65 protein-coding genes and 1 riboswitch (1 of these 66 running past the window's edge) are annotated in these 56,906 nt (G+C 43.5%); of the genes, 58 read left to right on the top strand and 7 right to left on the bottom strand.

Annotation, left to right across the window (positions count from 1 at the left end):
* The 6 genes from sigF to D4N35_RS00295 all read left to right on the top strand — a co-directional run.
* On the top strand, positions 1 to 125 hold the 3' portion of the coding sequence (gene sigF / locus D4N35_RS00320; RefSeq protein WP_120068196.1) for an RNA polymerase sporulation sigma factor SigF. It extends 637 nt beyond the left edge of the window; only the last 125 of its 762 coding nucleotides appear in the window; its start codon lies off the left edge, out of view; the stop codon is at positions 123 to 125.
* Positions 126 to 234: 109 nt separating this feature from the next.
* Positions 235 to 855 carry a stage V sporulation protein AA gene (locus D4N35_RS00315; protein ID WP_120068193.1) on the top strand — a complete coding sequence of 207 codons (621 nt, stop codon included), beginning with the start codon at positions 235 to 237 and terminating at the stop codon, positions 853 to 855.
* Positions 842 to 1,267, top strand: coding sequence for a stage V sporulation protein AB (locus D4N35_RS00310; RefSeq protein ID WP_120068190.1), 426 nt, complete (start codon positions 842 to 844; stop codon positions 1,265 to 1,267). The genes D4N35_RS00315 and D4N35_RS00310 overlap by 14 nt, the downstream gene beginning before the upstream one ends.
* A 27-nt stretch (positions 1,268 to 1,294) precedes the next feature.
* Positions 1,295 to 2,782 carry a spore germination protein gene (locus D4N35_RS00305; protein WP_120068187.1) on the top strand — a complete coding sequence of 496 codons (1,488 nt, stop codon included), beginning with the start codon at positions 1,295 to 1,297 and terminating at the stop codon, positions 2,780 to 2,782.
* A 132-nt stretch (positions 2,783 to 2,914) separates the two neighbouring features.
* Positions 2,915 to 4,234 (top strand): diaminopimelate decarboxylase, encoded by a 1,320-nt coding sequence (gene lysA, locus D4N35_RS00300; protein ID WP_120068184.1) that lies wholly within the window; start codon positions 2,915 to 2,917, stop codon positions 4,232 to 4,234.
* A gap of 245 nt (positions 4,235 to 4,479) precedes the next feature.
* Positions 4,480 to 4,845: a GNAT family N-acetyltransferase gene (locus tag D4N35_RS00295; RefSeq protein ID WP_120068181.1), complete on the top strand. Its 366-nt coding sequence runs from the start codon at positions 4,480 to 4,482 to the stop codon at positions 4,843 to 4,845.
* A gap of 227 nt (positions 4,846 to 5,072) precedes the next feature.
* Here the strand turns inward: D4N35_RS00295 and D4N35_RS00290 are convergent, their stop codons facing one another.
* On the bottom strand, positions 5,073 to 5,573 hold the full coding sequence (locus D4N35_RS00290; RefSeq protein WP_235870244.1) for a DUF309 domain-containing protein: 501 nt from the start codon (positions 5,571 to 5,573) through the stop codon (positions 5,073 to 5,075).
* Between the two features lie 152 nt (positions 5,574 to 5,725).
* On the opposite strand from D4N35_RS00290, the gene D4N35_RS00285 reads away from it, so the two are divergent.
* From D4N35_RS00285 to D4N35_RS00225, 13 genes are all read left to right on the top strand, one after another.
* Positions 5,726 to 6,484: a segregation/condensation protein A gene (locus tag D4N35_RS00285; protein WP_120068177.1), complete on the top strand. Its 759-nt coding sequence runs from the start codon at positions 5,726 to 5,728 to the stop codon at positions 6,482 to 6,484.
* Entirely contained in the window at positions 6,471 to 7,055 is a 585-nt protein-coding gene (scpB, locus tag D4N35_RS00280) for an SMC-Scp complex subunit ScpB (RefSeq protein ID WP_120068174.1), read from the top strand. Before D4N35_RS00285 ends, scpB begins: the two co-directional genes overlap by 14 nt.
* Before the next feature lie 272 nt (positions 7,056 to 7,327).
* Positions 7,328 to 8,461 carry a D-alanyl-D-alanine carboxypeptidase family protein gene (locus D4N35_RS00275; RefSeq protein ID WP_120068170.1) on the top strand — a complete coding sequence of 378 codons (1,134 nt, stop codon included), beginning with the start codon at positions 7,328 to 7,330 and terminating at the stop codon, positions 8,459 to 8,461.
* Entirely contained in the window at positions 8,458 to 9,051 is a 594-nt protein-coding gene (locus D4N35_RS00270) for a nucleoside recognition domain-containing protein (RefSeq protein WP_120068167.1), read from the top strand. Before D4N35_RS00275 ends, D4N35_RS00270 begins: the two co-directional genes overlap by 4 nt.
* A 2-nt stretch (positions 9,052 to 9,053) precedes the next feature.
* Complete coding sequence (locus D4N35_RS00265; protein WP_120068164.1) at positions 9,054 to 9,587, top strand: spore maturation protein; 534 nt, start codon at positions 9,054 to 9,056, stop codon at positions 9,585 to 9,587.
* A gap of 128 nt (positions 9,588 to 9,715) precedes the next feature.
* Positions 9,716 to 10,441, top strand: coding sequence for a pseudouridine synthase (locus tag D4N35_RS00260; protein ID WP_120068161.1), 726 nt, complete (start codon positions 9,716 to 9,718; stop codon positions 10,439 to 10,441).
* A gap of 120 nt (positions 10,442 to 10,561) precedes the next feature.
* Positions 10,562 to 11,107 carry a thiol-disulfide oxidoreductase ResA gene (gene resA, locus D4N35_RS00255; protein WP_120068158.1) on the top strand — a complete coding sequence of 182 codons (546 nt, stop codon included), beginning with the start codon at positions 10,562 to 10,564 and terminating at the stop codon, positions 11,105 to 11,107.
* A gap of 6 nt (positions 11,108 to 11,113) precedes the next feature.
* Positions 11,114 to 12,757, top strand: coding sequence for a cytochrome c biogenesis protein ResB (gene resB, locus D4N35_RS00250; protein WP_120068155.1), 1,644 nt, complete (start codon positions 11,114 to 11,116; stop codon positions 12,755 to 12,757).
* On the top strand, positions 12,754 to 13,947 hold the full coding sequence (gene ccsB / locus D4N35_RS00245) for a c-type cytochrome biogenesis protein CcsB (RefSeq protein WP_120068152.1): 1,194 nt from the start codon (positions 12,754 to 12,756) through the stop codon (positions 13,945 to 13,947). The genes resB and ccsB overlap by 4 nt, the downstream gene beginning before the upstream one ends.
* A gap of 106 nt (positions 13,948 to 14,053) precedes the next feature.
* Positions 14,054 to 14,770: a response regulator transcription factor gene (locus D4N35_RS00240; protein ID WP_120068149.1), complete on the top strand. Its 717-nt coding sequence runs from the start codon at positions 14,054 to 14,056 to the stop codon at positions 14,768 to 14,770.
* The gene (locus D4N35_RS00235) at positions 14,767 to 16,545 is read left to right on the top strand and encodes an ATP-binding protein (RefSeq protein WP_120068146.1); all 1,779 of its coding nucleotides are present in this window, start codon (positions 14,767 to 14,769) and stop codon (positions 16,543 to 16,545) included. The genes D4N35_RS00240 and D4N35_RS00235 overlap by 4 nt, the downstream gene beginning before the upstream one ends.
* Before the next feature lie 195 nt (positions 16,546 to 16,740).
* Positions 16,741 to 16,876, top strand: a riboswitch (FMN riboswitch).
* 159 nt (positions 16,877 to 17,035) lie between these two features.
* A complete protein-coding gene (locus D4N35_RS00230; RefSeq protein WP_120068143.1) occupies positions 17,036 to 17,617 on the top strand; it encodes an ECF transporter S component in 582 nt (193 codons plus the stop codon).
* Positions 17,618 to 17,775: 158 nt separating this feature from the next.
* Positions 17,776 to 20,778, top strand: coding sequence for an efflux RND transporter permease subunit (locus tag D4N35_RS00225; protein ID WP_120068139.1), 3,003 nt, complete (start codon positions 17,776 to 17,778; stop codon positions 20,776 to 20,778).
* 34 nt (positions 20,779 to 20,812) lie between these two features.
* Here D4N35_RS00225 and D4N35_RS00220 read toward each other — a convergent pair whose 3' ends face one another.
* Positions 20,813 to 21,061: a ferredoxin gene (locus tag D4N35_RS00220; protein ID WP_120068136.1), complete on the bottom strand. Its 249-nt coding sequence runs from the start codon at positions 21,059 to 21,061 to the stop codon at positions 20,813 to 20,815.
* Between the two features lie 313 nt (positions 21,062 to 21,374).
* Here D4N35_RS00220 and D4N35_RS00215 point away from each other — a divergent pair, with 313 nt between their 5' ends.
* The 5 genes from D4N35_RS00215 (at position 21,375) to D4N35_RS00195 (ending at position 25,255) form a co-directional block, all read left to right on the top strand.
* A complete protein-coding gene (locus D4N35_RS00215) occupies positions 21,375 to 21,962 on the top strand; it encodes a CPBP family intramembrane glutamic endopeptidase (protein ID WP_120068134.1) in 588 nt (195 codons plus the stop codon).
* A gap of 14 nt (positions 21,963 to 21,976) precedes the next feature.
* Positions 21,977 to 22,609 carry a LysM peptidoglycan-binding domain-containing protein gene (locus tag D4N35_RS00210; protein WP_164876240.1) on the top strand — a complete coding sequence of 211 codons (633 nt, stop codon included), beginning with the start codon at positions 21,977 to 21,979 and terminating at the stop codon, positions 22,607 to 22,609.
* Positions 22,610 to 22,678: 69 nt separating this feature from the next.
* On the top strand, positions 22,679 to 23,134 hold the full coding sequence (locus D4N35_RS00205) for a DUF2663 family protein (protein WP_164876239.1): 456 nt from the start codon (positions 22,679 to 22,681) through the stop codon (positions 23,132 to 23,134).
* Between the two features lie 184 nt (positions 23,135 to 23,318).
* A complete protein-coding gene (locus D4N35_RS00200) occupies positions 23,319 to 23,870 on the top strand; it encodes a DJ-1/PfpI family protein (RefSeq protein WP_120068124.1) in 552 nt (183 codons plus the stop codon).
* Between the two features lie 167 nt (positions 23,871 to 24,037).
* Positions 24,038 to 25,255, top strand: a complete 1,218-nt coding sequence (locus D4N35_RS00195) for an MFS transporter (RefSeq protein WP_120068121.1) — start codon at positions 24,038 to 24,040, stop codon at positions 25,253 to 25,255.
* Between the two features lie 10 nt (positions 25,256 to 25,265).
* On the opposite strand, the gene D4N35_RS00190 is transcribed toward D4N35_RS00195, so the two are convergent.
* The 4 genes from D4N35_RS00190 to D4N35_RS00175 all read right to left on the bottom strand — a co-directional run bounded on the left by D4N35_RS00190 (position 25,266) and on the right by D4N35_RS00175 (position 26,787).
* Entirely contained in the window at positions 25,266 to 25,484 is a 219-nt protein-coding gene (locus tag D4N35_RS00190) for a hypothetical protein (RefSeq protein ID WP_120068118.1), read from the bottom strand.
* A 27-nt stretch (positions 25,485 to 25,511) separates the two neighbouring features.
* Positions 25,512 to 26,081 (bottom strand): manganese catalase family protein, encoded by a 570-nt coding sequence (locus D4N35_RS00185; RefSeq protein ID WP_120068115.1) that lies wholly within the window; start codon positions 26,079 to 26,081, stop codon positions 25,512 to 25,514.
* A gap of 218 nt (positions 26,082 to 26,299) precedes the next feature.
* Complete coding sequence (locus D4N35_RS00180; RefSeq protein ID WP_120068111.1) at positions 26,300 to 26,560, bottom strand: spore coat protein CotJB; 261 nt, start codon at positions 26,558 to 26,560, stop codon at positions 26,300 to 26,302.
* The gene (locus D4N35_RS00175; RefSeq protein ID WP_120068108.1) at positions 26,560 to 26,787 is read right to left on the bottom strand and encodes a spore coat associated protein CotJA; all 228 of its coding nucleotides are present in this window, start codon (positions 26,785 to 26,787) and stop codon (positions 26,560 to 26,562) included. Before D4N35_RS00175 ends, D4N35_RS00180 begins: the two co-directional genes overlap by 1 nt.
* Positions 26,788 to 26,955: 168 nt before the next feature.
* On the opposite strand from D4N35_RS00175, the gene D4N35_RS00170 reads away from it, so the two are divergent.
* The 3 genes from D4N35_RS00170 to D4N35_RS00160 all read left to right on the top strand — a co-directional run bounded on the left by D4N35_RS00170 (position 26,956) and on the right by D4N35_RS00160 (position 29,462).
* Entirely contained in the window at positions 26,956 to 27,720 is a 765-nt protein-coding gene (locus D4N35_RS00170) for a metallophosphoesterase (protein WP_235870243.1), read from the top strand.
* Between the two features lie 81 nt (positions 27,721 to 27,801).
* Complete coding sequence (locus D4N35_RS00165; protein ID WP_120068103.1) at positions 27,802 to 28,380, top strand: adaptor protein MecA; 579 nt, start codon at positions 27,802 to 27,804, stop codon at positions 28,378 to 28,380.
* Between the two features lie 89 nt (positions 28,381 to 28,469).
* Positions 28,470 to 29,462 carry a YpdA family putative bacillithiol disulfide reductase gene (locus D4N35_RS00160; RefSeq protein WP_120068100.1) on the top strand — a complete coding sequence of 331 codons (993 nt, stop codon included), beginning with the start codon at positions 28,470 to 28,472 and terminating at the stop codon, positions 29,460 to 29,462.
* Positions 29,463 to 29,876: 414 nt separating this feature from the next.
* On the opposite strand, the gene D4N35_RS00155 is transcribed toward D4N35_RS00160, so the two are convergent.
* Entirely contained in the window at positions 29,877 to 30,851 is a 975-nt protein-coding gene (locus D4N35_RS00155; RefSeq protein WP_120068096.1) for an asparaginase, read from the bottom strand.
* 95 nt (positions 30,852 to 30,946) lie between these two features.
* Between D4N35_RS00155 and prsW the strand changes: the two genes are divergently transcribed.
* The 31 genes from prsW (at position 30,947) to D4N35_RS00005 (ending at position 56,770) form a co-directional block, all read left to right on the top strand.
* Entirely contained in the window at positions 30,947 to 31,636 is a 690-nt protein-coding gene (gene prsW / locus D4N35_RS00150) for a glutamic-type intramembrane protease PrsW (RefSeq protein WP_120068093.1), read from the top strand.
* Between the two features lie 180 nt (positions 31,637 to 31,816).
* A complete protein-coding gene (sleB, locus tag D4N35_RS00145) occupies positions 31,817 to 32,602 on the top strand; it encodes a spore cortex-lytic enzyme (protein ID WP_120068949.1) in 786 nt (261 codons plus the stop codon).
* Positions 32,603 to 32,618: 16 nt separating this feature from the next.
* Positions 32,619 to 33,968 carry a germination protein YpeB gene (gene ypeB, locus D4N35_RS00140; RefSeq protein ID WP_120068090.1) on the top strand — a complete coding sequence of 450 codons (1,350 nt, stop codon included), beginning with the start codon at positions 32,619 to 32,621 and terminating at the stop codon, positions 33,966 to 33,968.
* A 93-nt stretch (positions 33,969 to 34,061) separates the two neighbouring features.
* Complete coding sequence (locus tag D4N35_RS00135) at positions 34,062 to 34,724, top strand: flagellar brake protein (RefSeq protein ID WP_164876238.1); 663 nt, start codon at positions 34,062 to 34,064, stop codon at positions 34,722 to 34,724.
* Positions 34,725 to 34,769: 45 nt separating this feature from the next.
* On the top strand, positions 34,770 to 34,943 hold the full coding sequence (locus D4N35_RS17955; protein ID WP_164876237.1) for a DUF5359 family protein: 174 nt from the start codon (positions 34,770 to 34,772) through the stop codon (positions 34,941 to 34,943).
* Between the two features lie 113 nt (positions 34,944 to 35,056).
* Positions 35,057 to 35,737: a (d)CMP kinase gene (gene cmk, locus D4N35_RS00130; RefSeq protein ID WP_120068085.1), complete on the top strand. Its 681-nt coding sequence runs from the start codon at positions 35,057 to 35,059 to the stop codon at positions 35,735 to 35,737.
* The gene (locus tag D4N35_RS00125) at positions 35,734 to 36,318 is read left to right on the top strand and encodes a lysophospholipid acyltransferase family protein (RefSeq protein WP_120068082.1); all 585 of its coding nucleotides are present in this window, start codon (positions 35,734 to 35,736) and stop codon (positions 36,316 to 36,318) included. The genes cmk and D4N35_RS00125 overlap by 4 nt, the downstream gene beginning before the upstream one ends.
* A 150-nt stretch (positions 36,319 to 36,468) precedes the next feature.
* Entirely contained in the window at positions 36,469 to 37,605 is a 1,137-nt protein-coding gene (rpsA, locus tag D4N35_RS00120; protein ID WP_120068078.1) for a 30S ribosomal protein S1, read from the top strand.
* A gap of 129 nt (positions 37,606 to 37,734) precedes the next feature.
* Positions 37,735 to 38,349 (top strand): YphA family membrane protein, encoded by a 615-nt coding sequence (locus tag D4N35_RS00115; protein WP_120068075.1) that lies wholly within the window; start codon positions 37,735 to 37,737, stop codon positions 38,347 to 38,349.
* A 415-nt stretch (positions 38,350 to 38,764) separates the two neighbouring features.
* Positions 38,765 to 40,075, top strand: a complete 1,311-nt coding sequence (der, locus tag D4N35_RS00110) for a ribosome biogenesis GTPase Der (RefSeq protein WP_120068072.1) — start codon at positions 38,765 to 38,767, stop codon at positions 40,073 to 40,075.
* Between the two features lie 11 nt (positions 40,076 to 40,086).
* Complete coding sequence (locus D4N35_RS00105) at positions 40,087 to 41,151, top strand: NAD(P)H-dependent glycerol-3-phosphate dehydrogenase (protein ID WP_390614443.1); 1,065 nt, start codon at positions 40,087 to 40,089, stop codon at positions 41,149 to 41,151.
* Positions 41,152 to 41,352: 201 nt separating this feature from the next.
* On the top strand, positions 41,353 to 41,553 hold the full coding sequence (locus D4N35_RS00100; protein ID WP_120068068.1) for a DUF2768 domain-containing protein: 201 nt from the start codon (positions 41,353 to 41,355) through the stop codon (positions 41,551 to 41,553).
* 43 nt (positions 41,554 to 41,596) lie between these two features.
* Positions 41,597 to 42,304 (top strand): YphF family lipoprotein, encoded by a 708-nt coding sequence (locus D4N35_RS00095; RefSeq protein ID WP_235870242.1) that lies wholly within the window; start codon positions 41,597 to 41,599, stop codon positions 42,302 to 42,304.
* Between the two features lie 155 nt (positions 42,305 to 42,459).
* Positions 42,460 to 43,938: a stage IV sporulation protein A gene (gene spoIVA, locus D4N35_RS00090; protein WP_120068065.1), complete on the top strand. Its 1,479-nt coding sequence runs from the start codon at positions 42,460 to 42,462 to the stop codon at positions 43,936 to 43,938.
* Positions 43,939 to 44,219: 281 nt separating this feature from the next.
* Entirely contained in the window at positions 44,220 to 44,492 is a 273-nt protein-coding gene (gene hbs / locus D4N35_RS00085; protein ID WP_120068060.1) for a non-specific DNA-binding protein Hbs, read from the top strand.
* Between the two features lie 118 nt (positions 44,493 to 44,610).
* Complete coding sequence (folE, locus tag D4N35_RS00080) at positions 44,611 to 45,177, top strand: GTP cyclohydrolase I FolE (protein ID WP_120068057.1); 567 nt, start codon at positions 44,611 to 44,613, stop codon at positions 45,175 to 45,177.
* 16 nt (positions 45,178 to 45,193) lie between these two features.
* A complete protein-coding gene (mtrB, locus tag D4N35_RS00075) occupies positions 45,194 to 45,427 on the top strand; it encodes a trp RNA-binding attenuation protein MtrB (RefSeq protein WP_120068054.1) in 234 nt (77 codons plus the stop codon).
* 97 nt (positions 45,428 to 45,524) lie between these two features.
* Positions 45,525 to 46,328: a heptaprenyl diphosphate synthase component 1 gene (locus tag D4N35_RS00070; RefSeq protein ID WP_164876236.1), complete on the top strand. Its 804-nt coding sequence runs from the start codon at positions 45,525 to 45,527 to the stop codon at positions 46,326 to 46,328.
* A 24-nt stretch (positions 46,329 to 46,352) separates the two neighbouring features.
* Positions 46,353 to 47,063, top strand: a complete 711-nt coding sequence (locus tag D4N35_RS00065; protein WP_120068049.1) for a demethylmenaquinone methyltransferase — start codon at positions 46,353 to 46,355, stop codon at positions 47,061 to 47,063.
* A gap of 15 nt (positions 47,064 to 47,078) precedes the next feature.
* Positions 47,079 to 48,041, top strand: coding sequence for a heptaprenyl diphosphate synthase component II (hepT, locus tag D4N35_RS00060; RefSeq protein ID WP_120068046.1), 963 nt, complete (start codon positions 47,079 to 47,081; stop codon positions 48,039 to 48,041).
* 97 nt (positions 48,042 to 48,138) lie between these two features.
* Positions 48,139 to 48,585, top strand: a complete 447-nt coding sequence (gene ndk, locus D4N35_RS00055; RefSeq protein WP_120068043.1) for a nucleoside-diphosphate kinase — start codon at positions 48,139 to 48,141, stop codon at positions 48,583 to 48,585.
* 92 nt (positions 48,586 to 48,677) lie between these two features.
* Positions 48,678 to 49,760: a 3-dehydroquinate synthase gene (gene aroB, locus D4N35_RS00050; RefSeq protein ID WP_120068041.1), complete on the top strand. Its 1,083-nt coding sequence runs from the start codon at positions 48,678 to 48,680 to the stop codon at positions 49,758 to 49,760.
* Between the two features lie 102 nt (positions 49,761 to 49,862).
* Positions 49,863 to 51,116: a tetratricopeptide repeat protein gene (locus D4N35_RS00045; protein WP_120068038.1), complete on the top strand. Its 1,254-nt coding sequence runs from the start codon at positions 49,863 to 49,865 to the stop codon at positions 51,114 to 51,116.
* A gap of 33 nt (positions 51,117 to 51,149) precedes the next feature.
* Positions 51,150 to 51,698 (top strand): ReoY family proteolytic degradation factor, encoded by a 549-nt coding sequence (locus D4N35_RS00040; protein WP_120068035.1) that lies wholly within the window; start codon positions 51,150 to 51,152, stop codon positions 51,696 to 51,698.
* Between the two features lie 134 nt (positions 51,699 to 51,832).
* Entirely contained in the window at positions 51,833 to 52,297 is a 465-nt protein-coding gene (locus D4N35_RS00035) for a YpiF family protein (RefSeq protein WP_120068032.1), read from the top strand.
* 146 nt (positions 52,298 to 52,443) lie between these two features.
* A complete protein-coding gene (locus D4N35_RS00030) occupies positions 52,444 to 52,959 on the top strand; it encodes a QcrA and Rieske domain-containing protein (RefSeq protein ID WP_120068030.1) in 516 nt (171 codons plus the stop codon).
* Between the two features lie 14 nt (positions 52,960 to 52,973).
* Entirely contained in the window at positions 52,974 to 53,648 is a 675-nt protein-coding gene (gene qcrB / locus D4N35_RS00025; protein ID WP_120068028.1) for a menaquinol-cytochrome c reductase cytochrome b subunit, read from the top strand.
* A gap of 54 nt (positions 53,649 to 53,702) precedes the next feature.
* Positions 53,703 to 54,485, top strand: a complete 783-nt coding sequence (locus D4N35_RS00020) for a menaquinol-cytochrome c reductase cytochrome b/c subunit (protein WP_120068025.1) — start codon at positions 53,703 to 53,705, stop codon at positions 54,483 to 54,485.
* A gap of 101 nt (positions 54,486 to 54,586) precedes the next feature.
* Positions 54,587 to 55,171, top strand: a complete 585-nt coding sequence (gene lhaT / locus D4N35_RS00015; RefSeq protein WP_120068940.1) for a lipoprotein heptaprenylglyceryl N-acetyltransferase LhaT — start codon at positions 54,587 to 54,589, stop codon at positions 55,169 to 55,171.
* A 78-nt stretch (positions 55,172 to 55,249) separates the two neighbouring features.
* Positions 55,250 to 56,035, top strand: a complete 786-nt coding sequence (ypjB, locus tag D4N35_RS00010; protein ID WP_120068022.1) for a sporulation protein YpjB — start codon at positions 55,250 to 55,252, stop codon at positions 56,033 to 56,035.
* Between the two features lie 57 nt (positions 56,036 to 56,092).
* The gene (locus D4N35_RS00005; RefSeq protein WP_120068018.1) at positions 56,093 to 56,770 is read left to right on the top strand and encodes a zinc metallopeptidase; all 678 of its coding nucleotides are present in this window, start codon (positions 56,093 to 56,095) and stop codon (positions 56,768 to 56,770) included.
* Positions 56,771 to 56,906 lie beyond the last annotated feature (136 nt).

The raw sequence follows: 56,906 nt of genomic DNA, 5'->3' as shown, positions 1-56,906 counted from the left end.
TGAGGTATTATAAAGACCAGACACAGTCTGAGGTCGCAAAACGCCTGGAAATCTCGCAAGTACAGGTGTCAAGGCTTGAAAAGAAAATACTTGAACAGATGAAAGAGCGTATGGATACCACTTAGCCGGGTCCATACGCTTTTTTATATGAATACACCTTCTAAATAAATGAATGGTTGAATTGGAATGTAGCATAATAAAAAACAGACAAACAGCAATGCGGGATGTGGAATGATGGAGAAGACAGTATACATTCAAATGAAGCATCGCCTGACAATTCAAAAGGGCGCCAGCGTGAAGCTGGGAGATATGGCGCAGATCATTGTCCCGGAGGGAATGAATAATCTCTATGAAATGGTGGTGCTTTCGAATACTTCCGAAGTTGAGAAAAAATTTATTGTCCTCGATGTCATGAATGTCATCAATAAAATAAAGAGCCGGTATCCCGACTCGGATATCCAGGTCATCGGGCCGTCGGAAACAATCTTTGAAATAACGGAAAAGAGGAAGACAGCTCCTTTCCTTTTGTTTGTTCTCGTTTGGCTGCTGCTTTTCGTCGGCTCCGGACTGGCCATTATGAACTTCCATGAGGAAACAAGCATGCAGGCGATGCATCAAAAAATTTACTGGATGATGACAGGGAAGATGAATACCACTCCATATATTGTCCAGATTCCTTATTCACTTGGGCTTGGGTTAGGCATGATTCTGTTCTTTAACCATCTATTCAAGAAAAGGATCAATGAGGAGCCCAGTCCATTGGAAATAGAGATGTTCAATTATCAGCAGGACCTTGATCAATATGTTGTTCTAAATAAGCATAAAGAAAGCACGAAATACAGTGACGACTATTAAAGCTGTTGCATCCGTATTTGCGGGCCTGTCAGGGGGCATTGCCGTTGGAATAGGATTTGTCGCATTTTTAACCGTACTTGGCGTTATTCCACGGATCACTCAGCTTACAAAAACCGGAAAATATATCCGTTTCTATGAATGGTCGGTCGTTATCAGTGTTGTTGCGGCCAGTTTTGCGGATTTAAATAACTTTTCATTCCCGGTAGGCGCATGTTTTTTGATTCCCATCGGACTTGCCAGCGGCATTTTTATCGGCATGCTTGCGGCGGCTCTTACCGAAGTGCTGAATGTATTGCCGATTCTATCGAAGAGGATCGGGATGGAAGGATTGATTATCAGTCTTCTGATGGCCCTCGTCATCGGAAAGGTGGCAGGTTCTTTATTTCAATGGTTGGTTTTTGTGAATTATTGAAGCTGCCTGTGGAAAGGAGCTCCCTGAATGGAAAAAAAAGCAGGAAAAAATTTCAAAAAAATTCCCCATGAACTGGACAGGTTGGAGCAATACTTCAAAGAAAGGGTAGGGCTTGGGACAAGCTTTGATATCGGCCAGAGAAAATTGGTTATATTGAAGACCAATGTGCAATTGTATTACGTAAACGGTCTTTGCGAGTCGTTATATATCATTCAATTAGTTAAAGAGCTTGTCAATTTGAATGAACATGAACGGCCGTCCAAAAATGTTTTTGAAATTATCCGGAACAGGCTTATCCACGAATCGGTTGAAGTTGTAAAGACTATTGATGAGATGGCTGACCAGGTATTGTCCGGGCTGTTGGCAATCGTTGTGGAGGGCGAGGAGTGCGCTCTGATTATCGATGTACGCAACTATCCCGGAAGACAGCCGGAGGAACCAGATACTGAGAAAGTTGTCAGGGGGTCGCGGGATGGCTATGTGGAGAACATTGTTCTCAACACCGCGTTGACAAGAAGAAGGATAAGGGATGAGAATTTAAGATTTGAAATGTTTAAAGTGGGCGAACGCTCAAAAACGGATATTGCGATCGGCTATATCGATGGTGTGGCAAACCCGCAGTTGGTTGAAACGATCAGGAAGGAAATTTCCAGCATCGATATCGACGGAATCTCCATGGCTGATAAGACGGTAGAAGAGTATTTAATGAAGCAGGGATATAATCCTTACCCCCTTGTCCGGTATACGGAAAGGGCAGATGTTGGAGCCGTCCACCTTTTGGAAGGCCACGTACTGATCTTCATTGACACTTCCCCCAGCGTGATGATCACGCCGGCTACTTTTTTCCACCATGTCCAGCACGCTGAAGAATACCGCCAGTCTTCCGCTGTGGGGACATTTGTGAGATGGACAAGGTTTCTTGGAATTTGGGCTTCCATATTTTTATTGCCGCTATGGTTTCTATTCGTATTGGAACCTTCCCTTCTTCCTGAAAAGCTTGCTTATATAGGACCGAATAAAGAATCCGACGTTCCTTTGATCATTCAATTGCTGATTGCCGATCTGGGAATAGAATTTTTAAGAATTGCAGCCATCCATACCCCCACCCCGTTATCGACGGCGATGGGTTTGATTGCAGCCGTTTTGATTGGACAGATTGCTGTAGATGTCGGACTGTTCCATTCCGAAGTGATCCTGTATGTTTCGATTGCGGCGATTGGAACGTTTTCTACTCCCAGCTACGAATTGAGTGTTGCGAATAAAATCTTCCGAATGATTTTGTTGATTGCCGTTGCCCTGTTTAAAGTGCCGGGATTCATCGTAGGGTGTACAGTTTATATGTTGTATCTGATATCGTTGCGACCGCTAAACGCGCCATACATGTGGCCGTTCATCCCATTCAATCCGATTGCCTTTATCCAGGTGCTCATTCGGAGGCCGGTTCCGGGAAGCAAGCTTCGGCCGAGCATCGTCCATCCCCGCAACAGATTCCGGCAGCCGGAGAACAAGCCGTGACATCCCGTTGCTAAAAGACATAAAATATGATAAAGTAGTGCTTACTTATTTTTTGATTTTTGTTTATTTGGTGAAGCAATCGGTGACATCCGGTTGCTTTATTATTATAGATATCCGTTTGGAGGGAAAGAGATGTACTTACATGGAACCGCATCAATCAATGATGAAGGCCATCTTGAAATTGGCGGATGCGACACAGTGGAATTGGTTGAAAAATATGGCACCCCTTTATACGTTTACGATGTAGAATTGATCAGGACTCGTGCGCGTTCTTTTAAAAAGATGTTTGAAAAGCATGGGGTCGATGCGCAGGTCGCCTATGCAAGCAAAGCCTTCTCGTCCATCGCGATGCTTCAGCTTGTCCATGAAGAGGGCCTTTCCCTGGATGTGGTCTCCGGCGGGGAGCTGTACACGGCTATTGCTGCCAGATTCCCTGTAGAAAAAATCCATTTTCATGGAAACAACAAAAGTGAAGAAGAACTGGAAATGGCGTTGGATCACAATATCGGCTGCATTGTTGTTGATAATTTCCATGAACTTCATATGCTCCATCATCTGTGCCAGGAAAGAAAGCAAAACGTTCATATATTGCTCCGTGTGACCCCTGGAATTGAGGCCCATACTCATGATTATATCCTCACAGGGCAGGAAGATTCGAAATTTGGGTTTGATCTGGAAAACGGCCAGGCCGAGACTGCACTTGCTGTCTGCTTGGATAGCGAGTATCTGAATTTGCTGGGGATCCATTGTCACATCGGATCACAAATCTTTGAAACTTCCGGATTTAAGCTTGCTGCAAGAAAAGTTTTGGAAAAATTAAGCCTATGGAATGACGAATATGGTTTTATCTCCCGGGTTCTAAACCTTGGAGGCGGATTTGGCATCCGTTATACAGAAGAGGATACACCCCTTTCGCCTGAACAGTATGTCGAAGAAATGATATTTGAAGTGAGAAAAGAAACAGAGCGTTTGTCGCTGCCGATGCCTGAAATTTGGATTGAGCCCGGCAGGTCGCTAGTAGGAGAGGCGGGCACAACCCTATATTCGATCGGTTCCAGGAAAGATGTCCCGAATGTAAGAAAGTATGTGGCGGTTGACGGCGGTATGACTGACAATATCAGGCCGGCTTTATACGACGCCAAATACGAAGCGGTACTTGCAAACAGGCCGCTTGACAAGCATGATGAAGTAGTATCGATCGCTGGCAAATGCTGTGAAACAGGCGACATGCTTATATGGGACCTGCCGCTCCCCGAACCGGGAACAAATGATATTTTGGCTGTTTTCTGTACCGGAGCATATGGCTACTCCATGGCGAACAATTATAATCGTATTCCCAGGCCCCCGGTTGTATTCGTGGAAAATGGAAAAAGCCGCGCTGTGATCAAAAGGGAATCATATGAGGATCTCGTCCGGCTGGATGTCCCGCTTAGTGAAAAGTCAACTATTTAAGGTTTCAAAACGGACAAACATTTGCGTTAAACGGTGAATACCGGTAAAATGGTCGGTGTTGGATTAAATGTTATAATATTTAAAACTGATCATCATTATTGGCGGGAGTGTTTGTTATTGCGCAATAACAACGTTATTTTGTTTATTGTCCTTTTTGCCCTGGCGTTCGTATGGGGATTGATTTATTGGCTTTTTATTGTGCCAAATAAATAAAATACTATTCGAAAAGTGATGAGGGGTAAATGATGTTAATTCGCTATAAAAAAGCCTTTGAAAAAATTGCAATGGGCCTTCTTTCGTTCATGCCGAATGAAAAAGACCTGAAGAAGCTGCAGCAAACGATGAAACAATATGAAGAAGGCGAAAATTGGCAGCTTTACCTGTGGAAAGCAGAAGATGATATCATTGGACTGGTTGGTGCCATTATTGAAGAGGATACAATCAGGATCCAGCATATTTGTGTCACTCCTTCTCACCGGCATGAAGGAATAGGACAGAGTATGGTAAAAGCATTAAAACAGCTCCATGCGGACAAAAAGCTGTGTCCAAACGAAGATACATCGGCATTTTTTGAAAAATGCTGTTTGAATGAAGAAAACCCGGACGAATAATTCTCCGGGTTTTACTATTGCTGCTTAGAAATTATAAAATGCTCAGGTTGTTAGTAACTTATTTGTCACTTAGTGCTGCGTCCGGCTCCAGCGCCTATCGACTAGCAGACTTCACGCTTCTTCCTACGATAAGTCAACATCGCTCCGCTCCGCTGCGCGTGTTTCCTTTATCTCGTCAGAAGCGCTCCAGTCTGTACGTCGATAAACAGGCGCTTCCGCCTTTGTTCTTATTTAAAGGCTTTTTCAAGGCGGTTTTTTGTCAACGGACGTTTCCTGGCAATATGCTTATGGATGATGTATTCATTGAGATCATCCTTGCCGCCCCATTCAAATCCGAGGGATCGTACACGTTCCTTGCAAACGGCCAATAATTCGGAATCCTGTATAGGAAGGCTGATGGGCTGATAGGGCGCCCCCAGCTGCATATCCCGGCAACTCCTGATCAGGATCGACAGCAGGTGCTCGTAGCTGATTCCTAAAGAATGAACCTCGGCCCTTTTTTTATTTAAAATTTCAATGGCTTTTTCCATCATCTTGACGGCACCTTTTTTGTTTCCCCGGCGGTAATGGTAAAAACTTACGGCGATTTGGATCAAGCCGATCCATACAGAGTTTTTTTCCATTCCGCTCTTCTTCCAATGCTCTTCGAGAACTTCATGACATTCAAAAAAATCTCTGTCCCCATGAAAATGGGAGAGAAATTCAATATATGGTAAAGGAAAAATCAACAGTGGTGCTCCTTCCGATTCAATAGCTTCATAACACAGTGTAACATATACAAGGGTGGCTTATCTAAAAAATAGTGACCACACCAGGAGGAAAGTATTGTATGATGATAAGGTAGAAATATCAATGTTTATGTCGAAATTGGTGATATTTTATGTCTTACCAAATTAAAACAGAAGTGTTCGAAGGCCCATTGGATCTCCTGCTGCATTTGATCAAACGGATGGAAATTGATATATATGATATTCCAATGGCGGAGATCACGGATCAGTATCTTTTATATATACATACGATGGCTGAGCTTGAGCTTGATCATGCAAGCGAATATCTTGTCATGTCGGCCACGCTGCTGTCAATAAAAAGTAAAATGCTCCTTCCGCAAAATGAAGAGGCTCAGGAAGAGGAGCTGCCTAATGAAGATGAAGATCCGCGGACGGAATTGGTCGAACAGCTGATCGAATATAAAAGATTCAAAGAAGCTGCGTTGCTTTTCCAACAAAAGGAAAGTGCGAGAAGCGAGATTTTTACAAAGCCTCCCAGCGACCTTTCCCAGTTTGCTGGTGAACTTCCCAAGGCCCAGGCATCTACAGTGACGGTTTACGATATGATTGGCGCGTATCATAAACTTTTAAGGAGAAAAAGAATTAAACAACCATTGACCGCCAAAGTGGCCAGGCCCAAAATAACGATTCAACAACGGATGGATGAATTAATGGCAGCACTTGAAAAAAGTGAAGCAAGGCTCAGTTTTTCCTCCTTTTTCTATGTCCCTGATAAGGAGTTCATCATTATTACTTTTCTGGCCATGCTGGAATTGATGAAATCCAATGCCATTATTGTATCGCAAAATCATAATTTCGATGAAATTTATTTATCAGCAAGAGAGGAGCCATTAATACTTGAAAGCAGTTAATTTAAAAGCAGCACTGGAAAGTCTGCTCTTTGCTGCGGGGGATGAAGGGTTGACTCCAAAGCAGATTGGAACAGCACTTGATATATCTGAGACGGAAGCGGACAGATTAATTGAAGATCTACGTGATGAATATGAATCGGATGAAAATAGGGGCCTTACGATCGCCAATCTTGCCGGTACGTGCCAGCTTGTGACCAAAAGAAAATTTTCTTTTGTCCTGCAAAAACTTGTGGAGAACACCCAAACAGATTCCATTTCCCAGGCGGCATTAGAGACTTTGGCAATTATTGCTTACAAGCAGCCAATTACAAGGGTGGAAATTGAGGAAATCCGCGGGGTGAAGACGGAACGTCCGCTCCGAACTCTTTTGGCGAAAGGCTTAATCAGGGAAGCGGGAAGACGGGAAGGAATAGGCAGGGCCATTTTATACGCCACCACCCGGGAGTTTCTCGACTATTTCGGATTGAGGGATATAAAAGAACTGCCGCCATTGCCAGAGCCGGCCAAGCAAAAGCCGGAGCTTGCAGAAGCGGGCCCTCTCTATGATTTAAGAGCTGGTACAAGCGAATAAATTTATTAAATGGCTCCCGAAAGGGGGCTATTTTTTTACAAGTAAAAAAAGTATAACTTGCTTAGAAAAAATTTATTCAAAAGAAGCTATTCTTTGTCCAGCTCCAGCGCCTAGCCCCTCGAGGTCACAAGCCGCTTCCCTGTGGTGGCTGAAGAACTGCCTCCTCGGGAATCGTCTTGTTTGCCCACGCTGATCGAGGCGCTTCCGTTTTTTTTATCATATCGACCCGTTCGATGCATAGACTTGTACAAACGTACGAGAGGGGCGGGAGGATGTCGTCTTTGAAAGGTTTTTTGGTCATTATCATCATAAGTGCAATATTGCTTTCCGCCTTTTCGCAAAAAGAAGATCCGGATTTGCCAGTGAGCGCCTCCAGTGCTGTTTTGATGGAGCAGAAGACAGGCAGGGTCCTCTTTGAAAAAAACCCGCACGAAGTCCGTAGAATTGCCTCGATTACAAAAATAATGACAGCCATACTCGCCATTGAATCCGGAAAAATGGACGATACCGTGAAGGTCAGCCGCTCAGCGGCTTATGCGGAAGGCTCATCCATCTATCTCGTCCCGGGAGAAAAAATTAAATTAAGGGATCTGGTTTACGGGTTGATGCTTCGCTCCGGCAACGATGCAGCAAATGCCATTGCGGAGCATGTGGGGGGCAGCATGGAGGGGTTTGTCTTCATGATGAATCAAAAAGCGAGAGAAATCGGCATGACGAATACCGTTTTTTCCAATCCTTCTGGATTGGACGGTCGTGAAAAGCATTATTCAACGGCTTATGATATGGCCCTTCTCATGCGCTATGCGATGCATGACGAAACATTCCGCACCATATCCGGTACAAAAGTATATTCCTTTGAACGCGAAGACCGTTCGCAGCATTGGAAAAATAAGAACAGGCTGCTGACCGAAAAATACAAATATGCCACCGGCGGGAAAACCGGATATACGAAAAGGGCCGGCAGGACGCTTGTCACAACAGCCTCGAAAAAGGACAAGGATATGATTGCAGTCACACTGAATGCCTCTGATGACTGGAATGACCATATATTCATGTATGAGTACGGTTTTGGCCATTTTAAAATGATGAAAATTTTGCCTGAAGGCCCATTGAAGGATGTGCAGCCGTTTAAAGGAAAAAGGACGTTATTTATAGAGGATCCGGTGTATTATCCCTTGATGAAAGAAGAATACCAGGATGTACGCGTTCGTTACAGGCTGCTTTCCCCCAAGGACATGAGAAAAACGAAAGATGGCGAGGTGGGCAGGGCTGTCATTTATTTACAGGATCAAGCTGTCCGCAAAATACCGGTTTATATAACAGAGGAAGAAAAGCAGGAAAAAGTGTCGTGGAAGAAAAAACTGAAGGCCCTGTTTTTTGGGCGGACAGGGGTCATATTGCCATGATCAATATTATTTGGGTTGCAATGACAGTGATCGGGCTCATCTTTGCTGCAGCAAACGGGAAGATGAAAGAAGTGAATGAAGCGATTTTCGCTTCAGCCAACGAGGCGGTAACGCTTTGTATCGGATTGATCAGCGTGCTCGTTTTTTGGCTTGGTATGATGCGGATTGCGCAGGATGCCGGTTTGCTTCAAAAACTATCCAATTTATTCAAGCCTATTATATTGAAACTTTTTCCGGATGTTCCGGGCGATCATCCGGCGGTCGGCTATATTTTGTCCAATATCATTGCCAATATGTTTGGCCTTGGGAATGCTGCCACTCCGCTTGGAATTAAGGCGATGGAACAGTTGAAGGCATTGAATGGCGGCAAGTCTACAGCAAGCAGGTCGATGATTACTTTCCTTGCATTGAATACTTCCGGGCTGACTTTAATACCGACAACCGTGATCGCCATCAGGATGAACTACAATTCCTCCGGTCCGACAGACATTGTAGGGCCTACATTGGTTGCGACCATTTGCGCCACTGCCGGTGCTATCATCTTCGACAGATATTTTTACTATCGCCGGGCCAAAAAGGGAGATAAATGACAATGCAAATGATCTCTGTTATTTCGCTATGGATTGTTCCGGTCATCATAGCCTATATTTTGCTTTACGGAACATGGAAGAAAGTTCCAACTTATGAGTCTTTTGTTGAAGGGGGTAAAGAGGGCATCAAGATCGCTGTTTCCATCATTCCTTTTTTGGTTGGAATGCTCGTTGCCATCACCGTATTCAGGGCTTCAGGCGCAATGGATTTTTTCATAGGACTCGCAAAGCCCATCCTGAATCAAATCGGCGTGCCTGCAGAAGTTGTGCCGCTTGCCCTTATAAGGCCGATTTCCGGAACAGCTGCTTTGGGGTTGATGAGTGATATCATATCGGTACACGGACCGGACTCTCTGATCGGACGGATGGCTTCCACTATACAGGGAAGCACCGATACAACGTTCTATGTTTTGACGGTCTATTTTGGGGCAGTGGGAATCAAAAAAATGGGAGATGCCATCAAAGTCGGCCTGCTTGCGGACTTCATAGGCATATCGGCAGCAATCCTCATTGTAACCATTATGTTCGGCTTATAAGTCGGGCGTTTTTTTTTGCTTAAAAAATCTGTATTCCTAAAAAAATTTTGTCCAAAAGCTAAGATTCTTTGATTTTCCATTCTTGTGTGCAATAATTCATACAGAAAACGCATCCTTGAGGTGAGAGAATGGAAAGATTGCAAAAGGTCATCGCTCAGGCTGGAGTAGCCTCGCGCCGAAATGCCGAGAAACTGATCGCTGACGGAAAAGTGAAAGTGAATGGCCAGGTTGTGACCGAGTTGGGTACGAAAGTGGCCGTAACGGATAAAATAGAGGTGAATGGCGTTCCGCTTGTAGAAGAAGAGAAAAAATACTTTTTATTTTATAAGCCGCGGGGGGTTATCAGTGCTGTAAAAGATGATAAAAACCGAAAAGTTGTCACAGACTATTTTGCACAAATTCCCGAAAGAGTGTATCCTGTCGGACGTCTTGACTATGATACGTCCGGACTCCTGTTATTGTCCAATGACGGCGAATTTACTCATCTGTTGACGCATCCGCGGCATGAAATCAAGAAAACCTATGTTGCCAAGGTAAAAGGGATCCCTGAACGTGAAGCACTAAAAAAATTGGAAAGAGGAATTCTCCTTGAAGACGGCAAAACGGCCCCGGCAAAGGTGAAGCTTCAAACTGTGGACAAAAGAAAGAACAGTGCCATCGTGGAGCTTACCATCCATGAGGGAAGAAACAGGCAGGTCCGGAGAATGTTGGAAGCGATAGGACATCCTGTTTTAAAGCTTAAACGGGAACAGCTTGCTTTTCTCAATCTTCATGGTTTAAATGCAGGAGAATACAGGGAATTGACTCCCCATGAGGTAAAAAAGTTGAAAGTTCTTGCCCAAACAGGGCAATGATGGTGATAGGACTTTTAGTCAGTTTTCACATAACCTTCATATGAAAATCCTGAACCGAACTTTTATAGTGATATAATGTATGTCGAATATCTGTGCTCCAAGGAGGTTTGTTTCATTCAAATGGCTGCAAAAAAGAAGCGGCGTCTGGTCATCAGAACTGTCATTTTAACAGTAATGACCGCTGCTGTCATTTATACTTTATATGCAAACTTTACGAAGGAATCAAGATCAAAAGTTTCAGCAGGTGACAGGGCCCCGGATTTTGTTCTGGAAGATCTTAATGGGGATAAGCATCAATTGTCCAGCTATAAGGGCAAAGGCGTATTTCTGAACTTTTGGGGTACATGGTGCAAGCCGTGTGAACGGGAAATGCCTTATATGAACAACCAATATAAGGAATTCAAAGATCAGGGTGTTGAAATATTGGCAGTAAATGTCGGGGAACCTGAATTTTTAATTAATAAGTTTGTGGAGAAACACGGTTTGGATTTTCCGATTTTAAAAGATAAAAACAAAGATATCATGAACATGTACGGTGTCTTCAACTTGCCTGCCACCCTCTTGGTAAATCCGCAAGGGGAGGTTATAAAAGTCGAGGAAGGCGAATTGACAGAGCAAAAGATCAGGGAAATGATGGAGAGTATTAAACCTGCTAAGGGGAGCTAGTTATATATGAATGAAGTGAAATGTGTCTGCGGCCACGTAAATCCGCATGGAACCATCTTGTGTGAATCTTGCGGCCGTGCCCTCACTGAGGAGGCAAAGCGTGAAAATCTCCATGACATGCGTTATGAGGGGAGCGCACGCCGGTCACAAACATATAACAGGACATTTATCGACAAAACCTGGAACTTTTTTTCCTCGGTTAAAGTAGGGATTTGGCTGATCGTCATCACACTCATTGCTTCGGCGTTCGGAACCATTTTCCCCCAGGTGATGTACATACCGCCAAATGCCGATCCGGCACAATATTATGCTGATGAGTACGGCGTTTTCGGCCAAATATATTATTGGCTTGGCTTTCATGATTTATACAGTTCCTGGTGGTACCTGCTGCTGATCGCTTCCATTGGAGTTTCACTCGTCATTTGCAGTCTGGACAGGGTGATTCCTCTTTACAGGGCATTGAAAAACCAGCGGGTGGATCGGCATGAAGGCTTTTTGAAAAGGCAGCGTCTTTTTAACCGCAAGGAAATAAATATTTCGGATGGGGATATTGAAAAATTCAAAAAAGGCCTTAAGGATAAAAAATATAATATCCGGGAAAAAGACGGAAGCATCCTTGCCGAAAAAGGAAGGTTCTCAAGGTGGGGTCCCTACGTTAACCATATCGGGCTGATCATATTCCTGATTGGCGGAATGCTGCGGTTTGTACCCGGAATGTATGTGGACGAAGTGCTTTGGCTCCGTGATGGGGAAACGAAAACAATCCCCGGGACCAACAACGAATATGTTTTGGAAAACAAAAAATTCACTGTTGAATTTTACGATAAGGAAAAAGATAAGGAAGTCTACAATTCAGCACTGGAGAAAGCCGGCCCGGTCGTGAAAGAATTTCAATCCGACGTAGTCCTTTACAAACGTGATCCCGAACAGACCCTTGGATCCGAAAGTGATCTTGTCGAGAAGAAAAAGGCGAAAATACGTGTAAATGAGCCGCTGAAATTCGATCATTTTGCCGTTTATCAGACGAGCTACAGGGAAGATGAATTTCAATCAATGACGTTTACCCTTATGAACAAGAAGCAGGAAAAGGGTTACGGAGAAGTGACGATCGATCTGTTTGATCCAAAGGACAGCTACGATTTGGGGAATGGATATAAGGTAGAACTGATCGGCTATTATCCGGATTTCTCGGGCTTTGCCGAGAATGGGGAGCCCCAGACAAAATCACCAAATCCAAACAACCCTGCCTTTGTATTTAACATGATTTCTCCGGAACACCCTGAGGGGGAAGTCAGCTTTACAGCCATCAGGCAGACGGTGGAACCGCTGGGGGAAACCGATTATAAAATGGCTTTCAAGGGCATTGATACAAGAAATGCAACTGCACTCACTGTCAGAAAAGACATGACCCTGTGGATTTTGGGTGTCGGTGGCGCCATCTTTATGATAGGTGTCATTCAAGGCTCGTTCTGGATGCACCGGAGGATCTGGCTTCAGCGCAAAGACGGCGAAATTTTAATTGCCGGACATACGAATAAAAACTGGCATGGTTTGAAAAAAGATATATCTGATCTTATTAAAGATACTTCTATACCAGATGTCATAGACCAGACCGGAGAAAATAAAGGAAAAGAAAGTGGGAATACATGATGACAGGACTCGTCCAAATAAGCAGCAATTTGCTATATGCTTCACTTATTTTATATCTTGTTGCAACCTTCCTTTTCAGCGGAGCGATTCGCGATAAAAGGGGGAGGGAAAAGCAGACGGGTGTTAACCGCTGGGGAGTGCTCGCAATCTTTGCAACAATGATCGGCTTCATATCCCAGATTGGTTATTTCATTACAAGGTGGATTGCAGCCGGACATGCACCTGTCAGTAACCTTTTCGAATTTACAACTTTTTTCGGGATGATGATTGTTGCTGCGTTCATTCTCCTATTCTTTATTTATAAGCTGAATGTGCTTGGGTTGTTTGCATTGCCGACCGCTTTTCTTTTAATCGCTTATGGGAGCATGTTTCCCAGGGAAGTCACACCGCTTATTCCCGCATTGAAAAGTGACTGGCTGCATATTCATGTCACAACAGCGGCAGCAGGCCAGGCTATTCTGTCTATCAGCTTTGTGGCCGGCATTATTTATCTGCTAAAATCTGTTGACCCTACAGTAAAGGATAAAAGATCTTTTTGGCTTGAAGTGATCATGTACTGTGTTGTCGCGACTATCGCTTTTATCATTATTTCAACATCGTTCAGTTTAGCCCATTATAATGCAGATTTCGCCTGGGTGGATAAAAATGGCCGGCCGGCTGAAGCAAATTATCAGATGCCCGCCCTTGTGGGCCCGCATGAAGGCGAGCTGCTGACCAAGGACCGGATGAACCCGCTTGTAACCATGCCGGCTATCGTTAACGCAAAGAAATTGAACACCGTTATATGGACAGTAATTGCCGGCACAATACTTTACCTGCTGATTCGCCTTGTCACCAGGAAACGGGTAAGCCTGCTGTTAAAGCCGCTCGTCAAAAATGTCAACCTTGATCTTGTCGACGAGATCGGGTACAGGTCTGTCTTGATTGGCTTCCCGGTATTTACGCTTGGCGGTCTCATTTTTGCCATGATTTGGGCACAGATTGCCTGGACGAGGTTCTGGGGATGGGATCCTAAGGAAGTATGGGCACTGATCACATTCCTCTTCTATGCCGCATTTCTTCATTTGCGGCTATCAAGGGGATGGCACGGGGAAAGATCTGCGTGGCTTGCAGTCGTCGGGATTGCAATCATCATTTTCAACTTGGTGTTCGTCAACTTGATCATCGCGGGCCTTCATTCCTATGCATGATTAAGTGCGGAATTTGGTGCTCAAAGCCCTCACTCTTTAGGTGTGGGCGTTTTTCTTATACAATAGTAAGTAAGTACGCTAAGATGAAGGCAAGGGGGAAAGAAAAATGGAACAAGAAGTCAAAATTTTGGTTGTAGATGATGAAGACCGCATCCGCAGATTATTAAAAATGTATCTTGAACGTGAAAACTATATAATCGATGAGGCGGCGGATGGTGAAGAGGCGCTCGAGATGGCGTTGAATAATGACTATCACTGTATTTTGCTTGATCTAATGATGCCGAAAAAAGACGGAATTGAAGTTTGCAAAGAGCTTCGCGAAGAAAAAGCGACTCCCATCATCATGCTGACTGCAAAAGGAGAAGAAGCAAACAGGGTCCAAGGCTTTGAAGTGGGGGCTGATGATTACATTGTCAAGCCGTTCAGCCCAAGAGAAGTTGTCTTGAGGGTGAAGGCGGTGCTGAGAAGATCTTCGCAGACAAGCTTTCTCCAGACTGACCCGACAGCACGCGATATTATTGTCTATCCGCATTTGTCGATCGACCATGATGCCCATAGAGTTACCGCCGACGGCAAAGAAGTGAATCTGACGCCGAAAGAATATGAGCTACTTCACTTTTTGGCCAAATCACCTGACAAGGTATTTGACCGCGAGCATTTATTAAAAGAAGTTTGGCAATATGAATTTTTTGGCGACTTGAGAACAGTGGACACTCACATAAAGAGATTGCGTGAGAAGTTGAATCGCGTCTCGGAAAAAGCAGCAGGAATGATTGTCACTGTTTGGGGAGTCGGTTATAAATTTGAGGCAGGCAATGAATGAGACTTTGGCGCAGCGTTGTCGGGAAGCTATGGATGACCATTCTGCTGCTGGTCTCCTTTGTTTTAATCATTCTTACCATTTTACTGATACAGTTTTTTGAAAAATATCATGTAGACCAAATTGAACAAAGTTTATCAGATACAGCTGAAAAAATATCGGGGATCATTGAATCTCATCGAAATGACGGACTTGGAGAGGAAATTGTCTTTGAAATCGTGGACGATCCCATGGCAGTTGCTATTGCATACGATAAAGAGCGGTTTCATTATTCTCCCGACACAAATGAAAGCAACAAGATCCCCCCGTACGTATTTTTAAACGATAAAGAATTGGGCAAGGTATTCACTGAACAGAAAGTGATCAAGAAAGAACTGTCGATGTCTGATGTTCATGACCCCGGAAGCAGGTTTAAAAACTACATCGTGGCCGGTGTACCGCTGCACCTGAACGATAATGAGACTGGCGCCATTTTTATATACCAGTCGTTGGGAGTATTGAAAGAAACAACGAAGCAGACAGCTAATCTCATATTGCTGGCTGCCGGAATAGCGATTGTTTTGACGACCTTTTTCGCTTTCTTCTTATCTACCAGGATCACCGCGCCGCTGCGTAAAATGAAAGAAGCCGCATTAGAATTGTCAAAAGGGAACTTTGATACGAGAATTCCGTTCCTGAGCCATGATGAAATCGGGGAATTGGCCATCGCTTTCAATCAAATGGGTAAACGCCTGAAATTCAATATGAACGTTTTAAGGCAGGAGAAGGAACAGCTGACCAATATTTTAAGCAGTATGGCAGATGGAGTGATGACGTTCAGCCGTGATGGCACAATTTTGATCACGAACCCGCCGGCTGAAAGATTTTTGCAGCAGTGGCCTATTGACGGCAGTGAATCGAATGGCCCGATTCCACCTGAAATGGCGGAGCTTTTGGGACAGGCGGTAGCTGATGAAAAAGAACATACGGGTGAACTGTCGATTCAGGGACGGTATTATGTTGTGATTGTCAGCCCATTGTACACGCATGATCAAAAAAGCGTCCGCGGGGCAGTGGCTGTAATAAGGGACATGACAGAGGAACGCCAGTTGGATAAACTAAGAATTGACTTTGTTGCAAACGTGTCACATGAACTCCGTACCCCTATTGCGATGCTTCAGGGGTACAGTGAGGCAATCATAGATGATATTGCAGGATCCGAAGAGGAAAAGCAGGAAATCATTAAAATCATTTATGACGAATCACTGAGGATTGGGCGCCTCGTCAATGAACTGCTTGATTTGGCAAGAATGGAAGCGGGCCATATCACTCTGAATTTCGAAGAAGTGGATGTCGGTGCATTTGTCGATAGGATCACCTCTAAATTTCAAACAATCGCACGTGACAATAATATTGAGCTGAAAAGCCATATTGAAAAAGAAGGTATCATGTTTTCGCTTGATCCCGACAAAATTGAGCAGGTGTTAACGAATCTGATAGATAATGCAATAAGATATACTCATGAAAATGGCAAAATAACAGTTACCCAGTCCGTTGTAAAAGGCGGAATCACGATATCGGTTGAAGATGATGGAACCGGGATACCAGAGGAGGATCTGCCATTTGTTTTTGAACGCTTTTACAAAGCGGACAAGGCCCGAACGAGAGGAAGGGCCGGTACGGGGCTCGGGCTGGCCATTGCCAAAAACATTGTCAATGCGCATCAAGGCCAGTTGACAGTGGCAAGCAAGCTTGGGGAAGGAACGACTTTTACTCTTTTTCTCCCAAATAGACAATGAAGAATAATGCAGAAGATTGGCGTCTAATCTTGTTTCATGCGTAACATATCGTAAAATAGAAGGAGCTGCATTTGATTGTCAAGTGCAGCTTTTACATATAAGCCAAATGCTAAAAGCGTAAAACAAAAACGTTTTTGACATATATCTTCACAAATCAGGACTCTTGTTGTATAATAAATCCTAACAACATATACGATTCATCTTCGGGGCGTGGTGAAATTCCCGACCGGCGGTAATGAGACGACAGGTCTCTGAGCCCGCGAGCCTGGTAAAGGCAGGATTTGGTGCAATTCCAAAGCCGACAGTATAGTCTGGATGGGAGAAGATGAAGGTAGCCGCTGTACGTTCAAAATGCAGTAATTTGAACGTTTATTCGAACATGCCTTAATTCTCCCTCAAAAGTTTGGAACTTTGAGGGATTTTTCATTTTAGGCAGCGATTTGGGCTAACCTTTCTTCGACATGGGATGAATCTCAAAGGAGAGAGGATTTTGAGAAAATTCAATACGAGGTCATTTGTAGCAATCGGGATGCTGAGCAGCCTATCTTTTGTACTGATGCTCATTAAATTCCCAATCCCGCCGTTTCCGGCCTATCTGACAGTGGACTTCAGCGATATTCCTGCACTGATCGCTGCGTTGATGTTTGGTCCGCTTGCAGCAATATTAGTTGAATTGATTAAAAATATTATCGATTATTTAATGATCGGCAGTGAAGCCGGCATTCCGGTTGGAAATTTTGCGAACTTCCTGGCAGGGATCATGTTCGTTTTACCAACTTATTATGTATTCAAAAAGTTGAAAATGAAATGGGGATTAGCCGTATCGTTAATCTTCGGAACGATATTTATGGCAGTTTTCATGAGTGTGCTGAACTATGTGGCCATCCTGCCTGCTTATATACTTTTGCTTGGATGGGACCCGATGTCCACTTCGGATCTCCGCCAGCTGGTTGTAGCGGCAATCCTCCCATTTAACATCATCAAAGGGCTGATTGTAGCAATGGTATTTCTATTGGTATACAGCCGCATGCGCAACTGGATTGACAAGCAAGTGGTTTACCGGAATATATAACTGAGAGAGCCAGCAATGAAGCTTTTCATTGCTGGCTCTTATTTTTAATCTTACTAAATACAAAGTAGTAAGAAAAATTACGACTTAAGTCTATATGATCAATCAATAAATAAACTATACTGATGTTGTTGGGTATTATACTTTTTGGGGGGAAATGAATGATCTGGTTTACAAATTGGGCATTGAGAAACAGGGCAGCTGTCATTTTGCTGATTGTTTTGACTTTAGGGCTCGGAACTCTCAGTTATTTTACATTGCCAAAGGAATTTTTGCCTGCTGCAAATAATCCTGCAGTAACAGTCATTGTCATGGGGCAAGGGACGGATGCAGATACCATGGCTGAACAGGTTACAAAGCCGATTGAGAAAGCCGTTGGTTCAGTCAAAGGTAAAAAAGATGTTTTTTCCACATCTGCGGATGGGTATTCATCCATCGATATTACACTCGATCCTTCAATGGATATGAAAGAAGCCAAAACCCAGGTTCAGGAGGCATTAACAGGCGTTGAACTTCCGGAGGGATATTCCAAACCAATCGTCTCACAATTGAACATAGATATGATTCCTTTATGGCAAGTCGGTCTTTCCTTTCCAAAAGGTGCCAATCGAGATGAGATGGAAAAAGTTGAAAATGAGATTATACCAATGTTTCAGGGACTCTCAGGAGTATCGGATGTGCTTGTTTATGGAAAACAGCAAACACAGGTGAACATCACGCTTGACCAGAAAAAAATGTCTGATTTTAACATCCCTATTCAAGCATTGATGGGGCTTCTTCAAGGGAAAAATTTGGCAGTAGCAGTGGGCGAAGAAACAGTTGGTGACAGAAAAGCCAATCTTAAAGTGATTGGCCAGATAGAAGGGATAAAAGAACTTGAGAACATGCAGATTGCAGCGGAGACTCGGCTAAAGGATATTGCAAAGGTAAGTATCAGCGACTCCAGTGAAACATTTTTTACCCGGGTGAATGGGGAGGAAGCAGTGGCTTTACTTCTCCATAAAGAGTCGAATGCCAATGCAGTTTCGGTCGGTAAAAAAGTGAACCAGACTATGGAAAAAGTGAATAAGGAATTTGGTCCGCTTATAGAAGCATCTATGCTCGTTTCGTTTTCAGAATTTATCACAAATTCTGTAGACAGCATGATGCAGGCAGTACTGCTCGGGGCTTTATTCGCCACAATTGTGATTTTCGTCTTTTTACGGCATATCAGGATGACGCTCATCACTATAGTAAGCATTCCGCTGTCTCTTGGGTTGACATTATTTCTGCTTTCACAATCAGGCATTACATTGAACATTTTAACTATTGGGGCTGTTGCCGTTGCCGTGGGCCGGCTTGTCGATGACAGTATTGTTGTGATAGAGAACATATTCCGAAAAGTCCAAAACGGTAATTTTTCGAAAGAAGTGATAGTAGGCTCAACAAAGGAAGTGGCAGCAGCCATCACCTCATCAACCTTGACAACGGTTGCTGTGTTTTTGCCAATGGGACTTGTGAAGTCACTTGAGGAATTATTGCTTCCATTTGCGCTGACAATTACATATGCGCTTCTATCCTCACTCCTTGTTGCATTGGTTGTTGTTCCGCTTATGAGCTCACGTATGCTGAAACAGGGAAAAATGCCTGTGTATAAAAAACCGAAACGGTATATGAAAATATTGGATTGGTCCTTAAGGCATAAATGGGTACCGCTTTTACTTTCACTCTTTATCTTTATCGGAGCTGTTGGCATGTACGCTGTCATGCCAAAGGGAGCTGCGGATGCTTCTGACAATGATGTTTCAATAAGTGTTGTCTATCCGGATGCTGTGCCTTTTTCAAAAGTAAAAGATGAAGCTTTTGAATTCGAGTCCTTTTTGACGGAGCAACCCGAAGTGAAAGAGGTCATCACATTTCTTGGATCGAACCCTGAAGATGCCCAATTCAGCCAGGTCAATTCGCAAAACCAGGGGAGTTTCCACGTAGTGATGAAAGAAGACGCCAGTACAGAAAAAGTGATGAAAAAAATTGAAAAGCAAAAAGAGAAATACCCTGAAGCGGATTTCGACATCATGATGGTATCCATGGTGAATTTCAGTGATTCAACCATCACGTTGGATGTTGTCGGCAACGACGCCAGCAAATTAATCGAAGCATCCAAGCAAGTGATGGATGAAGTGAAAGGAATCGATGGAGTAGAAAAAGTGACAAGCAATCAAAATGAGCTTAAAACAGTCTATGATATTAATATTAATCAAAAGAAAGCAAACACAGAGGAAGTGGCCGGGCAAGTACAGATGCTGCTTAATCCATTTCCAATCGGCATGATCAAGGTGGAGGGCAAGGATACGCCGGTTATGCTTGACAGCTCCATCCATCCCAAATCAGAGAAAGAGCTAAAGGATATTTCTGTGATGACTGGTGAAAAGCCGGTGAAGCTTTCATCCATTGCAAAAATCGAGAGAGCGGAGAAGCCGACAAGTGTTCTTCGTAAAGACGGCAAGGAATATGTTCGCGTCAGCGTGGAGGCAGATCCGAAAAACCTGTCTAAAATAGCAAGCGAGGTCAATATGAAGGCTGGAAAATTGTCTTTGCCTGATGGCATTTCATTGGAATATGGAGGAGCAGCGAGTGCGCAGTCGGAACAATTTATGGAATTATTCCAATTGATGGCTGTCTCCATCGGTCTTGTCTACTTGATCATGGTCCTGACATTTAAAACGCTCCGGGCACCGCTTGTCATTTTGTTCACATTGCCATTGGCCTTGATTGGAGCTATTCTTGGACTGCTTGTTTCCCGGACACCAATTGATATCGGAGCTATGATCGGGGCGCTTATGTTGATTGGGATTGTTGTTACAAATGCCATTGTCTTACTTGACCGGGTAAGGCAGAACGAAAAGACGATGCCGATTCGAGAAGCTTTGCTTGAGGCCGGAGCTACAAGGTTCCGTCCGATCATCATGACAGCTTTGGCCACCATCTTTGCCATGATTCCGCTTTTGATGGGCAAGGAGGAGATGGGAAGCCTCGTTTCCAAAGGTCTGGCGGTTGTTGTGATTGGCGGATTATCGGTTGCCACTTTGCTGACATTGGTCATCATTCCTGTGGTATATGAGCTATTTCATTTTAAAAAAGCAAAAAAACAGCGGCTGGCGAAAGAATCTGACATTGCAATGTAAAGAGAAGAGGGAGCGATTGCTCCCTCTTTAAAATCTATTCGAATTTCAATGGATCTCCGTCAAATGGTTCGTCGGCGACCTTAATGGATTCGGTCGGGCAGCCCTCAAAAGCATCCATCATATCATCTTCCAAAATATCAGGCACTTCCGCAATCCCTTTATTGTCATCAAGGACGACATATGCCAATCCTTCATCATCATAGTCATATATATCAGGAGCCGCCGCTCCGCAAGCACCGCAGGCAATGCACGTATCTTGGTCGACCATAGTAAACTTGGCCACTTTTCATCCTCCCATCACTTATCTATGTCAATGCTGTTTAAAAAACATGCAATCGAAAAAGATTTATTTCTATACATATATTAATCCTCCAGAAACAACATTTCAACATTGTCGAACTATTTTATTTATCGGAAGATCATAGAGAACATAGTCGAAACAACCGATTCATGATAAAATCAAAGAGAAAACGGCATGATGCTATTTTTCCCCAATGCGCTCCGTACAATTTATAAAAAATATGACAGGTAATAAAATGGATGGCATTACCATACATATGATGGATTAACGCTTTTTAAAAAAAGAGTGATTGTATATGAGACAAAGCAGACAGGCAAATCTTATCAAGCAGATGACCCATCGGGAACTTACAGCCCATTTGTACCTGACCCAATTGATTTTGCTTATGGTTTCCCTTATAGCAGGAGCAATTTTTTTCGATATCGCTGACATTTTATTGAGATTCAAATTTGATTCCAGGTGGGTTTTCTGGGGAGTCGTTAACGGGGCGGCAGTTGCAGGTATCGACATCATGTTGATGAATTTATTGCCGGAAAGATATTATGATGATGGCGGAATCAATAATAAAATATTTAAAGCGATGCCTTTTTGGCAAATCCCCCTTGTTGCGCTCGTTGTTGCATTTACCGAGGAGCTGCTGTTTCGGGGGATTGTGCAAACGTCGATCGGACTTGTGGCTGCAAGCATCTTATTTGCCGTCATACATTTACGATACTGGACACATTGGTATTTAATGGTGAACGTCATTATACTGAGCTTCTGGATTGGCATCGTGTACGAGATGGCTGATCGGCTGTTATGGCCCGTTATTGCCATGCATTTTACCATAGACTGTTTGTTGGGGATATATATAAAATTCGGTTCTTTCCGAAAGGATTTGTAAAGAGGGGATTAAAGATGGAAATGAATCAAAATAGCGGCGATTGGCAAAAAGACCATAAAGAAAATGAACGCGTTGCAGGAAAAGGTGAGCTCCCTTCAAGAGCTGAATATCACGGTAAAAAGAGAAAGCCCGGGAATAAAAAGAAAATGAAAGTGTCCGTCCCGCTTGTTCTTTTGTTGATTTTACTGATGCTTCCGATCGGCATCCTGTCCATCATCAACAACGGAAGCTCAAAAGCAAATCCTGTCAGCGGGAGTTCAGGGGAGGAAGTGTCTTTTGAAACAGAAGATCCGGTGAATGAACCGGAGCCTGAAACGAAAGACAAAAAAGAGAAGGAAACGCCAAAATCAGCTGATGAATCGGACAAAGAAGATAAGAAAGGCGAAGTCAAAAAAGAGGATCCTGTAAAAAGCGAAGAGAAGACTGCGGAAACTGAAAAGCCGCCTGTAGAAAAGCAGGACGAACAAAATGAAGATAATCCTGGAGAAAAAGTCACCTATCATACGGTCCAACAGGGGGAAAACCTTTTCCGGATTGCGATGAAATATTATAATTCCCAGGAAGGCGTTGAAAAGATCCGGCAGGCAAACGGTTTGGCAGGCAACGAAATCAGCGTAGGCCAAACATTGAAAATACCGCTGCCCTAAATAATTTCATAAAATGGACTGGCCCCTCATACGATTAGGATGAGAGGCTTTTTTCATGGAGGGCATGGCATGGACAAAATTATGCTTACGCTTGATGAACAGGTGGACGAAGCAACAAAAAGAATGATCCAGCACTTGATTGAGAAAAAAATGAAATATGACCATTATAAAAATACACATTTCTTTATTCTGTCTTTTTTTATACTATATTGTCTGACCCTGTTATTTATCTGCTACACGCTCGTCATCGTTCCAAATGGATACTCCATCATGAACAGTATTACGGCATTGCTTGGGACAAACCATCTGATTTTGCTTTTTTTAATGGCGGTCCTGCTGTTCGGGGCTTTAAAATTTTATTTCGAGAAAAAAGAGAAAGCCGAAACGGAATTTCATGATTTAAGATGTGAAATTATCGAAAAAAGCCAAGATATTTGGAACGAAGAACACTGGCCCAGCCGTCACCGCGTGTTTGATGAAATGAAAAAAAAGTACGATATCAATTTATATTACGAAAGCAAGTGAAATGGCCCGGGAAGGAATCCTGTGGGATTGGAATAATATAAGGCTATTTCATGATTATATGCTAACCGGATTTTTAGGATTAATAAGTACGTTATACGTCCTTGGATTTTATCTCGTATGGCAGGAAATTGGGAAAATTAGTCGAATATTATGAAGTAATCAAAATTGATTGGGGGTAATAAGTGTGAGCAGAAAAATCTTGATTGTGACTGGGGATGCAGTAGAAGCACTAGAAATATTTTATCCTTACTATCGTTGTCTGGAAGAGGGGTTTGATGTAACCATCGCCTCTCCTTCAGTCAAGAAACTGCAAACAGTAAGCCATGATTTTGTAGAAGGGATGGAAACATATGTTGAAAAGCCTGCCTATGGTATTGATTCTCATGCTGCATTTGCCGATATTGATCCTTCCGAATATGATGGACTGATCATTCCGGGCGGACGTGCGCCGGAATATATCCGCCTTGATGAATCAATGCCGGGTATCCTTCGCCACTTCTTTGAGGAAAATAAACCGGTAGGCGCAATTTGCCATGCAGCGCAGGTGCTGGCCATCGTCCCGGATGTGATGAAGGGCCGTGAATTTACGGCTTATACTGCATGCAGGCCTGACGTATCCGCATGTGGAGCCACTTATATCGAAGAACCTCTCCATACACACGAAAATCTTGTTTCCGGTCACGCATGGCCTGATTTACCAGGTTTTATGCGTGAGTTTATAAAATTATTAAAGTAGAGATTTGAATAGTAATAAAATGCAGCCTCTTAACCTGCCTTAATGGTTTTGGGGCATTTTTTTGTTTTTGTTTTTTCAAACAATGATCTTTTTGATACAATTGAGTACACCATTGTTCTAAATTTTTTGATAGAACAGTATTATTTATTTTCCGGCGGGGTGGGGGAATGGAACAGCGGAAAAGAATGTTGATTTACGCTATAGTCAGCATGATGGTCACGATATGCATTTCAGGATTTGGCAGGATGGCATATGGGATTTTGATGCCCTATATGAGGGACAGTCTCCACCTTTCCTATCAGCAGGCAGGGATGCTGGGTACTTCCACTGCAATCGGTTATCTTGTCATGGTATTGCTTGTTGGAATCATGGCGTCCAAATGGGGATCCAAGCCGCTTGTGGCCATCAGTCTTTTGCTTCTTGCCGGGGGCTGCTTCATTTTATTTAATGCAGACAGCTATGCCGCTTCTCTTATTGGAATGGTCATACTCGGTGTCGGTACCGCTTTCGGCTATACGCCGCTTGTAAATATTGTTGTAGGATGGTTTCCGGATAACAGGGGGTTGATGATCGGCCTTCTGTTAAGCGGGATGGGGCTGGGAACCCTTGTCCCAAGTATGCTGGCACCAAACTTTAATTTGTGGTTTGCCAATGACGGCTGGCGATATCTTTGGCTTCTTTTTGGTGCAGTTTCCGTCATAACCACTTTTATTGCTGTCAGGGTATTAAAGGATCCGCCTGTACCTTTGCGCCAAACGAGAACACAGCGCGCCTCTTTATTTAAGGAAGTTTATTTTCATAAAGGCATATTGCTGGTTGCCGCCATATACGGGTTGATCGGTTTTGCCTACCTAATACCGCAAAGTTTCTTTTTCAGCTACATACTGGAGGCTGGTGTAAATGAAAGCAGCGCAGGGACGATTATGGCTTTAGGAGGGATCATGAGCATATTCAGCGGTCCGGTATGGGGAGCCATCTCCGATAAAATTGGAAGGAAGCTGTCTTTGTGCATGACTATTTTCCTTGGGGGAGTATCGATATTGATTCCCATATTGATTCCGGCCTTTTCAAGTTTCATCATCAGCCAAACGCTTTGGGGCTTTACTTTTGTGGGCATGCTTTCCCTTATCCAGGCACTGTCTACAGAACAAATCCACCAATCATATGCGCCAATCGCTTTGGGGTATGTGACCATCTATTTTGCCGGAGGACAGATGCTTGGTCCCGGTCTTGGAGGATTGCTGGCAGACAATTTGGGTGGAATATCGGCTGCCTTATGGCTATGTGTCGGATTATTGGCAATGGCCCTAATACTTGCGCCAAGGCTGAACCAGACCTCAGCAGATGATTTAGAAGAGGCGTTGCCGGAGATTACTTCAAGATGAAAAAATCTGCTTAATTCTTTCTTATATTTGAAAAGGAAATCAAATTTAATAAGTTGATCTTGCTTTCTTTTTCCCTGATCCGGCTGAAAAATGTACTGAGAAAACTTTCCCAAAGTTCTCCGACATGTTTTTTTGCAGCGGGGTTTGCTTTCATAGCATCAATACTGATAGTTAAAGCCTCCTGCAAATGTTCAAGTGCTTTACTTGACGAAACGAAGGTGACTGTCATTGACGACAGTCACCTTGATTATAAAGCTTAAAAGATCTTTTTCCTATCCCGTTCTTCTTTTAAAATTTCCACTGCTTCCCGGAAACGCTGGGAGTGAATGATTTCCCGCTCCCTCAAAAAACGCAAGCCGTCATTCAAATCCGGATCATCGCTCATATTAATAATCCACTGGTACGTGGCACGTGCCTTTTCCTCAGCGGCTATATCCTCATATAAATCAGTAATCGGATCGCCTTTTGCCTGAATATACGTAGCCGTAAAAGGAGCTCCGGCGGCATTATGATAAAATAGCGCTTTATCATGGTCGGCATAATGGGCTCCAAGCCCCGCTTCCTTCATTTGTTCGGGAGTGGCATCCTTTGTCAGCTTGTAAACCATCGTGGCGATCATCTCCAGATGCGCAAGCTCCTCCGTGCCGATATCCGTTAAGAGCCCGATCACTGAATCAGGAATCGAATAGCGCTGGTTCAAATAACGCAGAGCCGCTGCCAATTCACCATCTGCACCTCCATACTGCTCAATTAAAAATTTTGCCAGCATTGGATTACATTGGCCTACACGGACTGGATACTGCAATTTTTTTTCATATACCCACATAAGGGGGAGGACCTCCTTGAATTATGGTTTTCTTTTTTGTTGTTGAGCGTACTATAAAATTCCATATTTTCTCTTCAAACAAAGATTACATAATGTCCAGCTCCAGGCGCCATCGGCGCAAGGATCAAGCCGAATTGCTGTGGTGGCTGAAAAGCTGCCTCCTCGCAATTCGTCTTGTGCTTGTCGCCTAAGGCTGCGCGCCTTGCGCTTTTCTTATCTCAGACTTGCCACGGCCATGGCGCTTCTTTCCATTCCCATGGATATTTGGAATAACTGTACCCGAAGCTGGTGAGCGGCCCAAATTCTTTTTCAAATTGCTTGACAAATGCTTTTCTTTTCTTTACATACTCATTGTATTGCCGGACGGCCTCCATATCGCCTGGATGTGTATCCAGGTAGAGCGTTAGCTCTACAATGACAAAATCCATTACCTGAAGCTCTTCCAGCTGTCTGTAATATTCAGGAGGCATTTGCCTCATTAGTCTGAACCCTCCTTTGCTCTTTCATAAGGGCTGTAATATGGATCATAAAACACCTTCCACAATGTACCGTTTTTCAACGCTTCCCTGGGCGGAAATTGAGGCAGGTTTGGCGGCTGGAATCCTAAATAAAGATGGGGAGGGGTGGAATATGATTTAACCGCAATCGGCGGGCATGGATCAAAAGGGCTGATATACGGCTGGTATGTCTTATGATGTGTGGGCACACAAACTCCTCCTTTTATGTGTCATCATTAATACTATATTGGGGTTGGCTTCCATATATTCTTTTATGAGGGGCAAGGCTGTTTTTTTAATGTGTTCATATGTTAAGATGGGGACCGGACAACATTTGCACTACCTGCGCGGGAAAGTTGAAAAACCAAGGTGATGGCATGATAGGAATTTTACTGGCGGCAGCGCTTGTTGGAACAGCACTTCTTATTTTAATGATGGTCTGTAAGGCTTTTGCGGATACCGTCCGGGAGGATGTATTGGCTTTTGGTGAATATCCTGCCGGGATTGATGATTTTACCATATTCTTCATTTCGGATATTCATCGAAGGAGCATTCATGACAGTATCATTTTTAAGGCAAAAGGAAAAGCGGATGTTGTTATCATCGGGGGAGATTTGACTGAAAAAGGTGTTCCTTTTTCACGGGTCAGGGAGAATTTAAAAAAACTGATTGAGATTGCACCGGTTTACTTTATTTGGGGCAACAATGATTACGAAGTTGATATACAAAAACTTGGTGAATTGTTTCGTGAGTTTGATGTGACTGTTTTGAAAAACAAGTCTGCTTTTTTGCCTGCATTTGATAATCAAATTGTACTGATTGGTACTGACTATGGAGATACAATCGAATCAATGCAGGCTATCCTCTATTCAATAAAAAAGTCCGCGTTCAGAATCGTATTGTGCCACAGTCCAGTGCTTGCGGAAAAAGTGGCTGAATCGGACAATGTTTCCCTTATTCTAAGCGGGCATACACACGGCGGGCAAATCCGCATGTTCGGATTGGGCCCGTATGAAAAAGGCGGAATCAAGAAATATCCATGGACAACATTGTTAGTAAGCAACGGGTACGGAACCTCCTTGCTGCCGCTTAGGCTTGGCGCTCCCGCTGAAACACATCTGGTCACCGTCAAAAAAGGATGAGGGTTCAGCCTCTACGACATGAACCATCCGGCGCCTCCTTCATAGTATGAGGATAACAGTATCCTTGGGAGGCGGGGTCAAATGAAGCTGGAGAGAATATCATCAAATAAAATCAAATATTCGATTACATTTGAAGAGTTGACGAAAAAGGGTTTTTTGCAAGACGAACTGCTGAGGGACTCTTTTGTATGGGATGTTTTATTTGATGAAATGTTAGACGAAGCAAGCCGGATTTATGAACTCAATGACTTTGGGGCCGTCTCCATCGAGATTTTTTCCCTTACATCGAGGGAGCTCGTTTTAATTTTGACATTGGAAGAGGAAGAACCTTGGCAGAATTCGCCGTCCCCGGTAAAGGATGAGCTGCCGAAATCAAAAAGCAGTCTGGGACTTTTATATAGATTTGAAGAGTTTGACGATATCATTTTGTTTGTAAAAAGGATCGCATCATTAAATAAAAGTTGTGACAGCAGTTCTTTGTTTGCGTTTGGAGACAGTTATTATTTAAAAATTGACGGTGTCTGCGGGTTGAGTGAAACAATCGAGAGCCTTTGCAGCGAATATGGTGAAAAGGCCGGTCTGTCGGAAGCGTTTTTGGAGGATTATGGAGTCAAAATCATAGATAAAGAGGCGTTTCCATTAATACGCAGCCATTTTTAAAACTTTATTTTTGCACAGAAAGTCGAAATCTCCTATCATGAAAGAAAGGAGATTTTTTTAGTAATTGTAAGATAGGAGAGTCGGTGTCCATGCAGCAAGAGGAATGTATCATAGTCGGCGGAGGGCCGTGCGGTCTTTCTGCAGCCATTGCATTGAAACAAATAGGCAAAGACCCCTTAATCATTGAAAAAGGAAATATTGTAAATGCCATCTATCGTTATCCGACTCACCAAACTTTCTTTAGTACGAGTGAAAAACTGGAAATAGGCGATGTCCCGTTTTTGACAGTCAACCGGAAGCCAAAGCGGAATGAAGCCCTTACCTATTACCGCGAGGTGGCCAAAAGAAAAGATTTGAGAATTAACAGGTTTGAGATGGTGGAATCCGTTAAAAAGCGTGATGGGTTTTTTGAGGTTACAACTGATCGGAACGAGTTTGAGGCGCGATATGTCATCATTGCAACAGGATATTATGAAAATCCAAACATGATGGGGATCAAGGGGGAAAATCTCGATAAAGTTTCCCATTATTTCAAGGAGGCCCATCCTTATTTTGACACGGATGTAGCTGTCATCGGCGGGAAAAATTCAGCGATCGACGCGGCGCTCGAACTTCAAAAAGCAGGAGCAAGAGTGACGGTGCTATACCGGGGAAACGAATATTCTTCCAGTATCAAGCCATGGGTGCTTCCGGACTTTGAGGCATTGGCAAGAGACGGGGAAATTACGATGCTGTTTAATGCCGAGGTGAAAGAGATTACCGAAACGAGCATCATTTATGTTACAGATAAGGGGAAAAGCGAAATTCCGAATGATTTTGTGTTTGCCATGACCGGATATCATCCTGATCACTCTTTTATAAGGGCAATGGGCGTGCAAGTGGATGAAGTGACCGGCAGGCCTGAATTTGATCCTGAGACGATGGAAACGAACATCCCCGATTTATTTATTGCAGGAGTCATCGCGGCAGGCAATAACGCAAATGAAATATTTATTGAAAACGGACGCTTTCATGGAAGCCAGATTGCCGCTGCCATCAAAAAAAGAGAAGCTTATCATACTGCATCCCGGCCATTCAATTGACCGGGATGCTTTTTGTTCAAAGAGTAAGAAAGCATAAAATTTTACCGAATTTTCTCTTCAAACAAGATTAACGTAATGTCCAGCTTCAGGAGCCATCGGCGCAAGGATTAAGCCAAGCGCTGATGGAGGCAAACTACGCCTTCGCAAGCGTAGTCTAGCTCTGCGCCGATAGACGGGCGCCTTGCGCTTTTTCTTACTGTGTAAGAAAGCATAAGATGTTTTAGCTTTAAAATTTTGAACAAAGCCTTTTGTTGTCTAGCTCCAGCGCCTATCGACTAGCAGACTTCGCACCTCCTCCTACGATAAGTCAACATCGGCTCGTTCCTCGCCGTGTTTCCTTTATCTCGTCGGAGGCACTCCAGTCTGTACGTCGATGGGCAAGGCGCTTGCGCTTTTCTTAATGAAGGCGGATAATCAGGCGGAAAAATACTTATCCTTCAGTATTTCTATTTTATCCGTTTGCATTAGCGCTGCAAGCAGTTTCAGCCGTGCTTTTTGCCCGTTCAGCCCTTCGCAAAAAATCACACCAAGTTCCTTTAATTGTCTGCCGCCGCCCGGGTAACTATAAGTATCCTGTACAGTTCCCTTCGGACACCTTGAAACAAGCACTACCGGGATTCCATTGGAGAGCAGTCTGACAACCCCATCGACAGCATCAGGGGGCAGGTTTCCCTGACCCAGCGCTTCTATCACGACTCCGTCGTATTTCCATTCACATAAAGCATTTAAAAGGGCGGCATCCATTCCCGCGTATGCCTTAATCAACCCGACGCGCTTTGTGATTTCTTTTACTTTTATTTTAAGCTGCGGCAAGGGATCATAATGGAAACTGACAGCGTTATTCGTTATTGTTCCAATCGGACCGGCTATCGCACTTTGGAAGGCTGCAGCGTTTGATGTGTGAACTTTTGTCACTTCCCTGGCAGTATGTATCTCATCATTGAAAACGACCAGCAAACCTTTTCCCGCGGATGCATGATGGACAGCTGTACGAATAGCCGCCATAAAATTATATAATCCATCTGATCCGGGTTCATTGCTGGACCTCATGGCACCAGTCATAATGACCGGCACGTCGGTTTCAAGGGTCAGGTCAAGAAAAAAAGCCGTTTCTTCCATCGTATCTGTTCCATGAGTAATCACGACTCCGTCAATATCCCTTCTTGAACATTCCGACTCGATCAAGTGCTTGATTTCCAGCATATCGTTTATCGTTATATGTGGGGATGGTTTATGCAGCGGCTCCATTACGCTGAGGCGGGCAAGCTTGCGAAGGTCTTCCGTTGCCCTTGTCAATGGATTGACATCGCCAATATTTACTGTGTTATTTTCGGCGTCTGTTTCCATTGAGATGGTCCCGCCTGTATGGATGACAAGTATATGTTTCATTTTCTCAACTCCCGCGCTAATTACTGCAATTTTGCATGTTCAAACTCTATCTTCCATGATACGATGGAAGAAATGAAAAAGAAAGAGGGCTGTGTATGCTGGTGGTCGTTTCAGCTGGTGTTGCCCCGGGGTTAGCTTTGTTAAGCTATTTTTATTTAAGGGATCAATTTGGACAGGAGCCTATTTTGACGGTATTCAAGACATTTTTAATGGGTGCTGTCATTACTTTTCCAATTATGTTTGTACAATATATCATGTCTGCGGAAGAGATTATTCAGGGAAGTCTTCTGTCGGCGTTTTTATCCGCTGCATTATTCGAAGAGTTCTTTAAATGGTTTGTGCTTTTCTTTGCCATTTATCAGCATGCCGAGTTTGATGAACCTTTTGACGGAATCGTATATGGGGCAAGCATCTCCCTTGGATTTGCAACGATCGAAAATATTTTGTACCTGGCTGCAAATGGGGTGGGCTTTGCACTCGGACGCGCATTATTGCCTGTATCAAGCCACGCCCTATTTGGCGTTATCATGGGCTATTATTTGGGAAAGGCCAAATTCCAAACGGACAAATCCCAAAAACGATGGCTTTTCTATTCCTTTTTTGTGCCCTTCGTATTACATGGACTATATGATTTTATTTTATTTTCCGAGAAAAATTGGCTTTATTTTATTCTCCCGTTCATGCTGTTTTTATGGTGGCTCGGTTTGCGCAAAGTCAAACATGCCCATCTGCTGACAAAAAAGTTTTACGGCAGAAAAATACAGGAAAAAAACGCATCTGTCTAATCAAGGCGGATGCGTTTTTATTTTGGAACCGAAGGGGAATGGCACCTTTATCCCAACGCCGCTTCCCGTACCTGCTTTTACTTGGCTGGAAAGTCGGGTTTATCTTATGAATCAAAATTGAATAATAAGGCTTCAAATTCAAATACTATAGGCATGAAAATTCATTTGGAGGGTTACAGCATGAAGTATGCCACATGGAGCAAAATGGTGATTGTTGTTTTATTGTGTTCCATCGCAATAACTGCCTCCCCGGGGGTAAAAACAGAGGCGTTCACCAACCAAGTCATACAAAAAGGTGCAGTTGGGGACGATGTGATCGAACTCCAGGCCAGGCTTCAATATCTTGGGTATTATCATGGAAAAATAGACGGTGTTTTCGGGTGGGGTACGTACTGGGCACTAAGAAATTTCCAAAACAATTTTGGCCTTAAAGTGGACGGCCTTGCCGGAGAAAGTACAAAAGCAAAATTGGTCAAAGCATCCAAATATGATAAACAATACGTGAAAGGACAAGTAAATAAGGGAAAAAACTTCACCTATTATGGTGGAAAGGGTAAGCAAGGCGGAGGTGCCGCTTCAAAGCCAACGGCAGTCAATACGCCCGCAGGCTTCTCGCAAAATGACATCCAGCTCATGGCGAATGCCGTACATGGTGAAGCGCGGGGAGAATCATATGAGGGCCAGGTTGCTGTAGCCGCGGTCATTTTAAATAGAGTGAACAGCCCTTCTTTTCCGAATACGGTCTCTGGGGTCATCTTCGAACCGGGTGCTTTTACCGCTGTCGCTGATGGACAAATTTGGCTGGAACCCAACGAAACTTCCAAAAAAGCCGTTTTGGATGCGATCAATGGCTGGGACCCGTCGGGCAACGCGCTTTACTACTTCAATCCAGATACGGCCACAAGTGCATGGATTTGGTCCAGGCCGCAAATAAAGAAAATCGGTAAACATATATTCTGCAGTTGACGGAGGTGAAAAAGCTATGATCAGAAACATATTAATTGTCATATTAACGGTCGCTGTAGTCGGGGCAGGGGTCTGGGGCTACCAGGAGCATCAGGATAAAAATACGATATTGATTAACGCCGAAAACAATTACCAGAGGGCATTCCATGATTTGAGCTATCAGATGGATTTGCTGCACGAAAAGCTTGGCGGGACAATTGCAATGAATTCAAGCAAATCTTTATCTCCCGCTCTGGCGGATGTATGGCGGATCTCCTCTGATGCCCGAAGCCAGGTTGGGCAGCTTCCCCTTACTCTGCTGCCTTTTAATAAGACGGAGGAATTCCTGTCAAATATCGGTACGTTCAGTTACAGGACAGCTGTCCGGAATTTGGATGATGAACCATTGTCAAAAGATGAGCAAAAGACTTTGAAAAATTTATACAAGCAAAGCGGAAAGATAAAGGATGAGCTCAGAAAAGTCCAGCACCTCACTTTAAAAAACAATCTTCGTTGGATGGATGTTGAACTCGCGCTGGCCTCGGGAAAGGAAACGGCCGATAATACCATTATTGACGGGTTTAAAACGGTGGAAAAGCATGCAAAGGGCTATGATGAAAAAAACCTTCAAAATCCATCAGTCGTAAGCTTTCAAAAGCGTGATGAAAACTATGAGGATTTAAAAGGGGAAAAGATATCAAAAAATGATGCGATTGCACTGGCCAAAAAATACAGCGGGATTAACCAGCCGAAAAAGGTGGAAGTCACTGAAAACAGGAAAGGATCTTCTTTTGGATTTTACAATGTCGTGCTTGCCAACGACAGGGGGCATGAAGCTACGATGGATGTAACAAAAAAAGGTGGTTATCCGATCTGGTTCATTGATACGAGGGAAGTGTCTAACCAGCAAATCAGCTTGAATGAGGCTATGAACAAAGCTGATGATTTTCTAAAAAGGCATGATTACAAGGATCTCGAAATGTCAGAAAGTATACAGTATGATTCCGTCGGGTTGTTTACATACGTAACGAACCAGGACGGAGTCAGGATTTATCCGGAGTCGATCAAAGTGAAAGTAGCCCTTGACAATGGGCAAATCATCGGATTTGCTGCGGATGACTATTTGAAAGGAAGCAAGAAAAGAAAACTCCCGGAACCGGATCTCACTTTGGAGGAAGCACAGGCAAAGTTAAACCCTGATCTTAAGGTTCTGGAAAACAGGAAAGCTGTCATTGTAAATAACCTTGGCAATGAAGTACTTTGTTATGAATTTATGGGTACAATGGATCATGACACATACCGTATGTATATCAATGCTGAAAATGGGGTCGAGGAAAAAGTTGATAAATTGAAAAATGCGGAACCCGTTTATGAAGATGTATTATAAAAAAAGCAGCCTGGCCAGGCTGCTTTTTTTAGTGGAAAACGCTCACAAATCATGTATAATATAATCATTGGAATGAACAGGAAGTGTATGATTATGTTGTCAATTGGAATGGATTTGACTATTGAGACAGACAATAACGGGATTGTGAAAAAATACAAGAGTAAAGTGGCTGATTTGTTTGAAGAGAAGCTGTGCATTTATTATCCTCTAAGTGTCGCGGATAGCAAGCCTGCATTTTTGCCTTCCGGGACTAAGGTCTTGGTTAATTTTGTTGGTGACAGTTCCAATGCGTATTCATTTGAGTCGGAAGTCATAGGCGTACAAAAAAGCACTGTTCCATTGGTTGAATTAATTTTGCCTGAAGAAAAATTTTTCAATAAAATCCAGCGCCGTGAATATGTCAGGGTGAATGCGGCAGTTCATGCCGTGTTTGACTTTCCCGATTCAGGCCAAAAATTCACAACGTTAACAAGTGACATCAGTGCAGGGGGATGCGCAGCCATTTTGCCTCCCGGTGTCAAAATTCGGCCAGCTGAATCCGGCACTGTTGAACTGTCAATCCAGATGGGATCCGGGGAACAGCTCCAATTAACTTTTTTATGTGAAGTAATTCGAATATTCTCAAAAAACAGGCTGAGTCTCATGTCTCTTAAATATATAGAGCCATCCCTCGCCGATCAGCGGCTGCTCACCCGCTTTTGTTTTGAAAAACAGCTTTCCGACCGTAAGAAAGGCTTGATAGGTAAACAGGAATAAATTTCCCGTTTTTTCACATACTAAGAAAAAACGAGGAACGAGAATATGTTTGAAAGAATCCTTTATAAGATTATCGTCTTCCACCTTTTGATCCTTATTATCGTACAAGGTTTTTTAACCCGGACCCCGCTTATTAAAAGTTTGAATAAAATTTATTTGTACGAAGGGGTGGGTGCAGACATGGAAGAAAAAAAGCTGGATGTGTTTGACGATCAATGAAGGCAAGTTTTCCTGTCTTCATTTTTGTTTGATTAAGTAAATCAATGCCATAGTCTGTTTCCATTTATGGTAAAATAAGTGGTGGTACATAAACAGACAAGCAGGTGAACAGGTTGACAAAGAAAATCAGCATAGCCATTGATGGACCGGCAGCAGCCGGCAAAAGCACTGTGGCGAAGATAGTCGCAGAGAAGCTCTCATACATATACATTGATACGGGTGCCATGTACAGGGCCTTCACCTATAAGGCATTGATGGAAGGGACAGATATCCACGATGAAGAGGCTCTGTTCCGGCTACTTAAAGGCACCAATATAGAGTTGAAGCAGGAAAGCGGCAGCCAGGCGGTCTTTCTTGATGGGAAAGAGGTCACCAAGGAGATTCGAGATTCGAATGTGACTAATAGTGTTTCCATTATCGCAGCGCATGGGTCAATTCGCGAAGAAATGGTTTACCGGCAGCAGCAGCTGGGTAAAAAAGGCGGAGTGGTAATGGATGGCAGAGATATAGGTACGAAAGTATTGCCTCATGCCGAGCTGAAAATTTTTCTGCTGGCAAGTGTTGATATCCGTGCTGAGCGCCGCCACAAAGAGAATTTGGAAAAAGGCTTTCCTTCAGATCTGGCACAATTGAAAGAAGAGATCATACTCCGCGATAAAAAAGATTCCGAACGGGAAGTATCTCCACTCAGAAAAGCGGATGATGCTGTTGAAATCGATACATCATCACTTTCTATTGCGGAAGTGGCAGCACGTATCATTGCCTTGGCGAAAGAAAGGATCGAGCGGCCGTGACTTTTTATCAATTTTCTAAAACAGTGGTAAACAGTATTTTAAGGCCGCTTTACAGAATCGAAGTGAGAGGGATTGAAAATTTCCCAAAATCCGGTGGAGTCCTTTTGTGTACGAACCACATTTCGAATCTCGATCCCCCTGTTGTCGGCATCACTTGCCCGCGTCCGGTTTCTTTTATGGCAAAAGAAGAGTTGTTCAGGGTTCCTATCCTTAAATCGATTCTCCCCAATGTCAAAGCTTTTCCGGTAAAAAGAGGGATGAGCGACCGGGGGGCCTTAAGGAAAGGATTGTCCCTGTTGAAAGAAGGAGAAGTTCTGGGCCTTTTTCCCGAAGGGACACGCAGCAAAACCGGGAAAGTCGGGAAGGGACTTGCCGGTGCAGGATTTTTTGCATTAAGGTCCGACGCTGAAATCATCCCGTGCGCAATTATAGGCCCTTATAAGCCTTTCAAAAAGTTGAAGGTCGTATATGGCAAACCGATTGATTTTACCGGGCTAAAAAAAGAAAAAATCTCTGTGGAGGATGCCACAGAGATCATAATGGGCGAAATAAAAAAAATAATTGACACTCATCAGGACTGACGTGTATTGCTTGACAAAGGGCCTTATTTATAAGAAGTTTATAACAAGATGAATTTATAAAAATGTGAGGGTTTTTTCATTTCTTTCAAAATGAACTAAAGAGAAATGAATTCTTGCACGATTTCATTAGCTGGATAGGAGGAGTAAACAGTGTCAGAGGATATGAACAATATTGAAGTGGAATCATTTGCTGAAGGCGACAAAGTAAAAGGAACAGTAACTAAAATTGAAGAAAAACAAGTGCTTGTGGATATTGATAACAGCAAGCTGAATGGAATAATTCCAATAAGCGAACTTTCCAGTCTCCATGTGGAAAAAGCATCTGATGTAGTTTCCGAAGGAGATGAACTTGATTTGATCGTTACAAAGGTAGAGGAAGAGCTCCTCGTTCTTTCCAAACGGAAAGTAGATGCCGAAAATGCATGGGACACATTGGAAAAGCGCTTCGAGAATAATGAAGTGTTCGAGGCAGAAGTGAATGAGGTGGTCAAAGGCGGCCTTGTTGTTGATCTGGGCGTTCGGGGATTTGTCCCTGCCTCTTTGGTGGAAGACTATTATGTTGAGGATTTCAGCGGTTACCAAGGAAAAACGCTCTCATTTAAAATTGTCGAGCTTGATAAGGAGAAAAATCGCCTGATTCTTTCACACCGTGCGGTTGTGGAAGAAGAGAAAGAGAAGGAGAAAAAGGACCTTCTTGAAAAATTGGAAGTCGGCCAAACAATGAAAGGGACCGTTCAAAGAATTACGGATTTCGGCGCTTTCGTTGATATCGGCGGAGTTGACGGATTGGTCCATATTTCCCAGCTTGCCCATCATCATGTCGAAAAGCCTTCGGATGTTGTAAGCGAAGGTGACGAGGTGGAGGTTAAAGTCCTCTCTGTAGACAAAGACAATGAAAGAATCTCTCTTTCCATCAAAGAAACACTTCCCGGCCCATGGACGGATATTGCCGAAAAAGCCCCAAGGGGTGCAGTTCTGGAAGGGACTGTGAAAAGACTTGTTTCATTTGGCGCATTCGTAGAAGTCTTTCCTGGTGTAGAAGGGCTTGTCCATATCTCGCAAATCTCCCATAGACATATCGGAACGCCTCATGAAGTTCTCCAGGAGGGTCAGACCGTTAAGGTGAAAGTGCTCGATACGAACGAACAGGAGCAGCGCATGTCCCTTAGCATGAAGGAGCTTGAAGAGGACAATACACAGCAGGAATACGAAGCCCCGGAAGAAACGAAAGGGTTCCAGCTTAGCGATATGATTGGCGATAAATTGAAAGACTTTAATAAGGAATGATAATGCCGGCCTTCCGTTTTTGACGGAAGGTTGTTTTTCTTGCTGGGGGCTTGCCGCCGGGATTTGCGCTTTTTGTATGATTAAACCTTCATTTTCTTTCCCATAATGGAAAAAATGGAGGTGATTTTTATGCCGGGTATTTTATTTTTATTTGTGGCTTGGGGGATCTGGATTATCGCGACATTTATTTTGGATAAAAATGACCCTTTCCGTTTCCCTGCTGCAATCGTCTCATTGATGCTGATCATATTGCACACCAAATCATTTGCAATTTATTCTTTTCATATCGGCGCTTCCTCTTTTCTTCTATTATTTTCGGCTTATTGGCTTGTATATCAAGGAACGTGGTTAAAAAAGATTTATTTATTTTTTTCTGTTATGATCATTATGTTTGGATATGCCGGATTTTATCTCCTTGAACTCTATGATCCGGTATGGGTGTTGGTTGACCGGAAAATCTTGCTGTCCGGAGGCCTTTTCATGATTGGATGGGTTTTGTACCCCGCCTCCCTTCTATACCGGTATGCCGCCGTTGTCATCGGGTCTTTGCATGGGGAAGTGTTCCTGTCGGTCTTCTTATCAAAGTGGAAGATTCCTTATACGATAGGTTCCAATGAATATTTGGATGTATTTGCCTTAACTGTTTCAGCCCTTTTAACGGTGCATGCGGCGGGAAGGATTCTGTTTGCGGCTAAACGGTCTCTCGAGGGAAAAGTCAAGGGGAAAAAGCAAATGGTTCATTGACCGGGCATCATTATGATCAATATTATGAAGTCAAAAGACGCCTTCACCGAAGTGCCCTGCAGCGCTTGTCGCCCCTAGGCGGCCGCCTTCTGCTTTTCTTATTGAGTAAGAAAGCATAAGAATTTTTAGCTTTAAAATTTTGAACAAAGATTTTTGTTGTCTAGCTCCAGCGCCTATCGACTAGCAGACTTCGCGCCTCCTCCTACGATAAGTCAACAACGGCTCGTTCCTCGCCGTGTTTCCTTTATCTCGTCGGAGGCACTCCAGTCTGTACGTCGATGGGCAAGGCGCTTGCGCTTTTCTTATTGGCGCATGATTATACACTGTGATACGATGAAAAAGGAATTTAGTGGAATAGATGCTCGGCTTATACCGGCATGAATGATAGATAATATGTTTGAAGCGAGTGATGAGAATGGCTTTACCGACAGTGGCAATTGTCGGCAGACCGAACGTTGGAAAATCAACGATTTTCAACAGGATTGTCGGCGAAAGAGTTTCGATTGTGGAAGATGAACCTGGTGTGACGAGAGACAGAATATATGGAACCGGTGAATGGCTGACAAACGAGTTTCATCTTATTGACACAGGCGGGATTGATATTGGTGACGCTCCTTTTTTGGAAGAGATCCGGCAGCAGGCCGAAATTGCGATTGAGGAAGCGGATGTCATCATATTTATTGTCAATGGGCGGGAAGGTGTTACAACCGCCGACGAAGAGGTGGGAAAGATCTTGTTCCGGTCAAAGAAACCGGTCGTTTTAGCCGTAAACAAGGTGGACAACCCGGAAATGAGAGCCGATATTTATGAATTTTACTCATTGGGTTTCGGCGAACCGTTTCCTATTTCGGGTTCCCACGGGTTGGGGCTTGGCGACATGCTCGATGAAGTAGTGAACAAGTTTCCTGAAAAAAAGAGTGAACCGTATGAAGAGGATGTTGTGAAATTTTGCCTGATCGGAAGGCCAAATGTTGGAAAATCTTCTTTGGTGAATGCCCTTCTTGGAGAGGAAAGAGTGATTGTCAGCCCGGTAGCGGGGACAACCAGGGATGCTATTGATTCGGTATACAGATATGACGGCCAAGACTACGTCATAATCGATACGGCCGGCATGAGAAAAAAAGGGAAGGTCTACGAAAAGACAGAAAAGTACAGTGTCTTAAGAGCCCTGAAGGCGATCGAACGCTCCGATGTGGTTCTAGTTGTTTTGGACGGGGAGGAAGGAATACGCGAACAGGACAAGAGGATTGCAGGCTACGCCCATGATGCGGGAAGAGCCATTATCATTGTCGTCAATAAATGGGACGCAGTGGAAAAAGATGAAAAAACGATGAGGAAATTTGAACAGGAGATCAGGGACCAGTTCCAATTTCTCGATTATGCACCAATCGTGTTCTTATCGGCAAAAACACGCCAGCGTCTCGGTACATTGTTGCCGGCCATCCAAATGGTCAGCGAAAACCATTCAATGAGGGTGCAGTCAAGTGTGTTGAATGAAGTGATATTGGATGCCGTATCAATGAATCCCGCTCCTTCCGATAAGGGACGGAAGCTTAAAGTCTATTATGCAACCCAGGTTGCGGTAAAGCCTCCTACCTTTGTTGTTTTTGTAAATGATCCGGAACTTATGCATTTTTCATATGAGAGGTTTCTTCAAAACACAATCAGGCAGGCTTTCACTTTTGAAGGAACGCCATTAAAAATCATTGCACGGAAGAGAAAATAATCACGAAACGGGTGAAAGATGTGGCAAAGGATAAAAAGAAAATTGCCGTTATCGGAGCAGGGAGCTGGGGAACGGCATTGGCGCTTGTGCTGGCGGACAACGGGCATCAGGTCAATCTGTGGATGCGCTCCAAAGAACAACAGGCGGAAATAAATGACCGCAGGACAAACCATAAATATTTGCCTGGAATTACCCTTCCGGACAATATTACGGGCTTTCATTCTTTGCAGAAGGCACTTGAAGGGGCAGACACCTCTATCATTGCCGTCCCTACCAAAGCCATAAGGGAAACAATGAGGAATATCATCAAGATTATAGGTACTCCAATGACATTTGTTCATGTGAGCAAAGGCATTGAACCAGATTCACTTAAAAGAATTTCGGAAATGATTGAAGAAGAGGTTCCGCAAGAACTGTTAAAAGCTGTTGTGGTTTTGTCGGGTCCAAGCCACGCCGAAGAAGTAAGCCTGCGCCATCCCACAACCGTTACGGTTTCTTCCAAGGATATGGCTGCCGCGGAAAAAGTTCAGGATTTGTTCATGAATCAGCATTTCCGCGTTTACACGAATCCCGATTTGCTTGGAGTGGAAATCGGCGGGGCTTTGAAAAACATCATTGCCCTTGCGGCAGGAATATCGGATGGTCTCGGTTACGGAGATAATGCCAAAGCGGCTCTGATCACAAGAGGACTTGCTGAAATTTCACGGCTCGGTACGAAAATGGGAGCCAACCCGCTGACATTTTCTGGCTTGGCGGGAATTGGGGATTTGATCGTAACATGTACAAGCGTGCATTCGCGAAATTGGAAAGCCGGCAACATGCTCGGAAAAGGGAAGAACCTTGATGAAGTCTTGGAAAGCATGGGAATGGTCGTCGAAGGGGTCCGTACAACGAAAGCCGCCCATCAGCTTGCGGAAAAATATGAAACGAACATGCCCATTACAGAGGCATTGTATAATGTTTTATTTAATGGCGTGAATCCGAAGGAAGCCGTTGATCAGTTGATGCAGCGATTAAAAAAGAACGAGATGGAAGACCTGGTCGATATATTGAGTGAACAAATGGAACAAAAATAATCAACTAGGCATACGGATGCTGCGTTATTTTGAAAAAGTCATATGCTGTTAGGGAGAACATTCGCATAACCGGGGGGACAGGGTATTTAATGTCTCATTTACTTTTTGAAGCAAAAATTATTGCTTCATTTTTTTGTGCGATGGCTATTGCTGTCAGTATGTTATAATAATTTCGAGTTACTCGTTGATGGAGGGAAAAAAATGTCTGTATCAATGCAAAAAATGTGGATTTCCATAGTGGCAATGGGACTGTTGGCTCTTGCGATGCTGACTATTTACATAAGCCGATTTAAACTGAACAAAGGGTTTTTTAAAGTGATTACAGCCCTTGCCGCCTGGGCATTTATGATCGTCGGCGGGCTCCTCATGCTTTTTGTTGTTTTGACAGGACCGACGGGCTAAAGATACTGCCGCCATATAAGACAGATAAGGAGTGAGCCAATCATTGAAAAGATGGATGGCAGGATTATATTTAATTGTTGCTGCTATGCTTTTGGGCGGGTGCTTTTATCCGCAGGAAAGGAAGGCTGAAAACAAAAGGCCATATGAAGAACAAATCGCCAGCGTTCAACGATCTGTTGAACAATTCCAGGAAGACACCGGGGGCTTGCTGCCGATCAAAACAAAAGAAGCGGACACGCCTATTTATCAAAAATATCCAATTGATTTTAAAAGGCTGGCACCAAAATATTTGGAGGCGCCTCCCGGGAATGCCTATGAAAGCGGCGGGGTTTTTCAATATGTTTTAATTGATGTGGAGACAAATCCGACAGTGAAAGTTTTTGATGTAAGGCTGGCGGAAAAAGTAAATGAGTTTTACATGCGGATCAAGTCGCAGGGCTATCCGCCTTTTAAAGAAAAGATCGCGGATAACGTCTATTCTATTGATCAGAAAAAATTGGGATACAAAGAGGAACAGTATTATATATCACCATATACGAACAATAATCTGCCGTTTGTAATTAACGGAAAAGGCGAAATTTATGTTGATTATATTTCTGATCTCTATCAGGCTATGAAAGATGAAAAGGAAGATTTTTCACCGGGTGATGATATAAGAAAGATACTTTATAAAGATTCCCCTGTCGTACCTGCTTTTTCAATGCCCTATACAGTCGATGAAAACAATGAACCTGTTTATATGGGGAAATAGTCATAATCCTTCTTCTGCAAAATATACTGTGGAAGAAGGATTTTTATTATTGAAGTTATATTTGATTAGGACAACATCATACAAATATATTGACTTGATGATATACGGGCATGGGATCATGTTGTCCCTTGAACTTAAAGTTAGGAGGGAATCTCTTGGAAAAGGTGGATATTTTTAAAGATATCGCAGAAAGAACGGGCGGGGATATTTATCTGGGGGTCGTTGGGGCTGTCCGGACGGGAAAATCCACGTTCATTAAAAAATTTATGGAGCTCGCCGTTTTGCCTAATATAAAAAGCGAAGCAGACAGGGCCAGGGCACAGGATGAGCTGCCCCAAAGCGCAGCCGGGAAAACAATCATGACAACGGAGCCGAAATTTGTACCGAATCAAGCGGTAACAGTTCAAGTGGACAGCGGCCTGGAAGTGAATGTCCGATTAGTGGACTGTGTCGGGTATACTGTTCCTGGTGCCAAAGGATATGAAGATGAAAATGGACCGCGCATGATCAATACCCCATGGTATGAAGAACCGATCTCCTTCCATGAAGCAGCGGAAATCGGTACGCGGAAAGTGATTCAGGAGCATTCAGTGCTTGGAATTGTCATCACGACCGATGGCACGATCGGGGAAATTCCAAGAAATGATTATATTGAAGCGGAAGAGCGGGTCATCGCCGAGCTTGATGAAGTAGGAAAACCGTATATTATGGTCCTGAATTCGTCCCGCCCGCATCATCCTGAAACTGAAACTCTGCGCTCACAACTTGCGGAAAAATATGATATTCCGGTGTTAAGCATGTCGGTCGAAAATATGAGAGAACAGGATGTTTTGAACGTGTTGAGGGAAGCTCTCTATGAATTCCCTGTCCTTGAAGTGAATGTGAACCTTCCCAGCTGGGTCATGGTCCTGAAAGAAAATCATTGGCTCAGGACTGATTATCAGGAAGCTGTAAAAGAAACGGTAAAAGATATAAAAAGACTGAGGGATGTCGACCGTGTTGTTCAAAGTTTCAACGATTTTGAGTATATTGAAAGTGCAGGGTTGGCCGGAGTTGATATGGGCCAGGGGATTGCTGAAATCGATTTATTTGCGCCTGATGAACTCTATGACCAGGTGTTGACAGAAATTGTCGGGACAGAAGTGAAAGGCAAAGATCACTTACTTGAGATGATGCAGGATTTTGCGGATGCAAAGAGGGAATATGACCAAATATCCGACGCGCTTGTCATGGTAAAGCAGACAGGTTATGGAATTGCCGCTCCTTCCTTAGAGGATATGAGTCTGGATGAACCGGAAATTATTAGGCAGGGGGCACGGTTTGGAGTCCGGTTAAAAGCGGTCGCCCCTTCTATTCACATGATTAAGGTCGATGTCGAGTCGGAATTTGCGCCAATTATCGGAACTGAAAAACAAAGTGAAGAGCTTGTCCGCTATTTGATGCAGGATTTTGAGGACGATCCGCTTTCCATTTGGAATTCCGATATATTCGGAAGGAGCTTAAGTTCTCTTGTCAGGGAAGGCATTCAGGCAAAGCTGGCCATGATGCCTGAAAATGCACGCTATAAACTGAAAGAAACTTTGGAAAGAATCATCAACGAAGGGTCCGGGGGCTTAATCGCCATCATTTTATAAGGACTTTGAAAATGATAAGGATTTTTCAGAAAAAAAGCTGATAAATATAGAAAAAGACGCCGAAATGACAGTAATTCGGTGTCTTTTCAATTATATCGCTTTTTATTCTTGCTATCATAATTTGATTATGATAATCTTTTAAGCAGAAATGCTCCTTGAGCGTTGATTCAAAAGCATTTCTCGCGATTTCTTGCATGAAAATGTTTAGAAATCTGAAAATTTGATTACACATGTAATAGAAATGGTAGAAGTAGCTTATCCTTTTGGAGGAGGTGAACAGAATGAATAAAACAGACTTGATCAATTCCGTAGCTGAAGCAGCTGAGCTGTCTAAAAAAGATGCAACAAAAGCTGTAGAAGCTGTATTCCAATCCATTCAGGATTCATTGTCAAATGGCGACAAAGTTTCCCTGATCGGTTTCGGGAACTTCGAAGTTCGTGAGCGTGCTGCCCGTAAAGGCCGCAATCCTCAAACAGGTGAAGAAATTGATATCGCAGCAAGCAAAGTACCTGCATTCAAACCAGGTAAAGCCCTTAAAGACGCTGTGAAATAATTACATACATTGTTTGAGTGTTTAAAAAGGAATTGCCAGGCGGCGATTCCTTTTTATTTACCGATTATATATGTTAATATTGCTCTATTAGTGTTTTACTTTAGCAGGAGGCTTATATATGGGCAAATTCGACCGGAAGCAAATCGAAGAAGCAGTCCGAATGATATTGGAAGCAATTGGAGAGGATCCAAATAGAGAGGGTTTGCTTGATACCCCGAAGCGGGTGGCTAAAATGTACGAGGAAGTTTTTGCAGGAATTAATACAGATCCGCAAACATATTTTGAGACTATTTTTGGAGAGGATCATGAAGAATTAGTCTTAGTGAAGGATATACCGTTCTACTCATTATGTGAACATCATCTTGTTCCCTTTTTTGGCAAGGCACATGTAGCCTATATACCAAGAAACGGACGGGTAACCGGATTGAGTAAGCTGGCCCGCGCGGTGGAAGCGGTGGCACGCCGTCCGCAGCTCCAGGAACGAATTACTTCGACAGTGGCTGATGCAATCATGAAAAAGTTGGAGCCACACGGCGTTATGGTCATAATCGAAGCAGAACATATGTGCATGACAATGCGCGGTGTGAAAAAGCCGGGTTCCAAAACAGTAACATCGGCAGTAAGGGGCATCTTCCTGAAGGACAGCCAATCCCGGAACGAAGTTCTCTCATTGATAAAGCAATAATTTTTGAGGTGAAGCAATGAAAAGCCCAAACAATCAAAATGATTATGTTGTCATTAAAGCAATCGAAAACGGAGTAAACGTAATGGGATTGACAAGGGGAACAGATACACGCTTCCATCACGCGGAGAAGCTTGATCAAGGGGAAGTGCTCATCGCCCAGTTTACGGAACATACCTCTGCCATAAAGGTACGGGGGAATGCAAAAATATTCACGGCATTCGGCGAAGTGGACAGCGAAAAAAGCAATTGAAATCGTTACGCATGGGACAGGGCGCTTGCGCTTTACTTATGTTATAATGAACAAATTGATGTTGGAATTAGAATGCAAAGAAATGGGGATTACGGAAATGGCTCTATGTTTGTATGAACAAAAGACGGATTCGATAAGGAAAATGATAGAAAGTAAAATGTATCATCATTTTCTTTTTGACCATATTGAATCTCCTCAAATAGACGAAGACCGTATCCTTATGCTGTTAATGGCCATGGAAGACACACGGATCCCCGCTGAAAAATATGAGCATCAAATTACTTCTGCCATGCTGGTCCAGATAGCGCTTGATATTCATGACAAGGTGGCCGGCCAGCAGAAAACTCTTACGGAAAGACAGTTGTCTGTCCTGGCGGGAGATTATTTCAGCGGCTTGTATTATCATACACTTGCTGAAATTGGCGACACGAATTTGATTAGAACCCTTGCTCATGCGATTAAATTGATCAATGAATATAAAATTTCCGTTTATCGGATGGAAGCATCGGATTTAGATGAGTTTATGGAAGATTTCAAAAAAATCGGAACAACTGTCATTGAGAAATTTTGCCGGCACTTCCAGACAACTCGCCATATTCATCTTTTTAAAGAGCTTTTAAATTTGAAAAAATTGCTTGCGGAGATGGAGAATTTTAACAGGGGCCGCCACTCAATACTTTTTGAAGGCCTTAAACATTTCTGTCTGCCTCAAAAAAAATCTATTCCTCTATTTAATTTGTCCCAGCGCGACCGACATTGTTTAAAAGAGATATGCTCCCGCTTTATAGACCAAAGCAAAAAGGTATTGATGGAAGAATCGTTGCGGGCTTCAGGGCTGCCGGGCGTTCTTTCTGGGCGCATAAAAGATTTAACGAGCAATTACAGGCATTTAGCAACATAATCAGTCGGAAGAAGGTCACGAAGAATGCAATCTAAAGAAGAACGGGTACATCATGTATTCGAGAAGATACACCAAAATTATGACAAGATGAACTCTATCATCAGTTTTCAACAGCATAAAAAGTGGCGCCAGGTAACAATGAACAAGATGAACGTCAAAGAAGGCAGCGCCGCTTTGGATGTTTGCTGCGGAACCGGTGATTGGACCATTGCGCTTGCGGAAAGTGCAGGGAAAGAAGGCCGGGTGGTCGGGCTTGATTTCAGCAAGAACATGCTCGCGGTTGCCAAAGAAAAATTGAAAGAAAAGGGTTTGGAACATGTGGATTTGATCCAGGGCAATGCGATGGAGCTTCCGTTTGATGACAACAGCTTTGATTATGTAACAATCGGATTCGGGCTTCGCAATGTCCCTGATTACATGCAGGTGTTAAAAGAAATGCATCGTGTGACAAAACCCGGCGGAATGGCTGTTTGTCTGGAAACTTCCCAACCGACCCTCCCGGTATTCAGGCAGATTTATTATGCATATTTCCGTTTTCTCATGCCGCTGTTCGGAAAAATTTTTGCAAAAAGCTATGAAGAATATTCATGGCTGCAAGAGTCGGCACGGGATTTCCCGGGTATGGATGAGCTTGCTCAAATGTTCTGGCGTGCCGGTTTTGTCGATGTCATTTATAAACCTTTCAGCGGGGGAGCTGCGGCAGCGCATATTGGCGTAAAGCAGAAATTAGAATAACTGGGTGGAAATTTTATGAAACTGACTTGGCTTTATAGGAATTTTAAATCTGATCTGGACTTAATTGAAAAAGAGCTTGAAGAAGCTGTTTCTTCAAATTCCGAACTGGTGGAAAACGCATCTTTCAAGCTGCTGAAAGCAGGAGGCAAACGGATTCGCCCGGTATTTGTATTATTGTCTGCAAAATTTGGGGACTACCGTATTGAAACAGTCAAAAACGTAGCGATGGCTCTTGAGTTGATTCATATGGCGTCACTTGTCCATGATGATGTCATTGATGATGCCAATATGAGAAGGGGCCTGCCCACGATCAATTATATATGGGATGAGCGCGTAGCCATGTATACCGGAGATTACATATTGGCCAGGTCATTGGAATATATGACCGACATCCCCAACCCGCTCTTACATAAGAAATTATCCAAGGCCATTGTCGAGGTTTGCATCGGTGAAATCGAACAGATAAAAGATAAATACTGGTTTGACCAGCCATTAAGAAATTATTTAAGAAGAATCAAAAGGAAAACCGCACTTCTGATTGCCGTCAGCTGTGAACTCGGTGCCATTGCCGGAAACACCGAAGAGTCCATTTACCGCCGGCTGTACAGATTCGGATATTTTATCGGAATGTCATACCAGATAACGGATGATATTTTGGACTTCACTTCCAGTGAAGAAGAATTGGGAAAGCCTGCAGGTGATGATTTGCGCCAAGGAAATGTAACCCTTCCTGCTTTATATGCCATGCGTGATCCTCAAGTAAAGGCGAAAATTGAAAAAGTAACCCATAAAACAGATAAAGAAGAAATGAGCCGCATCATCAAGCTGATCAAAGATACCGGGGCTATTGAGCAGTCCCATCAGCTTAGCAGGAGATATCTTGACAAAGCCCTAGATATTCTCGAGGAGCTTCCAGAAAGCAAGGCGAAAAGGCCGCTGAAAGAAATCGCAAATTATATCGGCAGAAGAAGATATTGAGCCATTTTTCAATATTTGCCAGCTGTTAAAAAAAGTGATATTATCTTTCTTGAGTTTCAAGGAAAATGATACTGATATTATGGCAGGAGTGACATTCATGGAAAAAACATTTTTAATGGTTAAACCCGACGGGGTTCAAAGAGAACTGATCGGTGAGATTGTTTCACGTTTCGAAAAGAAAGGCTTCCAGCTGATCGGGGCGAAATTGATGAACATTTCAAACGAATTGGCCGAGGAGCACTACGGTGAACATAAAGAGCGTCCGTTCTTTGGTGAATTGGTAGAGTTCATCACTTCAGGACCGGTCTTTGCAATGGTATGGCAAGGTGAAAATGTCATTGCGACAGCCCGCCAAATGATGGGGGCAACAAATCCTGCAGAGGCAGCTCCTGGTACAATCCGCGGTGATTTCGGAGTAACTGTCGGCAAGAATATCATTCACGGATCCGACTCTCCCGAAAGCGCGAAAAGGGAAATCGGTTTGTTCTTCAATGATAGCGAGCTAATCGAGTATTCCAAGCTGGCCAATAACTGGATTTATTAATATTTACTCCACCTGCTTCGTGGCAGGTGTTTTTTTTTATTTCAAATTTTGTCAGAAAGTCGTAAAATAGAAAGAACAACGAGGTGATCCGAGTGGAAATTACAGTTCAGACAGCATCAAAAAGCTATCCGATTTATATTAAACCAAATGGCTTGGCTGAGCTTCCGCAAGTGATTCAAAAAAACAACTTTACAAACCTTTTGATCATTACAGATGTAACAGTCGGCCGGCTTCATTTGGACACGCTGCAATCTGCATTGCCGGAAAACGTTGATTATTCAGTATACACAGTTCCCTCAGGGGAGAAAGCGAAACAGATGTCCGTCTATGAATCTTGCCTGACATTTGCGCTTGAACAGGGGCTTGACCGAAAGTCGTGTATCATTGCTTTTGGAGGCGGCGCAGTGGGCGATCTGGCCGGGTTCGTTGCAGCAACGTATATGAGAGGCATTTCTTTCATCCAAGTTCCGACAACCATTTTGGCTCACGACAGCGCTGTCGGAGGTAAGACTGCCATCAACCATCCGCTGGGGAAAAATATGATTGGGGCCTTCCACCAGCCCGAGGCCGTCATTTATCATACAGATTTTATCAAGACCCTTCCGGATCATGAGGTGCGCTCCGGATTTACCGAAGCGGTGAAGCATGCATTGATTGCCGATGCCGGTCTATTAAACACGCTCATGGACGAAATAAAGGATTTGCATGAAATGACGGACGGACAGTTGACGCATGTTTTGCAAAGGGGGATGGAAATAAAAGCAAATATTGTTTCAATAGATGAAAAGGAGAGCGGGCTTCGTGCCGTTTTAAACCTGGGCCATACATTGGGGCATGTCATTGAATCCTCTCTGGGCTATGGAAAAACAACCCATGGCGAGGCAGTGATGGTAGGGATCGTTTATGCACTTCATGTGAGCAAGGAAGTGCTGGGCCTGTCCTTTCCGATAAGCCGTTTTGAAGAATGGGTGAAAGGTCTCGGCTATCGACTGGAAATCCCGCCCGATCTTTCGTTTGAAGATGCATATAAAGGCATGCAGCGGGACAAGAAGACCATTGCAAAACGTCCGCGATTTGTACTGCTGGAAGCCGTTGGGAAACCGGTATTAAAGGAAGTGGAAGAAAACGCCCTTAAACATGCATATGAAATGATGAAAGACGGCAGTGAAGAGTAAAATTTAGTTGCTTTTCACTATTTCAATAACAAAAAAGAGGATATTTCCTATTTGTTGTAGAAATATTATTAAACATTCACTTTCTCTGAAAGGACCATATGAATGAATGATGCTGAATTGGTGCTGAAACATATTGAATTGCAGGATTTGTCAAAAGCAAAAGAAGTTTTTAACAAAGTGAAGAAATCCGGCTCTCCGGAAGAAAAATTTTTCCTGGCGGAACAGTTGTCACAGTATGGATTCTTGGAGGAAGCGAAGGAGCTATATGAAAAGTTGCTTGAAGAGTTTCCCGAGGAGAATGAATTGAAGATCATGCTGGCTGAATTGCTGATCGACCTGGGAAAAGACGAGGAAGCCTATCCATATTTGGAATCGGTCGATCCAACTGATCCGAACTATGCAGCGGCAATGCTTCTGGAAGCCGATTTATATCAAATGCAGGGCTTATATGAAGTAAGCGAGCAAAAGCTGCTCAAGGCAAAAGAGATGTACAGGGATGAGCCGGTGATCGATTTTGCGCTGGCAGAATTATACATGTCGCTGGGACGGTTCCTTGAGGCAGTGGCGTCTTATCAAAGGCTGCTGAAGGCCGGAGAGGAAGCAGTGGCAGGCAATAATATATATGCAAGACTGGCAGAAGCCTTAAGTGCCGGAGGCGCTTTTGAAGAGTCCATTCCGTATTATGAGAAGGCTTTGGAAAGCAATAAGGATCTGAATGTACTGTTTGGCTATGGTTTGACATCCTTTCAGGCAGGTCTATACAAAAAAGCAAAGAATGCCTTCGAAGACTTAAAAGCCATGGACCATGAATATCATGCACTTTATCTTTATTTGGCAAAATCCCATGACCAACTGGGCGAATTGGATAAGGCAATCGAAACAGCAGAACAAGGATTGGCAGCAGATGAATATAATGTCGATTTATACATTTATATTGCCGGACTGCTGATGAAAGCCGGCCGGGAAGAAGAAGCGGAAAACCACCTTCGCCGGGCACTTGCATTGGATCCCGAATCGACGGAAGCGGCCAGCCTGCTGAACAAGCTCCTTTTGCACCAGGAGAGGCATGAAGAAATACTGGATGTCATATCAAACCTTGAGAATGCAGATGATCCCCATCTTCACTGGGATGCTGCCTACAGTTACCAGCAGACGGAACAATATTCAAAGGCATTAAATGAATACAAGCTTGCATATAATGAACTTAAAAACAACCTGGATTTTCTAAAGGACTATGGATTTTTTCTGATGGAAGAAGGAATGAGAAGCGAGGGGGCGGCTGTATTCAGACGTTTAAACTCGTTGGATCCTTTGAACGAAGAATGGCTTGAAATTATTGATCGACTTGAGGAGTAGCCGTGGAATAAAAATTGCAGAGGAGGGATTATGATGGCCACCCCTGTATCTGTCAACGAGAAAAAAGATTTTATTCGCTGGTTTTTAAATAGGTACCAATTAAAAAGAAGGGAATCCGTCTGGATTCTGAACTATCTGATGAGTCACGATCAGCTAATGGAAAAAGTCCACTTTGTCGAGGAAGCGCAATTTTGCCCGCGGGGCCTGATCATGTCTACCCATTGCACAAAGGAAGTGCCCTTCCGTTTCTACAAGGATAATATCATGACGACAGACGCGGAAAAATCGTTCCATGATATCCGTTTGAACAGGGATGAGGATATTTATATCCAGATCAATTTTCGTGCATCCAATGCGAGCCATCAATACGCCGCAGTGTTGGAAGATAATCCATTCGTCAAGAAAACAGTGTATATCAGTGAAAAAGATAAATCGGCCGCAGAGCAATTTTTAAAGGAAAGCCTGAGAAAATATCAGGAAAGCAAGCTTTTGAAAGCTATTGATGAAGCGCTCGACCAATACGACAAAAAGAGCTTTGATGAATTGGCATTAAGGCTCAAAGAATTAAGGGAACAGCAATAAATCCTCCGGTGCCCAGGAGGATTTATTGCGTATAAAGCTATGTTGGCGTTTAAGCACATAGCTTTTTTTGTTTCATATTTTTATTTCTGTTAGAATGATAAACAGTAATGAAGTGCATAATAGGAGTGTGGAAAATGCAATGGAAGGCAAAAGACATTGATGTCTATCTGGAAGAGAAAGAATATATTGACACAGCGGTTGTCCCGCTCGTTCCAATTGGACTGGGCCAGAGCATGAAGCCAACAGTGGAAAAGGGCGAGTTCATACAGCTGCTGTCTTTGCACCTTGAAAGGCAATTCAAGGGCAGGATGCTTTTTTTGCCGCCGTATACATATCTTAGCGATGAAGATGAAAGCAAGAAAGCCGGCGGTCTCCTTAAATGGAAAGAAACGATCAAGGAAAGCGGGTTCAAATATGTATTTTTTCTGACTTCTGACCCGGTTTGGCGAAATATGGAACAATTTGCGCCTGAATCACTGTTGTTCATCCCGTCCATCCCGCTGCAAGACATGGACGAACAATACAAGCAGTCCATCATGGAAGATCAGGTAAAACAGCTGATGAAAGGGATTGTCAACGGATGGCAGGCATCCGTATAGGTTAATCGCCACATAGTTGACAAGTATTGCAATGGTATTTTATTGACCTTCCAGTTTTATTGATATATCATAATTATGTCCCAGTTTGTAAATGTGCGCAATATATTGTCCGATGGACTTACCTTACTGACAGAGGGGGGAAAAGGATGAGCAAGAATCCTGTAACAAGACGCCAATTTCTCAGCTATACACTGACGGGAGTGGGCGGATTTATGGCAGCAGGCATGTTGATGCCGATGGTTCGGTTTGCAGTGGATCCTGTATTGAAGGCACAAGCCGGCGGCGACTTTAAAATGACTGATAAGAAAGTTGCCGATATTACTGAAGAACCTGTCCGAGTTGACTTCAGTTATGAACAAAAGGATGCATGGTATACTTCCGACGTTACGCAATCAGCTTGGGTATATAAAGATGCGAAAGGTGAAATCGTAGCCCTTTCTCCGATTTGTAAGCACTTGGGCTGTACGGTTAACTGGGAAGGCAGTGAGGATCACCCAAATAAGTTTTACTGCCCATGCCATAACGGCCTTTACACAAAAGACGGCAACAATGTTCCGGGAACACCGCCGAGAGGACCGCTGGACGCTTATCCGGTCAAGGAAAAAGACGGCTTTTTAATGTTGGGTAATCCAGTAGAAAACCCATTCGTAAGAAAGAAGTAAAGGAGGCGTAATGATTGCTGAACAGAATGTACGACTGGATTGACGAGCGATTGGATATTACGCCGATATGGAGAGACATCGCAGACCATGAAGTGCCAGAGCACGTTAACCCGGCACACCATTTCTCTGCGTTTGTTTACTGTTTTGGCGGATTGACATTCTTTGTTACAGTCATCCAAATTCTATCGGGCATGTTCTTGACGATGTACTATGTGCCTGATATTAAAAATGCATGGGAATCAGTATATTATCTTCAAAATGAAGTGGCTTTCGGCCAAATCGTTCGCGGGATGCATCACTGGGGTGCCAGTCTTGTTATCGTTATGATGTTTTTACATACGTTGCGCGTGTTTTTCCAAGGAGCATATAAGAAGCCGCGTGAACTTAACTGGGTCGTAGGAGTCCTTATCTTTTTTGTCATGTTGGCCCTTGGATTAACAGGCTACTTGCTTCCATGGGATATGAAAGCATTATTTGCAACGAAGGTTACATTGGATATCGTTGAATCACTTCCGTTTATCGGAGTTCCTATGAAAACTTTAATAGCAGGAGATCCAACCATTGTTGGGGCTCAAACATTGACTCGATTCTTTGCGATTCATGTTTTCTTCCTTCCTGCTGCATTGCTTGCTTTAATGGGCGCTCACTTTGTCTTGATTAGGAGACAGGGTATTTCCGGCCCTCTATAAGTAGCAGCCTATTATTGCAAAATGAATGAAATGACAGATTAAGGAGGGGACAAAATGAAACGAGGAAAAGGAATGAAATTTGTCGGCGACTCCCGGATTGTTGATCCTTCCCTGCGCAAGCCGAACATTCCTAAAGACTATTCTGAATACCCGGGTAAAACCGAAGCATTCTGGCCGGACTTCCTGCTCAAGGAATGGATGGTTGGAGCTGTATTCCTCGCCGGCTTCTTATGTTTGACCGCAGCCCATCCGGCCCCGCTCGAACGTATTGCCGATCCGACGGATACAGGGTATATTCCAATGCCTGACTGGTATTTCTTGTTTCTTTACCAATTAATAAAATACCAATTTGCTTCAGGGCCATTTAATATCATTGGTGTTGCAGTTATTCCCGGCCTTGCATTCGGAGCCTTATTGCTCGCGCCATTCTTGGATCGTGGTCCGGAACGCCGTGCGTCAAAACGTCCGTTTGCTACCGGATTCATGTTATTAGGTATCGCTGCTGTCTTTTATCTGACATGGGAATCCGTTGTGACCCACGATTGGGCTGCTGCTGAACAGCAAGGAAAAATCGTTGAAGGTCCAGAGGTTGAAATTGATCAGGAATCGGAAGGCTATCAAGTATACGCTGGACAAAGCTGTATTAACTGCCATGGTGAAAACCTCGAAGGCGGTCCGGCCGCTCCACCTTTAGTCAATTTGGATCTCTCTCCTGATGAGATTAAAGACATCGCCCATAATGGTATTGGTTCGATGCCTGCAGATCAGTATCAGGGATCAGATGAAGATCTGGACAAGCTGGCAGAATTTATCGCCTCATTGAAACCTGAGGAATAATATACAATGCGCAGACGCATCGGCGCTGTATTTGAACTTAAAATAGAATTTAAATAAAAGCCGGCATCATGCCGGCTTTTATTTTTTCGGGAGCCGAATATATGAACTATATTACTGCTTATTTAATGGATCGCCGTTTTTTATGGCTGTTATTCATTGTAAACATAGCCGGAACGGTTTACGGTTATTATTGGTACATACCCCAGTTGGATGTCACTCCATTGATTTTCATTCCGTTTGTCCCCGACAGTCCAACGGCAAGTTTGTTTTTTGTTTTCGCATTGATTGCGTTTCTTCGCAATAAAAATTACCCTCTTATTGAAGCGCTTGCATTGATTACGCTGGTCAAATATGGAGTTTGGGCCGTGGTCATGAATATTTTAACGCTTAAGGTTACCGGCTATCTTCCGTGGCAGGGTTATATGCTCATTGCTTCCCACGGCGCAATGGCCGTCCAAGGTATTCTTTTTGCCAAATTTTATAAGTTTAAACTTTGGCATGTCCTTGCGGCTGGTGCATGGACGCTTCATAATGATGTGATAGACTACGTTTTCATGCAATATCCGAAATATCCCGGCCTTGAGCTGTATGTGAGAGAAATCGGGTACTTCACCTTTTGGTTAAGCATTTTTTCAATCGGTACAGCCATTTATGTCTATCGAAAAAAGTACCGGGAACAGGAATGATTTAGCAGTTTGGGACAGGTCTATTCTTGTCCGCTTCCTCATACGTTATTAACAGGAGTATGAGGAGGGGGGACCCTTATGAAACCATTTGCAGCAATTCTACTAACTTTTTGCCTTGCCTTTGGCGGATATTCTGCATTCGCTTCTTCCGATTCAACACTAGCCGAGTTGGATCAAATGGCTGATGAAGCCTTGCAGCTGACCAAATTCTCCCGGTTGGAGGAAGCTAAGTCGATCCTTGAAAGATTTGCAGTACGGTTTTCGGAAGAGGGGGTCAAAGACGGAAAGTTTACAATGGATGAGTTGAGAGTGCTCACAGCCTCCCATCACGAAGCGCTGAGGGCTGTGACAAATATAAATATGAGTCATGATGAAAGAGTCAGACTTGTCACTTCCTTTCGGTTGGCCGCGGATGCGATTTCCTCTACCCATCAACCGATGTGGATTGAAATGGAGGCCTCTGTCTTGAAAGATTTTCAAGAGGTGAAAAACGCAGCTTTGGAAGGGGACAAAGAGGCTTACAACCAAAACCTTAATACGTTCCTCGCGACTTATACTGTTATTCAGCCGAGCTTAAAAATCGATCTGGCCGCTGATAAGCTGCAAAAATTGGATTCGAAAATAACGTTTATAGATCGGTACAGGTCCGGCTTTTCCGAGCAAGAATGGACAGCCCATCTGGATTCCCTGGAACAGGACCTTCAGAAGATATTCTCCGATCCCGACGAGGACGAAGCTGATCCTTCTCTTTGGTGGGTCATCTCCATGACCGGCAGCATTATCATTCTAACTCTTTCTTATGTAGGCTGGAGAAAGTATAAAGGAGAAAGACAGCAAAAGAAGAGGAAAGATCGAAATAATTGACCGTGATCGTTAAATTAACTAGAATAAAAGTAGAGAAACAGTTATTGGAGGGTAAAAATGGGAGGTTTCTTAATCTATTTTCTTATCATCATGATTGTCCCGATTTGGGCACAATTCAAGGTGAAAAATACGTACAATAAATTTTCAAAGGTTGCCTCAGCGGAGGGAATGCCGGGAGCCGAAGTTGCAAGACGAATACTAGATGCAAACGGACTGTACAATGTCCAAGTCAAAGAAACTCCGGGTGTGCTGAGCGACCATTACAATCCGATGACGAAAACGGTTCACTTGTCTTCGGAGAACTTCCATCGTCCCTCTGTTGCAGGGGCTGCTGTTGCCGCGCATGAAGTAGGGCATGCCATTCAGGATCAACAAGGCTATGCAGCACTCCGTTTCCGGCATGCATTGGTTCCTGTGGCCAATATCAGTTCGAACATTGCGTGGATTTTCATTATTATCGGCCTGCTATCAACAGCAATGTCCAATATGCTTTTGATCGGGATCATTCTTATGGCAGCAGGGGTTTTATTCCAAGTTGTTACGCTGCCTGTTGAGTTCAACGCATCATCCAGGGCGATGGATCAGATGGTATCTCTTGGATTGATCAGCAACAGGGAAGAGCGGGATGCCAGAAAAGTTTTGAATGCAGCAGCCATGACCTATGTTGCTGCAGCGGCAGTGGCAGTAATGGAACTGCTTCGTCTCATTTTGATCTTTGTCAACAGGAATGAATAAGAGGTTTGAAATGTAACATTGCAGAGGATCAGAAAGCCGAAACAGCCAAAGTTAACTGTTTCGGCTTTTTTATTTCGGTATAGGAAATTACACTAGTGTTGCATTAAAATTTCAAGCAAAAGTCAAGTAATTTAAC

The organism is Siminovitchia fortis (assembly GCF_003605365.2).
GTDB lineage: Bacteria > Bacillota > Bacilli > Bacillales > Bacillaceae_C > Siminovitchia > Siminovitchia fortis.
This window is presented reverse-complemented; position numbering and strand designations above follow the sequence as displayed.

What these genes read in the sequence shown, in the direction of transcription:
- D4N35_RS00190 (WP_120068118.1), bottom strand. Translation starts at nt 25,484, where the DNA reads ATGACAGTCACCTTCGTTTCGTCAAGTAAAGCACTTGAACATTTGCAG.
- D4N35_RS00210 (WP_164876240.1), top strand. Translation starts at nt 21,977, where the DNA reads ATGGAAATGAATCAAAATAGCGGCGATTGGCAAAAAGACCATAAAGAA.
- D4N35_RS00170 (WP_235870243.1), top strand. Translation starts at nt 26,956, where the DNA reads ATGATAGGAATTTTACTGGCGGCAGCGCTTGTTGGAACAGCACTTCTT.
- D4N35_RS00155 (WP_120068096.1), bottom strand. Translation starts at nt 30,851, where the DNA reads ATGAAACATATACTTGTCATCCATACAGGCGGGACCATCTCAATGGAA.
- D4N35_RS00315 (WP_120068193.1), top strand. Translation starts at nt 235, where the DNA reads ATGGAGAAGACAGTATACATTCAAATGAAGCATCGCCTGACAATTCAA.
- D4N35_RS00215 (WP_120068134.1), top strand. Translation starts at nt 21,375, where the DNA reads ATGAGACAAAGCAGACAGGCAAATCTTATCAAGCAGATGACCCATCGG.
- prsW (WP_120068093.1), top strand. Translation starts at nt 30,947, where the DNA reads ATGCTGGTGGTCGTTTCAGCTGGTGTTGCCCCGGGGTTAGCTTTGTTA.
- D4N35_RS00240 (WP_120068149.1), top strand. Translation starts at nt 14,054, where the DNA reads ATGGAACAAGAAGTCAAAATTTTGGTTGTAGATGATGAAGACCGCATC.
- ndk (WP_120068043.1), top strand. Translation starts at nt 48,139, where the DNA reads ATGGAAAAAACATTTTTAATGGTTAAACCCGACGGGGTTCAAAGAGAA.
- lhaT (WP_120068940.1), top strand. Translation starts at nt 54,587, where the DNA reads ATGAACTATATTACTGCTTATTTAATGGATCGCCGTTTTTTATGGCTG.
- D4N35_RS00135 (WP_164876238.1), top strand. Translation starts at nt 34,062, where the DNA reads ATGTTGTCAATTGGAATGGATTTGACTATTGAGACAGACAATAACGGG.
- D4N35_RS00285 (WP_120068177.1), top strand. Translation starts at nt 5,726, where the DNA reads ATGTCTTACCAAATTAAAACAGAAGTGTTCGAAGGCCCATTGGATCTC.
- D4N35_RS00295 (WP_120068181.1), top strand. Translation starts at nt 4,480, where the DNA reads ATGTTAATTCGCTATAAAAAAGCCTTTGAAAAAATTGCAATGGGCCTT.
- D4N35_RS00195 (WP_120068121.1), top strand. Translation starts at nt 24,038, where the DNA reads ATGGAACAGCGGAAAAGAATGTTGATTTACGCTATAGTCAGCATGATG.
- resA (WP_120068158.1), top strand. Translation starts at nt 10,562, where the DNA reads ATGGCTGCAAAAAAGAAGCGGCGTCTGGTCATCAGAACTGTCATTTTA.
- D4N35_RS00160 (WP_120068100.1), top strand. Translation starts at nt 28,470, where the DNA reads ATGCAGCAAGAGGAATGTATCATAGTCGGCGGAGGGCCGTGCGGTCTT.
- hepT (WP_120068046.1), top strand. Translation starts at nt 47,079, where the DNA reads ATGAAACTGACTTGGCTTTATAGGAATTTTAAATCTGATCTGGACTTA.
- D4N35_RS00030 (WP_120068030.1), top strand. Translation starts at nt 52,444, where the DNA reads ATGAGCAAGAATCCTGTAACAAGACGCCAATTTCTCAGCTATACACTG.
- D4N35_RS00305 (WP_120068187.1), top strand. Translation starts at nt 1,295, where the DNA reads ATGGAAAAAAAAGCAGGAAAAAATTTCAAAAAAATTCCCCATGAACTG.
- D4N35_RS00265 (WP_120068164.1), top strand. Translation starts at nt 9,054, where the DNA reads ATGCAAATGATCTCTGTTATTTCGCTATGGATTGTTCCGGTCATCATA.
- D4N35_RS00275 (WP_120068170.1), top strand. Translation starts at nt 7,328, where the DNA reads ATGTCGTCTTTGAAAGGTTTTTTGGTCATTATCATCATAAGTGCAATA.
- D4N35_RS00005 (WP_120068018.1), top strand. Translation starts at nt 56,093, where the DNA reads ATGGGAGGTTTCTTAATCTATTTTCTTATCATCATGATTGTCCCGATT.
- ccsB (WP_120068152.1), top strand. Translation starts at nt 12,754, where the DNA reads ATGATGACAGGACTCGTCCAAATAAGCAGCAATTTGCTATATGCTTCA.
- D4N35_RS00205 (WP_164876239.1), top strand. Translation starts at nt 22,679, where the DNA reads ATGGACAAAATTATGCTTACGCTTGATGAACAGGTGGACGAAGCAACA.
- ypjB (WP_120068022.1), top strand. Translation starts at nt 55,250, where the DNA reads ATGAAACCATTTGCAGCAATTCTACTAACTTTTTGCCTTGCCTTTGGC.
- D4N35_RS00260 (WP_120068161.1), top strand. Translation starts at nt 9,716, where the DNA reads ATGGAAAGATTGCAAAAGGTCATCGCTCAGGCTGGAGTAGCCTCGCGC.
- D4N35_RS00100 (WP_120068068.1), top strand. Translation starts at nt 41,353, where the DNA reads ATGTCTGTATCAATGCAAAAAATGTGGATTTCCATAGTGGCAATGGGA.
- ypeB (WP_120068090.1), top strand. Translation starts at nt 32,619, where the DNA reads ATGATCAGAAACATATTAATTGTCATATTAACGGTCGCTGTAGTCGGG.
- D4N35_RS00225 (WP_120068139.1), top strand. Translation starts at nt 17,776, where the DNA reads ATGATCTGGTTTACAAATTGGGCATTGAGAAACAGGGCAGCTGTCATT.
- D4N35_RS00115 (WP_120068075.1), top strand. Translation starts at nt 37,735, where the DNA reads ATGCCGGGTATTTTATTTTTATTTGTGGCTTGGGGGATCTGGATTATC.
- D4N35_RS00185 (WP_120068115.1), bottom strand. Translation starts at nt 26,081, where the DNA reads ATGTGGGTATATGAAAAAAAATTGCAGTATCCAGTCCGTGTAGGCCAA.
- D4N35_RS00040 (WP_120068035.1), top strand. Translation starts at nt 51,150, where the DNA reads ATGGCCACCCCTGTATCTGTCAACGAGAAAAAAGATTTTATTCGCTGG.
- D4N35_RS17955 (WP_164876237.1), top strand. Translation starts at nt 34,770, where the DNA reads ATGTTTGAAAGAATCCTTTATAAGATTATCGTCTTCCACCTTTTGATC.
- D4N35_RS00065 (WP_120068049.1), top strand. Translation starts at nt 46,353, where the DNA reads ATGCAATCTAAAGAAGAACGGGTACATCATGTATTCGAGAAGATACAC.
- D4N35_RS00045 (WP_120068038.1), top strand. Translation starts at nt 49,863, where the DNA reads ATGAATGATGCTGAATTGGTGCTGAAACATATTGAATTGCAGGATTTG.
- D4N35_RS00035 (WP_120068032.1), top strand. Translation starts at nt 51,833, where the DNA reads ATGCAATGGAAGGCAAAAGACATTGATGTCTATCTGGAAGAGAAAGAA.
- D4N35_RS00020 (WP_120068025.1), top strand. Translation starts at nt 53,703, where the DNA reads ATGAAACGAGGAAAAGGAATGAAATTTGTCGGCGACTCCCGGATTGTT.
- D4N35_RS00270 (WP_120068167.1), top strand. Translation starts at nt 8,458, where the DNA reads ATGATCAATATTATTTGGGTTGCAATGACAGTGATCGGGCTCATCTTT.
- sleB (WP_120068949.1), top strand. Translation starts at nt 31,817, where the DNA reads ATGAAGTATGCCACATGGAGCAAAATGGTGATTGTTGTTTTATTGTGT.
- D4N35_RS00070 (WP_164876236.1), top strand. Translation starts at nt 45,525, where the DNA reads ATGGCTCTATGTTTGTATGAACAAAAGACGGATTCGATAAGGAAAATG.
- mtrB (WP_120068054.1), top strand. Translation starts at nt 45,194, where the DNA reads ATGAAAAGCCCAAACAATCAAAATGATTATGTTGTCATTAAAGCAATC.
- lysA (WP_120068184.1), top strand. Translation starts at nt 2,915, where the DNA reads ATGTACTTACATGGAACCGCATCAATCAATGATGAAGGCCATCTTGAA.
- D4N35_RS00180 (WP_120068111.1), bottom strand. Translation starts at nt 26,560, where the DNA reads ATGAGGCAAATGCCTCCTGAATATTACAGACAGCTGGAAGAGCTTCAG.
- D4N35_RS00165 (WP_120068103.1), top strand. Translation starts at nt 27,802, where the DNA reads ATGAAGCTGGAGAGAATATCATCAAATAAAATCAAATATTCGATTACA.
- folE (WP_120068057.1), top strand. Translation starts at nt 44,611, where the DNA reads ATGGGCAAATTCGACCGGAAGCAAATCGAAGAAGCAGTCCGAATGATA.
- D4N35_RS00235 (WP_120068146.1), top strand. Translation starts at nt 14,767, where the DNA reads ATGAGACTTTGGCGCAGCGTTGTCGGGAAGCTATGGATGACCATTCTG.
- hbs (WP_120068060.1), top strand. Translation starts at nt 44,220, where the DNA reads ATGAATAAAACAGACTTGATCAATTCCGTAGCTGAAGCAGCTGAGCTG.
- resB (WP_120068155.1), top strand. Translation starts at nt 11,114, where the DNA reads ATGAATGAAGTGAAATGTGTCTGCGGCCACGTAAATCCGCATGGAACC.
- der (WP_120068072.1), top strand. Translation starts at nt 38,765, where the DNA reads ATGGCTTTACCGACAGTGGCAATTGTCGGCAGACCGAACGTTGGAAAA.